This is a genomic window from Curtobacterium sp. BRD11, assembly GCF_031844345.1.
Classification (GTDB): domain Bacteria; phylum Actinomycetota; class Actinomycetes; order Actinomycetales; family Microbacteriaceae; genus Curtobacterium.
This window is the reverse complement of the sequence record NZ_JAUZUZ010000001.1, coordinates 863,303-920,973: the sequence shown is the minus strand read 5'-3', so window position 1 is coordinate 920,973 and position 57,671 is coordinate 863,303. Positions and strand designations below refer to the sequence as shown.

General features: G+C 71.9%; 50 protein-coding genes and 1 other RNA gene (1 of these 51 cut by a window edge). 33 read left to right on the top strand and 18 right to left on the bottom strand.

Features of this window, described 5'->3' with window-relative positions; genetic code table 11:
* Positions 1-31: 31 nt before the first annotated feature.
* Positions 32-1,162, bottom strand: coding sequence for a glutamate--cysteine ligase (locus Q9R28_RS04180; protein WP_311205528.1), 1,131 nt, complete (start codon positions 1,160-1,162; stop codon positions 32-34).
* 79 nt (positions 1,163-1,241) lie between these two features.
* On the opposite strand from Q9R28_RS04180, the gene Q9R28_RS04175 reads away from it, so the two are divergent.
* From Q9R28_RS04175 to trmD, 5 genes are all read left to right on the top strand, one after another.
* Entirely contained in the window at positions 1,242-3,392 is a 2,151-nt protein-coding gene (locus Q9R28_RS04175; RefSeq protein ID WP_311205527.1) for an FAD-dependent oxidoreductase, read from the top strand.
* Positions 3,393-3,575: 183 nt separating this feature from the next.
* Positions 3,576-3,992: a 30S ribosomal protein S16 gene (gene rpsP / locus Q9R28_RS04170; RefSeq protein WP_066654835.1), complete on the top strand. Its 417-nt coding sequence runs from the start codon at positions 3,576-3,578 to the stop codon at positions 3,990-3,992.
* A gap of 4 nt (positions 3,993-3,996) precedes the next feature.
* Positions 3,997-4,233, top strand: a complete 237-nt coding sequence (locus tag Q9R28_RS04165) for an RNA-binding protein (RefSeq protein ID WP_058730104.1) — start codon at positions 3,997-3,999, stop codon at positions 4,231-4,233.
* Positions 4,234-4,252: 19 nt separating this feature from the next.
* Entirely contained in the window at positions 4,253-4,813 is a 561-nt protein-coding gene (rimM, locus tag Q9R28_RS04160) for a ribosome maturation factor RimM (protein ID WP_307810335.1), read from the top strand.
* Positions 4,814-4,815: 2 nt separating this feature from the next.
* Positions 4,816-5,508 carry a tRNA (guanosine(37)-N1)-methyltransferase TrmD gene (gene trmD, locus Q9R28_RS04155; RefSeq protein ID WP_066654831.1) on the top strand — a complete coding sequence of 231 codons (693 nt, stop codon included), beginning with the start codon at positions 4,816-4,818 and terminating at the stop codon, positions 5,506-5,508.
* A 254-nt stretch (positions 5,509-5,762) separates the two neighbouring features.
* Here the strand turns inward: trmD and map are convergent, their stop codons facing one another.
* The gene (map, locus tag Q9R28_RS04150) at positions 5,763-6,554 is read right to left on the bottom strand and encodes a type I methionyl aminopeptidase (protein ID WP_311205526.1); all 792 of its coding nucleotides are present in this window, start codon (positions 6,552-6,554) and stop codon (positions 5,763-5,765) included.
* A 191-nt stretch (positions 6,555-6,745) separates the two neighbouring features.
* Here map and rplS point away from each other — a divergent pair, with 191 nt between their 5' ends.
* From rplS to Q9R28_RS04105, 9 genes are all read left to right on the top strand, one after another.
* The gene (gene rplS, locus Q9R28_RS04145) at positions 6,746-7,099 is read left to right on the top strand and encodes a 50S ribosomal protein L19 (RefSeq protein WP_058730094.1); all 354 of its coding nucleotides are present in this window, start codon (positions 6,746-6,748) and stop codon (positions 7,097-7,099) included.
* 183 nt (positions 7,100-7,282) lie between these two features.
* Positions 7,283-8,026: a signal peptidase I gene (gene lepB / locus Q9R28_RS04140; protein WP_066654826.1), complete on the top strand. Its 744-nt coding sequence runs from the start codon at positions 7,283-7,285 to the stop codon at positions 8,024-8,026.
* Complete coding sequence (locus Q9R28_RS04135; protein ID WP_066654823.1) at positions 8,023-8,727, top strand: ribonuclease HII; 705 nt, start codon at positions 8,023-8,025, stop codon at positions 8,725-8,727. Before lepB ends, Q9R28_RS04135 begins: the two co-directional genes overlap by 4 nt.
* A 49-nt stretch (positions 8,728-8,776) precedes the next feature.
* Entirely contained in the window at positions 8,777-9,100 is a 324-nt protein-coding gene (locus Q9R28_RS04130; RefSeq protein WP_058730091.1) for a DUF2469 family protein, read from the top strand.
* A 135-nt stretch (positions 9,101-9,235) separates the two neighbouring features.
* Positions 9,236-9,592 carry an Lsr2 family protein gene (locus tag Q9R28_RS04125; RefSeq protein WP_311205525.1) on the top strand — a complete coding sequence of 119 codons (357 nt, stop codon included), beginning with the start codon at positions 9,236-9,238 and terminating at the stop codon, positions 9,590-9,592.
* Positions 9,593-9,745: 153 nt separating this feature from the next.
* Positions 9,746-10,099 carry a YraN family protein gene (locus tag Q9R28_RS04120; RefSeq protein WP_311205524.1) on the top strand — a complete coding sequence of 118 codons (354 nt, stop codon included), beginning with the start codon at positions 9,746-9,748 and terminating at the stop codon, positions 10,097-10,099.
* A complete protein-coding gene (locus tag Q9R28_RS04115; protein ID WP_251159683.1) occupies positions 10,096-11,616 on the top strand; it encodes a YifB family Mg chelatase-like AAA ATPase in 1,521 nt (506 codons plus the stop codon). The genes Q9R28_RS04120 and Q9R28_RS04115 overlap by 4 nt, the downstream gene beginning before the upstream one ends.
* Positions 11,613-12,863 carry a DNA-processing protein DprA gene (gene dprA / locus Q9R28_RS04110; protein ID WP_311205523.1) on the top strand — a complete coding sequence of 417 codons (1,251 nt, stop codon included), beginning with the start codon at positions 11,613-11,615 and terminating at the stop codon, positions 12,861-12,863. The genes Q9R28_RS04115 and dprA overlap by 4 nt, the downstream gene beginning before the upstream one ends.
* A gap of 27 nt (positions 12,864-12,890) precedes the next feature.
* Entirely contained in the window at positions 12,891-13,895 is a 1,005-nt protein-coding gene (locus tag Q9R28_RS04105) for a tyrosine recombinase XerC (protein ID WP_066654816.1), read from the top strand.
* A 72-nt stretch (positions 13,896-13,967) separates the two neighbouring features.
* Here the strand turns inward: Q9R28_RS04105 and Q9R28_RS04100 are convergent, their stop codons facing one another.
* Positions 13,968-14,582, bottom strand: coding sequence for a M23 family metallopeptidase (locus Q9R28_RS04100; RefSeq protein ID WP_311205522.1), 615 nt, complete (start codon positions 14,580-14,582; stop codon positions 13,968-13,970).
* Positions 14,583-14,986: 404 nt separating this feature from the next.
* Between Q9R28_RS04100 and Q9R28_RS04095 the strand changes: the two genes are divergently transcribed.
* From Q9R28_RS04095 to Q9R28_RS04050, 10 genes are all read left to right on the top strand, one after another.
* Positions 14,987-16,426, top strand: a complete 1,440-nt coding sequence (locus Q9R28_RS04095; RefSeq protein WP_066654813.1) for a sugar porter family MFS transporter — start codon at positions 14,987-14,989, stop codon at positions 16,424-16,426.
* A 440-nt stretch (positions 16,427-16,866) separates the two neighbouring features.
* Entirely contained in the window at positions 16,867-17,775 is a 909-nt protein-coding gene (gene rpsB, locus Q9R28_RS04090) for a 30S ribosomal protein S2 (protein ID WP_066654811.1), read from the top strand.
* 80 nt (positions 17,776-17,855) lie between these two features.
* Positions 17,856-18,683, top strand: a complete 828-nt coding sequence (tsf, locus tag Q9R28_RS04085) for a translation elongation factor Ts (protein ID WP_066654809.1) — start codon at positions 17,856-17,858, stop codon at positions 18,681-18,683.
* Positions 18,684-18,838: 155 nt separating this feature from the next.
* Entirely contained in the window at positions 18,839-19,558 is a 720-nt protein-coding gene (gene pyrH / locus Q9R28_RS04080) for a UMP kinase (RefSeq protein WP_058729969.1), read from the top strand.
* Positions 19,559-19,603: 45 nt separating this feature from the next.
* A complete protein-coding gene (gene frr, locus Q9R28_RS04075; protein WP_066654807.1) occupies positions 19,604-20,158 on the top strand; it encodes a ribosome recycling factor in 555 nt (184 codons plus the stop codon).
* Entirely contained in the window at positions 20,158-21,168 is a 1,011-nt protein-coding gene (locus Q9R28_RS04070; protein ID WP_081984918.1) for a phosphatidate cytidylyltransferase, read from the top strand. The genes frr and Q9R28_RS04070 overlap by 1 nt, the downstream gene beginning before the upstream one ends.
* 72 nt (positions 21,169-21,240) lie before the next feature.
* Positions 21,241-21,789: a DivIVA domain-containing protein gene (locus Q9R28_RS04065; RefSeq protein WP_200884098.1), complete on the top strand. Its 549-nt coding sequence runs from the start codon at positions 21,241-21,243 to the stop codon at positions 21,787-21,789.
* Between the two features lie 60 nt (positions 21,790-21,849).
* Positions 21,850-22,830, top strand: a complete 981-nt coding sequence (locus Q9R28_RS04060; RefSeq protein ID WP_245171041.1) for a transglycosylase SLT domain-containing protein — start codon at positions 21,850-21,852, stop codon at positions 22,828-22,830.
* 14 nt (positions 22,831-22,844) lie between these two features.
* Positions 22,845-23,150, top strand: coding sequence for a hypothetical protein (locus Q9R28_RS04055; protein WP_374191713.1), 306 nt, complete (start codon positions 22,845-22,847; stop codon positions 23,148-23,150).
* Positions 23,147-23,875 carry an alpha/beta family hydrolase gene (locus Q9R28_RS04050; protein WP_311205521.1) on the top strand — a complete coding sequence of 243 codons (729 nt, stop codon included), beginning with the start codon at positions 23,147-23,149 and terminating at the stop codon, positions 23,873-23,875. The genes Q9R28_RS04055 and Q9R28_RS04050 overlap by 4 nt, the downstream gene beginning before the upstream one ends.
* A gap of 176 nt (positions 23,876-24,051) precedes the next feature.
* On the opposite strand, the gene Q9R28_RS04045 is transcribed toward Q9R28_RS04050, so the two are convergent.
* A complete protein-coding gene (locus Q9R28_RS04045) occupies positions 24,052-25,899 on the bottom strand; it encodes a hypothetical protein (RefSeq protein ID WP_311205520.1) in 1,848 nt (615 codons plus the stop codon).
* Positions 25,900-26,084: 185 nt separating this feature from the next.
* On the opposite strand from Q9R28_RS04045, the gene Q9R28_RS04040 reads away from it, so the two are divergent.
* Entirely contained in the window at positions 26,085-27,824 is a 1,740-nt protein-coding gene (locus Q9R28_RS04040) for a hypothetical protein (RefSeq protein ID WP_066654797.1), read from the top strand.
* On the top strand, positions 27,821-28,825 hold the full coding sequence (locus Q9R28_RS04035; RefSeq protein ID WP_311205519.1) for a tetratricopeptide repeat protein: 1,005 nt from the start codon (positions 27,821-27,823) through the stop codon (positions 28,823-28,825). The genes Q9R28_RS04040 and Q9R28_RS04035 overlap by 4 nt, the downstream gene beginning before the upstream one ends.
* A gap of 232 nt (positions 28,826-29,057) precedes the next feature.
* Here Q9R28_RS04035 and glgB read toward each other — a convergent pair whose 3' ends face one another.
* The 3 genes from glgB to glgX all read right to left on the bottom strand — a co-directional run bounded on the left by glgB (position 29,058) and on the right by glgX (position 35,950).
* Positions 29,058-31,745, bottom strand: coding sequence for a 1,4-alpha-glucan branching protein GlgB (gene glgB, locus Q9R28_RS04030; protein ID WP_311205518.1), 2,688 nt, complete (start codon positions 31,743-31,745; stop codon positions 29,058-29,060).
* Positions 31,742-33,742, bottom strand: coding sequence for an alpha-1,4-glucan--maltose-1-phosphate maltosyltransferase (locus Q9R28_RS04025; RefSeq protein WP_311205517.1), 2,001 nt, complete (start codon positions 33,740-33,742; stop codon positions 31,742-31,744). The genes glgB and Q9R28_RS04025 overlap by 4 nt, the downstream gene beginning before the upstream one ends.
* 153 nt (positions 33,743-33,895) lie before the next feature.
* Positions 33,896-35,950, bottom strand: a complete 2,055-nt coding sequence (glgX, locus tag Q9R28_RS04020) for a glycogen debranching protein GlgX (RefSeq protein WP_311205516.1) — start codon at positions 35,948-35,950, stop codon at positions 33,896-33,898.
* A gap of 60 nt (positions 35,951-36,010) precedes the next feature.
* Between glgX and Q9R28_RS04015 the strand changes: the two genes are divergently transcribed.
* Positions 36,011-37,174: a cysteine desulfurase family protein gene (locus tag Q9R28_RS04015; protein WP_311205515.1), complete on the top strand. Its 1,164-nt coding sequence runs from the start codon at positions 36,011-36,013 to the stop codon at positions 37,172-37,174.
* 161 nt (positions 37,175-37,335) lie between these two features.
* Here Q9R28_RS04015 and Q9R28_RS04010 read toward each other — a convergent pair whose 3' ends face one another.
* Positions 37,336-38,826 (bottom strand): PD-(D/E)XK nuclease family protein, encoded by a 1,491-nt coding sequence (locus Q9R28_RS04010; RefSeq protein WP_311205514.1) that lies wholly within the window; start codon positions 38,824-38,826, stop codon positions 37,336-37,338.
* A 276-nt stretch (positions 38,827-39,102) separates the two neighbouring features.
* On the opposite strand from Q9R28_RS04010, the gene prfB reads away from it, so the two are divergent.
* The 6 genes from prfB to Q9R28_RS03980 all read left to right on the top strand — a co-directional run bounded on the left by prfB (position 39,103) and on the right by Q9R28_RS03980 (position 44,114).
* Complete coding sequence (gene prfB, locus Q9R28_RS04005; RefSeq protein ID WP_066654787.1) at positions 39,103-40,212, top strand: peptide chain release factor 2; 1,110 nt, start codon at positions 39,103-39,105, stop codon at positions 40,210-40,212.
* A 72-nt stretch (positions 40,213-40,284) separates the two neighbouring features.
* Positions 40,285-41,043, top strand: a complete 759-nt coding sequence (ftsE, locus tag Q9R28_RS04000; protein ID WP_066654786.1) for a cell division ATP-binding protein FtsE — start codon at positions 40,285-40,287, stop codon at positions 41,041-41,043.
* Positions 41,040-41,954, top strand: coding sequence for a permease-like cell division protein FtsX (gene ftsX, locus Q9R28_RS03995; protein WP_209682249.1), 915 nt, complete (start codon positions 41,040-41,042; stop codon positions 41,952-41,954). Before ftsE ends, ftsX begins: the two co-directional genes overlap by 4 nt.
* Positions 41,955-42,167: 213 nt before the next feature.
* On the top strand, positions 42,168-42,644 hold the full coding sequence (gene smpB / locus Q9R28_RS03990) for an SsrA-binding protein SmpB (RefSeq protein ID WP_066654782.1): 477 nt from the start codon (positions 42,168-42,170) through the stop codon (positions 42,642-42,644).
* A 132-nt stretch (positions 42,645-42,776) separates the two neighbouring features.
* Positions 42,777-43,154, top strand: a transfer-messenger RNA (tmRNA) gene (ssrA, locus tag Q9R28_RS03985).
* Positions 43,155-43,328: 174 nt separating this feature from the next.
* Positions 43,329-44,114 (top strand): hypothetical protein, encoded by a 786-nt coding sequence (locus tag Q9R28_RS03980; protein WP_311205513.1) that lies wholly within the window; start codon positions 43,329-43,331, stop codon positions 44,112-44,114.
* 53 nt (positions 44,115-44,167) lie between these two features.
* On the opposite strand, the gene Q9R28_RS03975 is transcribed toward Q9R28_RS03980, so the two are convergent.
* The 10 genes from Q9R28_RS03975 to aroA form a co-directional block, all read right to left on the bottom strand.
* Complete coding sequence (locus Q9R28_RS03975; protein WP_311205512.1) at positions 44,168-45,472, bottom strand: LLM class flavin-dependent oxidoreductase; 1,305 nt, start codon at positions 45,470-45,472, stop codon at positions 44,168-44,170.
* A gap of 2 nt (positions 45,473-45,474) precedes the next feature.
* Positions 45,475-46,878 carry an O-acetylhomoserine aminocarboxypropyltransferase/cysteine synthase family protein gene (locus Q9R28_RS03970; RefSeq protein ID WP_209682256.1) on the bottom strand — a complete coding sequence of 468 codons (1,404 nt, stop codon included), beginning with the start codon at positions 46,876-46,878 and terminating at the stop codon, positions 45,475-45,477.
* A gap of 75 nt (positions 46,879-46,953) precedes the next feature.
* Positions 46,954-47,556, bottom strand: coding sequence for an NUDIX domain-containing protein (locus Q9R28_RS03965; protein ID WP_311205511.1), 603 nt, complete (start codon positions 47,554-47,556; stop codon positions 46,954-46,956).
* Positions 47,557-47,751: 195 nt separating this feature from the next.
* Entirely contained in the window at positions 47,752-48,465 is a 714-nt protein-coding gene (locus tag Q9R28_RS03960) for a M50 family metallopeptidase (protein ID WP_209682263.1), read from the bottom strand.
* 167 nt (positions 48,466-48,632) lie between these two features.
* Positions 48,633-50,471, bottom strand: coding sequence for a glutamine--fructose-6-phosphate transaminase (isomerizing) (glmS, locus tag Q9R28_RS03955; protein ID WP_066654776.1), 1,839 nt, complete (start codon positions 50,469-50,471; stop codon positions 48,633-48,635).
* A 418-nt stretch (positions 50,472-50,889) separates the two neighbouring features.
* Entirely contained in the window at positions 50,890-53,610 is a 2,721-nt protein-coding gene (locus tag Q9R28_RS03950) for a LuxR family transcriptional regulator (RefSeq protein WP_209682268.1), read from the bottom strand.
* 526 nt (positions 53,611-54,136) lie between these two features.
* A complete protein-coding gene (locus tag Q9R28_RS03945) occupies positions 54,137-54,922 on the bottom strand; it encodes an inositol monophosphatase family protein (RefSeq protein ID WP_209682271.1) in 786 nt (261 codons plus the stop codon).
* Between the two features lie 18 nt (positions 54,923-54,940).
* Complete coding sequence (locus tag Q9R28_RS03940; protein WP_311205510.1) at positions 54,941-56,083, bottom strand: hypothetical protein; 1,143 nt, start codon at positions 56,081-56,083, stop codon at positions 54,941-54,943.
* Between the two features lie 84 nt (positions 56,084-56,167).
* Positions 56,168-57,226, bottom strand: coding sequence for a ribosome small subunit-dependent GTPase A (rsgA, locus tag Q9R28_RS03935; protein ID WP_209682276.1), 1,059 nt, complete (start codon positions 57,224-57,226; stop codon positions 56,168-56,170).
* On the bottom strand, positions 57,223-57,671 hold the final stretch of the coding sequence (aroA, locus tag Q9R28_RS03930; protein ID WP_311205509.1) for a 3-phosphoshikimate 1-carboxyvinyltransferase. It continues 940 nt past the right edge of the window; only the last 449 of its 1,389 coding nucleotides appear in the window; its start codon lies off the right edge, out of view; the stop codon is at positions 57,223-57,225. Before aroA ends, rsgA begins: the two co-directional genes overlap by 4 nt.

Genomic DNA, 57,671 nt, shown 5'->3' with positions numbered 1-57,671 from the left:
ACCGGGCCTCCCGTCCGTTCCGTGGTGTCGTCTAGAGCGACTCCCGCAGCTCCGTCACCAGGTGGCGGACCACCGCGCGGAGGTCCCCGCCGTTCTCCTGCGCCACCCGCAGCTGCCGCTGGTACGACGCGCCGTCGGCGATCATCGTGTCCAGGTGGTGCAGCTCGTGCTGGCAGCCCAGACGGTCGGCGATCGGGTCGAGCCGCTGGACCAGGTCGTGGACCTCGTCGGTGACCAGGCGCTCGTGGCCGGCGGCGTCGGTGATGATCTCGGCCTCCATGCCGTATCGGGCCGCGCGCCACTTGTTCTCGCGGATGAACCACGGCTGCATCGACGGCAGCGTCTCGCCGCGGTCGAGGCGGTCCGAGAGTGCGGTGACGAGGCACTGGACGAACGCGGTCACGGCACCGACCTCGTGGAGGGTCGAGATGCCGTCGGACACGCGGTTCTCGAGCGTCCCCCACCCCGGCGACGGGCGGATGTCCCAGCGCAGGTCCTTGAACCCGTCGATCACACCGGTCTTCGTCAGGTCGTCGACGACGGTCTCGAAGCCGGTCCAGTCGTCGATGCCCGGCGGCAGGCCGCCGGTGGGGAGCTGCTGGAACATGAGGGCACGGTTCGAGGCGTACCCGGTGTCGGTCCCGCCCCAGAACGGGCTCGACGCGGTGAACGCCTGCAGGTGCGGGACGTACGCGAGCATCGCGTTCATGATCGGGACCGCCTTGTCGCGGTCGTCGATCCCCACGTGCACGTGCACGCCCCAGATGAGCATCTGCCGACCCCACCAGCGCGTGCGGTCGATCAGCGTGGTGTAGTGCTCGCTGTCCGCCGTGATCTCCTGCTGGTCCCACTGCGCGAACGGGTGGGTGCCGGAGCACATCACCTGCGCGTCGAGCGGTTCGGCGGCGTCGATCACCTCGCCGATGATGCCCGCGAGCTCGCTCGTCGCCCCACCGACGGTGTCGTGCACCCCCGTGACCACCTCGACGGTGTTCGTGAGGAGTTCCTCGGTCACCCGGTCGGGATCGCCGAGGCGCTCCTGCACGGCGGAGAGCACGGCGGGGGCACGGGGCGCGAGGTCGCCGGTGCCGCGGTCGACCAGCGGGAGCTCCCACTCGACGCCGAGGGTCGACGGGCGGGACTCGGTGAAGCGGATGTCCATGGGGCCATCCTGCCCGTCGGCTTGGAGGGTCGGCACAAGGAGTTCGGTCCCGGGCACGTCGTCCGGCAGAGTGGTCGCCATGAGCAGCGTTGCCGTGCCCGACCTCGCAGTCCTCTCCTCGTCCTGGGACCTCGGACCGCTCCACCTGCGGAACCGGGTGGTGATGGGGTCGATGCACACCGGGCTCGAGGTCCTCGACGACGGCGGTGCCGCGATGGCCGCGTTCTACCGCGAGCGCGCGGCGGGCGGCGTCGGCTGCATCGTCACCGGCGGGATCGCGATCAGCGACGAGGCCCGTGGTGGTCCGGACTTCGCGGTGTTCGGCACCGGGGGCGCGGACGAACGGTTCCGGGTCGCCGTCGCGGCCGTGCACGACGAGGGCGGAGCCGTGCTCGCCCAGCTCTTCCACGCCGGCCGGTACGCCCTCGCGAACGGCCTGGTCGACCGGTACGGCCGACCCCAGCGCGTGGTGGCTCCGTCGGCGCTGCCGTGGGCGGCGGCGCGCGGGGTCCAGCCGGTCGCGCTCACCGATGCCGAGGTCCGCCGGACGATCGACGACTTCGCCGCCGCCGCCCGGTCTGCCGCGGCGATCGGCTTCGACGGCGTCGAGATCATGGCGTCCGAGGGCTACCTGGTCAATCAGTTCCAGTCGCCGCTGACGAACCTCCGCGACGACGACTGGGGTGGGGACGCCGAGCGACGCCGCCGCTTCGCGATCGAGGTCGTCCGGGCCGTCCGCACCGCCGTGCCCGACCTGGCCGTCACGATCCGGCTGTCCGGTGCCGACCTCATGCCCGGGTCGACGACGGACGCCGAGGTCGACGCGCTCGTGCACGACCTGCTGCCGCTGGGCCTCGACGGGATCTCGGTCGGCATCGGTTGGCACGAGTCGCGCACGCCGACCGTGCAGGCCGCGGTGCCGCACGGCGCGTGGCTGGCGTACGCCGAGCGGGTCGCGGGCGTGGTCCGCGAGTCCGCGCACCCCGAGGTGCAGGTGATCGCGTCGAACCGGATGACCGACCTGCGCGACGGTGAGGCGGTGCTCCGCGGCGGGCAGGTCGACGCCGTCGCGCTCGCCCGTCCGTTCCTCGCGGACCCGGACATCGTCCGCCGGTCGCTCGACGGCCGCTTCGACCTGGTGAACACCTGCATCGGCTGCAACCAGGCGTGCCTCGACCACTCCATCGTCGGACGGCCCGTGTCCTGCCTCGTGAACCCCCGCGCCGGCCGCGAGCTGACCATGCCGCTCCGGCCGACCGTCGAGCCGAAGCGCGTCGACGTGGTCGGCGGTGGCCCGGCCGGGCTGGCCGCCGCGGTGGACGCCGCGCGGCGCGGGCACGCCGTGACGCTGTGGGAGGCGACCGACGCCCTCGGCGGGCAGTTCGCCCTGGCCGCGGCGATCCCCGGCAAGGAGGACTACGCCGCGACCGTCCGGGCGGCGCGCGCCGAGCTCGACGACCGCGGGGCGACCGTGCACACCGGCCGTGCCGCCACCGTCGCCGACCTGCTCGACAGCGACGCCGTGGTGCTCGCGGCAGGGGTCGTGCCCCGCGTGCTGGACGTCCCGGGCGCCGAGCTGCCCCACGTGGTGTCCTACGAGGACGCCCTGCGCGACGGGGTCCCGCCCGGCACCGTCGCGGTGGTCGGCGGCGGCGGCATCGGGGTCGACACGGCGGCCTTCCTGGTCGAGTCGCCCGACGAGGCGGTGCGCGCGGCGGAGTTCGCGGCGCGGTGGGACGTCACCGTCGCCGACGACGTGGTCGGCGACGTCCCGCAACGGCTTCCCGCGGTGGCACGGACGCTCCGCCCCGGCGCCGACGTCACGGTGCTCCGTCGGTCCGGGAAGTTCGGCCAGGGGATCGGCATCACCTCGCGCTGGGTGGCGGTCGGACGACTGCGCGACGCCGGGGTGCGGATGGTCGGCGGGGTGCAGGAGTACCTGCGCATCGAGCCCGGGACGCTGTGGATCCGGGACGAGGACGGTCGGGAGACCGCGGTACCGGCCGACCACGTCGTCGTGTGCGCCGGGCAGGAACGTGCACCCGCGGTCGAGGGCGACGAGGCCGAGGACGCGTCGGGGGTCGCCGTCGCAGGGGGAGGGCTCGCACCGGGCCTGGCTGCCGCGGGGGTGCCGTACGCCGTCGTCGGCGGTGCCCGGGACGCCAGGAGCGTCGACGCGGTCCGTGCCACGAGCGAGGCGATCGAGGCCGTGCGCGCCCTCGCACCGTGACGACACGGCGGCCACGGCGCGTCCCGGCTCGCTTCTCCGGCGGAAACCTGCAAGAATGAACGGTCGAATCGCGTCTGCTCGACCCTCTATCCAGCAGGTCGCGACTTCCTTCGAGCTTCCACCGCGCGTGCCCCCACGCCCGCGGTTCCGGTTCAACCACAACAACACGCAACAGGAGTAATTGTGGCTGTCAAGATCCGTCTCAAGCGTCTCGGCAAGATCCGTGCGCCCTACTACCGCATCGTCGTCGCCGACTCGCGCACCAAGCGCGACGGTCGTGTGATCGAGGAGATCGGTCAGTACCACCCGACCGAGGAGCCCTCGGTCATCAAGATCGAGTCCGAGCGTGCGCTCTACTGGCTCGGCGTCGGCGCGCAGCCGACCGAGCAGGTCGCGGCGCTCCTCAAGCTCACCGGCGACTGGGGCAAGTTCAAGGGCGAGGGCAACACCGAGTCCACCGTCAAGGTCGCCGAGCCGAAGCAGGCCTTCGTCGCGGACACTGCCAAGAAGGCCGTCCTGAAGCCGAAGTCGGAGAAGACGGCCCCCGCCGCCGCTCCGGCCGAGTCGGCCGACGACGCCGCAGAGACGACCGAGGCCTGATTCCTTGCTCGACTCTGCGCTGACGCACCTCGTCAAGGGGATCGTCGATCACCCGGACGACGTCCGCGTCGCCAGTTCCACCTCTGCGCGTGGCGAGGTCCTCGAGGTGCGTGTGCACCCCGAGGACCTCGGTCGCGTGATCGGTCGCGCCGGACGGACCGCAAAGGCGCTCCGCACCCTCGTCTCGGCTCTCGCCGACGGCAAGCGGGTGCGGGTCGACGTGGTCGACACCGATTCCTAGGGAGACGACCCAACTCCGGGTGGGTCGCATCACGAAGGCGCACGGGCTCAAGGGCGGCATCAAGCTCGAGCTCTACACCGACGACCCGGATCGTCGGTTCACGCCGGGGGCGGAGTTCACGCTGCAGGTCCCCTCGGACTCGCCGTGGTCGGGCAAGACCCTGACCATCGACGAGCTCCGCTGGTACAACGGCCACCCGGTCGCCTTCTTCGAGGGCGTCGCGGACCGCACCGCCGCCGAGTCCCTCGCGCGGGCGATCCTCTGGGTCGAGCAGGACGCCGACGCCGAGACCGGTGAGGACGACGCCTGGTACGACCACCAGCTGGTCGGCTTGCGCGTGCTCCGCGACGGCGTCGAGGTCGGTACGGTCGCCCGCGTCGACCACCTGCCCGCGCAGGACCTGCTCGCGATCGACACCCCGTCGCGCGGCGAGGTCCTGGTGCCGTTCGTCTCGGCGATCGTGCCGACGGTCGACATCACGGCCGGGACCGTCACGGTGACGCCCCCGACGGGACTGTTCGAGGACCCCGAGGACACCTCGCGGCCCGAGACGGTCACGCCGACCGACCGCGAGGGCTGATCGTGCGCATCGACATCGTCACGATCTTCCCGGAGTTCTTCTCCGTCCTCGACGTCTCGCTGCTCGGCAAGGCCCGCTCGGACGGGCTGCTCGACGTGCACGTGCACGACCTGCGGCACTGGACGACCGACCGGCACCGCACGGTCGACGACACCCCGTACGGCGGTGGCGCGGGCATGGTCATGAAGCCCGAGCCGTGGGCGCAGGCGCTGTCGTCGATCCTGCGCGAGGACGGTTCGTCGACGCTCGTCGTCCCCACGCCGGCCGGCACCCCCTTCCGTCAGTCGATCGCCCGGTCGCTCGCGTCCGAGCACGACCACCTCGTGTTCGCCTGCGGGCGGTACGAGGGCATCGATGCCCGCGTGTTCGCGTGGGCGGCCGAGCGGTGCTCGGTCGTCGAGCTCTCGCTCGGTGACTACGTGCTGAACGGCGGCGAGGTCGCGGCCATGGCGATGATCGAGGCGGTCGGCCGTCTCGTCCCCGGGGTCGTCGGCAACCCGGAGTCGCTCGTCGAGGAGTCCCACGAGGACGGCCTGCTCGAGTACCCGTCGTACACGAAGCCGGCCCTCTGGCGGGACCTCGAGGTGCCGGACGTCCTGCTCAGTGGGCACCACGCGCGCGTCGCCGCCTGGCGGCACGAGCAGCAGGTGGAGCGGACCCGTCGCGTCCGCCCGGACCTGCTGCCCGACGCGTAGCGCCGGCCGCATCGCCGCGCGCGCTGCGCCGGCTGGTCCGGCAGTGGTGCTCCGCGCCGTTCCGGTCGCACGACGTGCCGTTCCTGCACGTTGCGGTCGCACGACGTGCCGCCGGCGCACGTTCCGGTCGCGCGACGTGCCGCCGGGCTGGATCGTGCGCCGCAGGTCGCGCGACGAGGGCGCCCGCGTCCCGACGGATGGATGGATGGACGGACGGGAGGCGCGGGGCGGGGTCGCGCCGCGCCTCCCGGCCGTCAGGCGGTCGCCTCGATGCGCTGGGCGCGTCGCAGGGTGAGCACCTCGGGACCGTCGTCGGTGACCGCCACGGTGTGCTCGACGTGCGCGGCACGGGATCCGTCGACGCTCTTCAGCGTCCAGCCGTCCTCGTCCTGCACGAGTTCGTCGGTGCCCTGCATGAGCCACGGTTCGATCGCGACCACGAGGCCCGTGCGGAGCTTCAGGCCGCGGCCGGGGCGGCCGTCGTTCGGCACGTGCGGGTCACCGTGCATCGTGCGGCCGACGCCGTGCCCACCGAACTGCGTGTTGACGCTGTAGCCGGCGTCCTTCGCCACCCTGCCGATGGCGTAGGAGACGTCGCCGAGCTTGTTGCCCGGTCGGAACTGCTCGATGCCGGCCAGCAGCGCGCGCTCGACCGTCCCGACGAGTCGCTGGTCCTCGTCGCGGGCCGTGCCCACCTGCACCGTGACGGCGGAGTCCGCCACCCAGCCGTCGACGCTCGCGGCGAAGTCCAGGCTGACGAGGTCGCCGTCGACGAGCACGCGGTCGTACGGCAGGCCGTGCAGGGCCGCGTCGTTCACCGACGTGCACAGGTTCCGGCCGAAGGGGGAGTTGCCGAACGAGGGGTGGTAGTCGACGTAGCAGCTCACGGCGCCACGGTCGGCGATCATCCGAGCGGCCACGCGATCGAGGTCGAGCAGGTTCACGCCCACGTCGACGGTCTCGAGCAGCTCGTCGAGGACGTCGGCGACGAACCGTCCGGCGGCGCGCAGGCCCTCCAGCTCGGCGGGGGTGCGGAGTTCGATCATGCGTCCATCCTGGTCGTTTTGCGAGCGGGCTTCCCTGTGGCATGATGGACCGCTGTGCCCTCTGTGGCATGATGGACCGCTGTGCCCTGGCTGGACTCTGCCACGGGGGAGTCGCCGATTCCGGGCACGCACACTTCTTTCCACACACCGATCCGCGGCGACCCGTGCGCGTCCGCAGAGAGTGAACGAACATGCAGCTCCTCGACCACGTCGACGCAGCGTCCCTGCGCACCGACGTCCCGGACTTCCGCCCCGGCGACACCATCAAGGTGCACGTCAACATCATCGAAGGCACGCGCTCGCGTGTCCAGGTGTTCCAGGGTGTCGTCATCGCCCGCCAGGGCCACGGCCTCGGCGAGACCTTCAAGGTCCGCAAGGTGAGCTTCCAGGTCGGCGTCGAGCGCTGGTTCCCGGTGCACTCGCCGATCATCGACCACATCGAGGTCGTCACCCGCGGTGACGTCCGTCGCGCGAAGCTCTACTACCTGCGCGAGCTCCGCGGCAAGGCGGCCCGCCGCAAGATCAAGGAGAAGCGCGACGCCTGATCGCCTTCACAGTGAGGGCCCGCGAGCCGGGTTCCACTGGACGCCCCCCGCCGATGTACGGTTGTGCATCGACGGGGGGCTTTCCCGTTGTGCGCGCTCCACGGAGCGCAGGGTCTTCCACGTCCGACGAGTGCGGGTGTGGGTCGGCACGCTGGTCGAGCGTGCATGTGAACGAGAGCGGACATGACGGACACCACCGAAGGATCGGGACGCCGCCCACGGGCTGAGCACAAGGGCAACGGCGTCCTGACGTTCCTGCGGGACCTCGTCATCATCTTCCTCGCGGCACTGCTCGTCTCGTTCCTCGTCAAGACGTTCCTGATCCGGTCGTTCTACATCCCGTCGGAGTCGATGGAGAACACCCTGCAGGTGAACGACCGGGTGATCGTCAACGAGCTCGTGCCGGACGTGGTGTCGCTCAAGCGCGGTGACGTCGTGGTCTTCAAGGACCCGGGCGGCTGGTTGACCGGCACGAACGTGCCGGGCGTCGCGCCGACCACGCAGCCGGCGAAGGCGATCGACTGGCTCCTCACCCAGGTCGGTCTCGGGACCGGCGACAGCGACGACCACCTCATCAAGCGGGTCATCGGCCTGCCGGGGGACAAGGTCACGTGCTGCAACGACCTCGGGCAGATGTCCGTGAACGGCGTGCCCATCAAGGAGCCGTACACGCTGCTGCCGAGCGGCGCCCCGGCGTCGGCCGACCCGTTCTCGGTGACCGTCCCCGAGGGCACGATCTGGGTGATGGGCGACAACCGCAACGACTCGAAGGACTCGCGCTACAACCGCGACACCCCGTCGAAGGGCTTCGTGCCGCTGTCGGACGTCACCGGCAGGGCGTTCGTCATCTCGTGGCCCACGAGCCGCTGGACGTGGCTCGACGACTACCCCGACGTGTTCGCGGGTGTGGAGGAGAAGGACCGGTGACCCCGGTCCGGCCATCGCTCCGGGTCGAGAAGAAGCTGCTCGGCTCCGGTCGCGTGACCGTGATCGGCATGGACGAGGTCGGCCGTGGGGCGATCGCCGGTCCGGTGGCCGTCGGGGTCGCGGCGGTGACGATCGACATCGGACGCGTGCCCCAGGGGCTCGCCGACTCGAAACTGCTGTCAGCCGCTCGGCGCACCGAGCTCGAGCCCGTCGTCCGACGGTGGGCACGGACCGCCGTGGGCATGGCGACGGCGGACGTGGTCGACCAGCAGGGGATCGTCCCCGCGCTCGGCCAGGCCGGTGCGGCGGCGCTCGGCGCGCTCGTCGACGACGGGCTGTGCCTCGACGACGCCGTCGTGGTGCTGGACGGCTCGTTCGACTGGTTGTCCCGTGCCGTCCCCACAGCACTGGTCCCGTCCGCCCGTCCGCTCGACGTCGTGGTGCGCGTGAAGGCGGACCGCGACTGCGCCTCCGTCGCCGCAGCGTCCGTGGTGGCGAAGGTCGAGCGCGACGCCCTGATGGTCGCTGCGCACGAGGGGGCTCCGCACTACGGGTGGGCGTCGAACAAGGGGTACGGGTCCACGGCGCACTACGACGGGATCCGGTCCGTCGGGGCGCACGCGCTGCACCGGAAGAGCTGGCTGCACCAGGCGTCGAGCGTCGCCCTGGACGGGTTCGACGAGCTGGCCGTCACCGGCTGACCCACCTCGTCGTCCATCGTCGGTCGGCTCGCCGTAGACTGTGCGGGCGATGGATGACGACGAATTCGACGACTACGACCGCGAGGTCGAACTTGCCCTGTACCGCGAGTACCGCGACGTCGTGTCGCAGTTCCGGTACGTGGTCGAGACCGAGCGGCGGTTCTACCTGGCGAACGAGGTCGACCTCGTCCGCCGTGACACCGAGCACGACTTCTACTTCGAGCTCACGATGAACGACGTGTGGGTGTGGGACGTCTACCGTTCCGACCGGTTCGTGAAGTCCGTGCGTGTCCTCACGTTCAAGGACGTGAACGTCGAGGAACTCACGTCGCGGGAACTCGAACTGCCCAAGGAACTCGCACTCGACGAGTGATCCACAGCTTTACTGGAATTGCGACTCGGGCTTCTTCCGACGACATTTCCGCAATTGTCGCGCTACGGTGGTGGTGAAGCTTTTCCCGTGACCCACCGTCACGGGGATCACCACCCCTCGACCCAGGAGCACGACATGGCACAGAAGGTCACCGTCCAGCTCGTCGACGACCTCGACGATTCGCCCATCGCCGCCGGCGAAGGCCGCACCGTGGAATTCGCGTTCGACGGTGCGAACTACGAGATCGACCTGTCCGACGACAACGTGGACAAGTTCCGCGAAGCGATCTCGGACTACGTCGCAGCGGCACGGAAGGTCTCCGGTCGTCGTTCCGGTGGCAGCAGCGGTTCCGCGCCGAAGTCCGCGCCCAAGCGCGGGAACTCCGAGGAACTCGCGAAGATCCGCGACTGGGCGAAGGAGAACGGGTACGAGGTCTCGAGCCGCGGCCGTATCTCGACCCAGGTGCAGGAAGCGTACGCAGCCGCGCACTGACGCACGACCTCACGAGACCCCGGATGTCCTGACGACATCCGGGGTCTCGTCATTCCTGCACAACATTTCCATCAAGAGTGCTCATCCACAGTTCCGCCATCCGACCGACGGCGCCGGTTGCATTGCCGCATCGTCGTCGGTGGAGGCGACGACATGGAACGACGAACACTCGGGCAGTACGGCGAGGACCGCGCGGTGGAATGGCTCACGGCGCGCGGGTACCGATTGGTGGAACGGAACTGGCGGTGCGCACGCGGCGAGGTCGACGTGGTCGCCTGGCACGGGCGGACACTCGTGTTCATCGAGGTCAAGACGCGAGCGGGCACGTCGACCGGGCACCCGTTCGAGGCGATCACCACGGCGAAGACCGCGCGCCTCCGACGGCTGGTGCCGATGTGGTTCGCGGCGCATCCCGACACGCACGCCCCGGCGGTCCGTCTCGATGCGCTGGCGGTGCACGTGGCCGGTGACCGGCACGGCATCGAGCACCTGACGGGGATCCTGTGACCGGCATCGGTCGGTCCGCCGCGGTCGCCCTGCTCGGCGTGACCGGACGGCGGATCGAGGTCGAGGCGCACCTGACGAGCCAGCTGCCCGCCTTCAGCATCATCGGGCTGCCGGACACCTCGTTGGGCGAGGCCCGAGAGCGGGTCCGGGCCGCAGCGGCGAACGCGGGGGCGCCCCTGCCGGCCCGGCGGATCACGGTCAACCTGACGCCGGCGGCGATCCCGAAGCGCGGATCGGGCTTCGACCTGGCGATCGCCATGGCGGTGCTCGCCGGTGCGGACGTCGCGCCCTGCGTGAGCGAACGGGTCGTGTACATCGGGGAGCTCGGGCTCGACGGGCGACTCCGGCCCGTACCCGGGGTCGTGCCGATGCTGCTCGCGGCACGGGACGCCGGAGCCGAGCGGGTGGTGCTCCCCACGGGGAACGCCGAGGAGGCCCGTTTCGTGCGCGGCGTGGACGTCCGCGCCGTGGATTCGCTCCGTGCCGCCGCGATCGACGCCGGGGCGCTCCTCCCGCCGGTCGAGGTCGACCCGGTCGCCGCACCGCCGGTGCTCCCCGAGCGTTCACCCGTCGCCGAGCTGGCCGAGGTCGTGGGCAACCCCACCGGCGTCCGTGCCCTCGTCGCGGCGGCCGCCGGCGGACACCACGCCCTGCTCGTGGGACCGCCCGGTGCCGGCAAGACGATGCTCGCGGAACGGCTGCCGGGCCTGCTGCCGGACCTCGACGACGACGCGGCGCTCGAGGTCGCGGCGGTCCGGTCGGTCGCCGGGCACGGGGTCGCATCGTGGACCACGAGACCTCCGTGGGAGGCCCCGCACCACTCGGCGTCCGCGGTGTCCCTCATCGGTGGCGGCTCCGGCACGGTCCGACCGGGCGCCGTCTCGCGCGCGACTCAGGGCGTGCTGTTCCTCGACGAGGCCCCGGAGTTCCCGCGCGCGGTGCTCGACGCGCTGCGACAGCCCCTGGAGTCCGGACGGATCACGGTGCACCGGGCCGCCGGGGCCGCCGAGTTCCCCGCACGCTGTCAGGTCGTGCTCGCGGCGAACCCGTGTCCGTGCGGCAACGCCGGCTCGATGCGGCAACCGTGCGAGTGCGCGCCGGCCACCGTCCGCCGGTACCTCGGCCGCATGTCCGGGCCGTTGCTCGACCGCATCGACATCCGGGTGCGCGTGCCGCGGGTGACCACCGGCCTGATCCGCGGTGAGGACGGCACGACGCCCAGCACGGCGCAGGCTCGAGCGACCGTCGAGGCGGCACGCCACTCGATGCGCACCAGGCTCGTCGGTACGGGGTGGACCCGGAACGCCGAGGTGTCGGGGGCGTGGCTCCGCGGCCCCGGGCGGGTGGACCGGCGGGCGACGACGGCGCTCGACCAGGCGCTCGACCTCGGCACGCTGACGATGCGCGGCTGGGACCGGACGATGCGCCTCGCCTGGACGCTCGCGGACCTGCAGGGGGACGACCGGCCGGGCGAACGGCACGTGCGCGAGGCCCTCGCCCTCCGGAGTGCGCTGTGACCGGGGCGCCCGACCTGCTCGAGACGGTCGCGGTGCTCCTCGGTCGGGCTGGGGCCGACGCGGTGGACCCGGTGGAGGCAGCGGCGCGCGTGGCGTGGTCGGCCGTCGTGGAGCCGGGGGACGCGGTGGCGGGGATGCTCGTCCAGGGACTCGGGGCCGAGCGCTCGTTCGCGCTCGTCCGGTCGGCGTGCGACGACGGACCCGTTGGCCTGCTCGACTCCTGCATCGACCGGGGTGTCCCGGGGGCTGAGTCCCCGGCACCCTTCGCCCGCACGCTGCGGGTCGCCCTCGAGCGTTGGCGCCCACGGCTCGCCCGGGTCGACGTGCTGACGACGCTCGAGGCCGCGCGCGCGGTCGGTGCGCGGCTCGTCGTGCCGGGCACGGCCGGGTGGCCCACCGGCGTCGACGACCTCGGGCCGCACGCGCCCGTCGTGCTCTGGACGCGGTCGGGGCGTCGGGCCTCCGGTCCTGCCCTGGCCGTCGTCGGTTCGCGGGCGAACACCGTCGCAGGGGCCGAGGCGACCGCGGAGATCGCCTCGGCGGCCGCCGACGCCGGGTGCACGGTGGTGAGCGGTGGGGCCTACGGCATCGACGCGACCGCGCACCGGGTCGCGGTCGCGGCGGGCACGCCGACGGTGGCGGTCCTGGCCGGCGGGATCGACCAGCTCTACCCGACGGGCAACGTCGAACTGCTGCGGAACGTCGCACGGCAGGGCAGCCTGCTGGCCGAGTCCCCGCCGGGTACCCGGCCGACACGGTGGCGGTTCCTCGCACGGAACCGACTGATCGCGGCGCTGGGTGCGGCGACCGTCGTGGTCGAGGCCGGGGCCCGCTCGGGCGCGTTGAACACGGCGCACCACGCTGCGCAGCTCGGCCGACCCTTGTTCGCCGTCCCGGGGGCGTTCTCGTCGTCGGCGTCGGTCGGGTGCCACCGTCTCGTGGCGCAGGGGCGTGCTCAGATCGTCGTGGGTCCGGGCGACCCCGTCGAGGCCGTCGTCGGACGACGCGGATCCGGTCGAGGACACCCGTCGAGGGACGGTGGGCCGACGTGCGCCGACGAGCCGATCGGTGGTCGGCAGGACCCCGAGGTGGTCCGGGTCCTGGACGCATTGGGACGGCGGGCGCTCGGCGAGCAGGAGATCGCCGTGCGCTCGGGCATGTCGGCGGGTGCGGTGGCGGACGCGCTCGCGCTGGCCGAACTGCAGGGGCTCGTCACGCACACCGTCGGCGGGTGGACCAGGTCGTGACGGCGCCGGACGCTTACCCTGGGGCCCGTGGCGGAGCAGACGGACGGGCGACTCGTGGCGGCGGTGGAGTCGTTCCTCGACCACGTCCGTGGCGCCCGGGGTCTGAGCGACCAGACCGTCCGTGCCTACGCGAACGACCTCGACCAGCTGGTGCAGTTCGCCGACGAGCGGCGGATCGCCGCCACCGCGGACCTCGGTCTCGAGGTGCTCCGCGACTGGCTGTGGGAAGCGGACCGACGCGGGCTCGCCCGGTCCACGATCGCGCGCCGGTCGTCGTCGGTGCGGGCGTTCACCCGCTGGGCCAGCGAGACCGGTCTGCTCGACACCGACCCCGGCGCCCGGCTGCGCGCGCCGAAGGGGGCGGGGCACCTGCCGCGCGTCGTGTCGACCGACCAGGTCCGGACGGTGCTCGACGGACTCGAGGCTCGGGCGGACACGGACGACCCTGCTGCGCTCCGCGACCTGGCGGTCGTCGAACTGCTCTACGCCGCGGCGATCCGGGTGAGCGAGCTCGTCGGCATCGGCGTCGAGGACGTTGACCGAGACCGCCTGACCGTGCGAGTGCTCGGCAAGGGCGGCAAGGAACGGGTGGTGCCGTTCGGCGTGCCCGCAAGGGACGCGCTCGAGGCCTGGCTCGAACGGGGGCGCCCGGTCCTCGCTGCGCGCGCTGCCGAGCGGTCACCGGCCCCCGCCCGGCAGTCGGACACCTCCCCGCAGCCGGACCCCTCCGAGCAGCAGGTGCAGCGCTCCGGCGGGCCCGCGCTCTTCCTCGGCGACCGGGGTGGCCGACTCGGGGTCCGCAGCGTGTACCGGGTGGTCGCTCGAGCGCTCGGAGACCTGCCGGGCGCGGGTCCGAGCGGGCCGCACACCTTCCGGCACACCGCGGCGACGCACCTGCTCGACGGGGGAGCGGACCTCCGGGCCGTGCAGGAGCTCCTCGGGCACGCGAGCCTCGGGACGACGCAGATCTACACGCACGTCTCGTCCGCCCGGCTCCGGGAGGTCTACCGAACGGCGCACCCCCGCGCTTGACGGCGAACGGCCGGGCGGGAGGCCCGACGCCGTTCCGCCGCACGGCCTCGCGGCCTCGCGGCCTCCGGCACGTCACCCCGGCCACGCCGACTCCGGGAGCAGGACCGGCCAGGCAGCCGGCGACAGGAACCGCAGCGGATCGACGTAGCGACCCTCGACCCGTGCGCCGAGGTGCAGGCACGGATCGGCGGCGGGACAGTGTCCGACCGTGACGACACCGACCACCATCCCCTGCTGGACGGCGTCGCCCGTCGCCACCGAGGGTTCGACGGAGTCCAGCGTGCTCACGAGGCCCTCACCGTGGTCGATGGTCACGACGCCCCTGCCGGCGACCTGCCCGGCGAACGACACCGTGCCGTCCGCCACCGCGACCGCAGGGGTACCGTCGGACGTAGCCAGGTCGATGCCGCGGTGACCGGGCGCGTAGTCGTCCGCGGGTGCCTCGAACGGTCGGACCACCTCGCGCGTGCCCGTCGGCCAGACCCACGGCGCCGGAGCGACGTCCTCGCTCGCCACGATCGTTCCGGCCGAGCGGCCAGCCTCGTCGGACGTCGCCGGGTGCCCCGACAGGAGCGCACTCGCGAGCGCGACCACGAGCGGACCCGCGAGTGCGACCAGGAGTGCGACCGCGAGGACGAGGAGCCCACCCGGCCGCCCGGGCCGAGGGAGGAGCGGTGACCGTCTCATGTGACGAGGGTCGTCGAGACGCACCCGGGCACGGGCGGCGGCAGGCCGATCTGGGGACGGTGCCCGCTGCCTCCAGGGCTGTGCAGGGACGGCTGTCGGACGGCGCCGCGCCGCACCACGTCCCCTCGCGGTGCCGGCTGCGACACGACACGCGTCGATCGACGCGTGCAACGTCGGCGAACCCGTGCGATCCACGGCGACCCCAGAACGCGTCCAACCCCGCATGCCCCGCCGCGTCGCCGCGTCGCCGCGCCGCCGCGCCGCCGCGCCCCGATGTGCCCCGCGAGCCGCCAGCGAGTACAGTCGGGGCCGCTCCGGAACACGCAACGCCGCTCGGACGGCGAACCAGCCGACCGCCGGGGCACCGTGCGCCACCCAGCACGGCGGCAAGAACCTGGAGCACCGTGTCGAACACGTCCACCCAGCACGGCGAGGACCGTGCGTTCAAGGGGAAGGTCACCCTGTTCGCCATCGCGGCGGCAGTCGGCGGCTTCCTCTTCGGATTCGACTCCTCCGTCATCAACGGAGCCGTCGACGCGATCAAGGGCGAGTTCGGCCTGTCCGAGGCCGCCAGCGGCTTCGCGGTCGCCTCCGCGCTCATCGGTTGTGCCTTCGGTGCCTACTTCGCCGGTCGCCTGGCCGACCGCTGGGGCCGGACGCGCGTCATGTTCTGGGCAGCGGTGCTGTTCTTCGTCAGCTCGATCGGCTCCGCCTTCGCGTTCGCGACCTGGGACCTCGTCATCTGGCGTCTCGTCGGTGGCCTCGGCATCGGTACCGCGTCGGTGATCGCCCCCGCGTACATCTCCGAGGTCTCCCCGAAGGCGATCCGCGGCCGACTGGCGTCCTTCCAGCAGCTCGCCATCACGCTCGGCATCTTCGCCGCCCTGCTCTCCGACCAGCTCTTCGCGGTGACCGCCGGTGGCGCCTCGGAGCAGGTCCTCGGCCTCGCCGCCTGGCGATGGATGTTCCTCGTCGGTGTCGTGCCGTCCGTCGTCTACGGCGTGCTCGCGATCACCCTGCCGGAGTCCCCGCGCTTCCTGCTCTCGAAGGGCCGTGCCGACGACGCCCGTGAGGTCATGGGCAAGATCGTCCCGCGTGACACCGTGAACACGAGCCTGGAGGAGATCCAGGACGGCATCAAGAAGGAGGCCAACGAGAAGAAGGGCTCCATCCGGGGCAACCGCTTCGGCCTGCAGCCCATCGTCTGGGTCGGCATCATCCTCGCCGTGCTGCAGCAGTTCGTCGGCATCAACGTGATCTTCTACTACTCGACGACCCTCTGGCAGGCGGTCGGGTTCAAGGAGAGCGACTCGTTCCTCATCTCGACGATCACGTCGATCGTCAACGTCGCCGTCACGTTCATCGCGATCTTCACCGTGGACAAGCTCGGCCGGAAGCCGCTGCTCGTGGCGGGCTCGTCGGGCATGTTCGTCTCGCTCACGATGGTCGCGATCGCGTTCTCGCAGGCCACGATCGTGGACGGCGCGCCGAGCCTGCCCGGCTCCTGGGGCATCATCGCGCTGATCTTCGCCAACCTGTTCGTGGTCTCCTTCGGCGCCACCTGGGGTCCGCTCATGTGGGTCCTGCTCGGCGAGATGTTCCCGAACCGCATCCGCGCGACCGCGCTCGGCGTCGGCTCGGCCGCCAACTGGATCGCGAACTTCGTGGTCACGATCTCGTTCCCGGTGCTCTCCGGCTTCAACCTGACGGTGACCTACGGCATCTACGCCCTGTTCGCCCTGCTCTCGCTGTTCTTCGTCATCGCGAAGATCCCGGAGACGAAGGGCCGCTCCCTCGAGGAGATGGGCATCACGGCAGAGGGCGACACGGTGTCGGCGAAGTAGCGTCCACCGGCGTCACCACCTGACGGGAGGCGCGGTGCGGGTCGGACCCGCACCGCGCCTCCCGTGCGTCCCGGCTCCGTCGTGTCCCGGGCACGGTCGTGTCCCGGGCACGGTCGTGTCCGGGCGCCGTCGTACCGGGCGCGGTCGTGTCCGGGCTCCGTCGTGTCCGGCGACGGCCTGGGCGTCCGGACCTGCTAGCATTGCGACCGCAGCGCGCTCCGGCGCGCTGACTTCGCGCGTCCACAGTGCTCGTGCAACAGCAGTGCTCGTCCAACAGCAGTGCTCTCGCCACGACACGTTCCGCGGCCACCGGTCCTGCTCTCACGAGCGGGCGGCCGCGCGGACAGGGCGCCAGGGGTCACGGCCACCGGTCGCGACCGACACAACCGCAACCGTGCGCACGGCCGAACAGTCGTGTGCCGAGAACAAGGAGGGACGGCATGGCCGTCGTCACCATCCGCCAGCTGCTCGACAGCGGCGTCCACTTCGGACACCAGACCCGTCGGTGGAACCCGAAGGTGAAGCGCTTCATCCTCGCCGAGCGCTCGGGCATCCACATCATCGACCTGCAGCAGTCGCTGGCCTACATCGACCGCGCGTACGACTTCGTCAAGGAGACGGTCGCGCACGGTGGCACGATCCTCTTCGTGGGCACCAAGAAGCAGGCGCAGGGCTCCATCGCCGAGCAGGCGACCCGCGTCGGCCAGCCGTACGTCAACCAGCGTTGGCTCGGCGGTCTGCTCACGAACTTCCAGACGGTCTCCAAGCGCCTCGCGCGCATGAAGGAGCTCGAGGAGATCGACTTCGACGACACGACGAAGGGCTTCACCAAGAAGGAGCTCCTCATCAAGAAGCGCGAGCTGGACAAGCTCCACAAGACCCTCGGTGGTATCCGCAACCTCACGCGGACCCCGAGCGCGCTCTGGGTCGTCGACACCAAGAAGGAGCACCTCGCGATCGACGAGGCGCAGAAGCTCGGGATCCCGGTCATCGGCATCCTCGACACCAACTGCGACCCCGACGAGATCACCTACCCGATCCCGGGCAACGACGACGCGATCCGCTCCGTCGGTCTCCTCACCCGCATCGTCGCCGACGCCGCGGCCGAGGGCCTGAAGACCCGCCACAACGGCGGCGACGAGGAGACGGCCGAGCCGCTGGCCGAGTGGGAGCAGGAGCTCCTCTCCGGTGAGCAGGGTGGTGCGCAGGCCGCTCCGGCAGCCGAGGCCGCCCCCGCAGCCGAGGCTCCCGTCGAGGAGAACGACGCCGACGCGCAGGTCGCCGCGAAGGAGATCGGCGAGCCGATCGCCGACGAGGCCAAGAACGCCGAAGCCACCTCGGCCGAGTAGTCACCGGGGGCGTCGGGCCGGTCGGCTCGGCGCCCCTTCCCTCTCTCTCCACAACACCAGTCCAGAAAGGACTCCAGTCAATGGCCAACTACAGCCTTGCTGACGTGAAGAAGCTCCGTGAGGACCTCGGGGCCGGCATGATGGACGCGAAGAACGCGCTCGTCGAGGCCGACGGCGACTACGACAAGGCCGTCGAGCTGCTCCGCATCAAGGGCGCGAAGGCCGTCGCCAAGCGCGACGACCGTGCGACCTCCGAGGGTGTCGTCGTCGCGACGACCGAGGGTGGCGCCGCCACCGTCGTCGAGCTCGCGAGCGAGACCGACTTCGTCGCGAAGAACGAGAAGTTCACCACCCTCGCCGACAAGGTCGTGGCCGCGGTCGCCGCCGCCGGTGCGTCCGACGTCGAGGCCGGCAACGCCGCGCCGCTCGACGGCAAGACCGTCGCCGAGACGATCGACGAGGCCGCCGCCGCGCTGGGTGAGAAGCTCGCGCTGCGCACCGTCGTCCGTGTCGAGGGCGACGCCTTCGAGGTCTACCTGCACAAGACCAGCCAGGACCTGCCGCCCCAGATCGCCGTCGTCATCGCCTACGCGGGCTCCGACGCCGCCGAGGCGCGGTCGATCGCCCAGCACGTCGCGTTCGCGAACCCGACGTACCTGACCCGCGACGAGATCCCGGCCGAGGCCATCGAGAAGGAGCGCGCGACCGTCGAGGCGATCACGCGCGAGGAGGGCAAGCCGGAGGCCGCCCTGCCGAAGATCGTCGAGGGTCGCCTCAACGCGTACCGCAAGCAGGTCGCGCTCCTCGAGCAGGACTACGCGAAGGACAACAAGCTGTCCGTCGCGAAGGCCGCCGAGAACGCCGGTCTGACGATCCAGGGCTTCGCCCGCGTCAAGGTCGGCGCGTAACGAACCCGTGACGGGGCTCGGAACCACATCGGTTCCGGGCCCCGTTTTCTGCGCGCTGCGACACGCGCGGAGCCGGCCGGGAGGCACGACCTCCTCCGCCGGACCGGCTGCGGCCGGGTAGATTCCCACGAGACATTCGACGAAGGGTGCGCCACATGACGAACGAGAAGACCGGACGCCGCCGGGTCCTGCTGAAGCTGTCGGGGGAGGCGTTCGGGGCGGGGTCCCTCGGGGTGAACCCGGACGTCATCAGCACCATCGCCAAGGAGATCGCGCAGGCCGCGCAGGACGTCGAGGTGGCCATCGTGGTCGGCGGCGGCAACTTCTTCCGCGGTGCCGAGCTCTCGCAGCGCGGCATGGACCGCGGTCGTGCCGACTACATGGGCATGCTCGGCACCGTGATGAACGCGCTCGCGCTCCAGGACTTCCTGGAGCAGGCCGGAGCGGCGACCCGGGTGCAGTCCGCGATCAGCATGACCCAGGTCGCCGAGCCGTACATCCCGCGGCGCGCCGAGCGGCACCTCGAGAAGGGGCGCATCGTGATCTTCGGCGCCGGTGCGGGCCTGCCGTACTTCTCGACCGACACGGTCGCCGCCCAGCGTGCGCTCGAGATCGACGCGCACGAGGTCCTCGTGGCCAAGAACGGCGTGGACGGTGTGTACACCGCCGACCCGAAGAAGGACGCCACCGCCGAGAAGCTGCACCACGTCACGTACCAGGACGCCCTGCTGCAGGGCCTGAAGGTCGTCGACGCGACGGCGTTCTCGCTCTGCATGGACAACGGCATGCCGATGCACGTCTTCGGCATGGAGGGCGAGGGCAACGTCGCGGCCGCCATCCGCGGGGAGCGCATCGGTACGGTCGTCAGCAACTGACCCGCACGCTGACTAGACTCGACGCAGTACCGAAGGAGAACCACCGTGATCAGTGATGTCCTGACCGAAGCCACCGAGAAGATGGCGAAGGCCGTCGACGTCGCCAAGGACGACTTCGCGACCGTCCGTACCGGACGCATCAACGCCGCCCTCTTCCAGAAGATCCCGGTCGACTACTACGGCACCCCGACGCCGCTCGCGCAGCTCGCGTCGCTCCAGACGCCCGAGGCACGCACGCTCATCGTCACGCCGTACGACAAGTCGGCCCTCAAGGAGATCGAACGCGCGATCGCGACGTTCCCGAACCTCGGCGCCAGCCCGTCGAACGACGGCGAGATCGTCCGCGTGACGATCCCGGAGCTCACGCAGGACCGCCGCAAGGAGTTCGTGAAGCTCGTGCGTGGCAAGGGTGAGGACCACAAGGTCGTCATCCGGAACATCCGTCGCCGCGCGAAGGACGACCTCGACGCGCTGAAGGGTGAGATCTCCGACGACGAGATCGCCCGGGGCGACAAGGACCTCGAGGCCCTGACGAAGAAGCACGTCGACCAGATCGACGACGCGCTGAAGAAGAAGGAAGCCGAACTCCTCGAGGTCTGATGCGTCTCCCCGAGCCGGGCGGCGACCGCCCCACAGAACCGCGCCCGACCGGAGCAGCCCCGACCACGAAGAAGGGGCTGCGACAGGACTTCGATGCCCGTGCCCGTGCGGCGCGCGCCGACTTCGAGGCGCAGCTCAAGCAGCGCAAGGCGGACTTCGGCGCGCGCAACGAGGCACTGACCGCCCGCACCGGCCGCAACCTGCCGGCCGCGATCGCCATCGCCCTGGCGTTCGCGGTCGTCATGCTGGGGTCGCTCCTCATCTGGAAGCCGGCGTTCATGGTCGTCGCGGCCTTCCTGCTCGGGGTGGCCGTCTACGAGCTCGCGAGTGCGATGCGGTTCGCCGGGCGCGACGTGCCGCGCATCCCGAGCGTGGCCGCGGCCGTCGTCATGGTCCCGGCAGCGTTCCTCGGAGGGCAGGTCGCGGCGCTGTTCGCGATCCTCGGCGGCATCGTCCTCATCGCGGTCTGGCGGCTCGTCGAGGTCGCGATCGCGCGGGAGAAGCCGCCGGCCGGTCACGTCGCCCGCGACCTGACGAACGGTCTGTTCGTGCAGGCCTACATCACCCTGCTCGGTGCGTGCATCGTGCTGCTCTCGGCCCAGCCCCGCGGTGAGCTGTGGGTGATCGCCTTCATCCTGGTGGTCGTCGCCGTCGACACGGGTGCGTACGCCACCGGGCTCAACCTCGGCAAGCACCCGATGGCGCCGCGGATCAGCCCGAAGAAGACCTGGGAGGGCTTCGCGGGATCGGTCGCCGCGAGCATCCTGGTCGGCATCGTGGTGACCTGGCTCATGCTCGGTCTGCCCTGGTGGACCGGCATCGTCCTCGGTGTCCTCATCTCGGGCTCCGCCACGCTCGGCGACCTGACCGAGTCGATGATCAAGCGCGACCTCGGCATCAAGGACATCTCGTCGTTCCTGCCCGGGCACGGTGGGCTGCTCGACCGCATCGACAGCATCCTGCCGTCGTCGGCCGTGGCCTACGTGTTGTTCCTGGTGGTCGTCCACTGACCTGAGCGCCCGACGCCCTGTCGGACCGCGCGTCCAGGTGGCGCCATGGTCCGGTGCTGGCAGAATGTCGCCGTGGCCACGACCTTCCCCTCCGCAGACCGCAAGTCCCTCGGGTACGACGTCGACGAGGTCGAGCGGTTCCTCGAGGACGCCCGTCGTGCGTACACCGCCGGCGACACCGCTCCCGGCATCGAGGCGGCGAAGATCCGCAGGACCGCCTTCTCCATGCGCAAGGGCGGCTACTCCACGGCACACGTCGACGCCGCGCTCGAGCGCCTCGAGGACGCCTTCGCCGCTCGCGAGCGGGAGCGCGAGATCGCCGAGACGGGTCAGAAGGCCTGGTACGCCGAGGCCCGCGCCAAGGCGTCGGACGTCGTCGCGCGACTCGAGCGTCCCACCGGGCAGCGGTTCGCACGCACCAGCCCGCTCGGCACCGGCTACCACCCGAAGGACGTCGACGTCTTCGCGGAGCGGCTGGCGGGCTACTTCCGCGACGGCAAGCCGCTCAGCCTGACCGAGGTCCGGTCGGTGGTGTTCCGCCCGAAGCACGGCGGCTACCGCGAGGCGCAGGTGGACGCGCTGCTCGACGCGGTCGTCGAGGTCATGCTCGCCGTCCGCTGACGACGCGCGGGACACCGGTGCTTCTCTTCCCGTGACCGTTCCGTTATCCTGGACCCACTCATGGGCAGGCACACGGCAGACCTCAGCTCCGACCGCGGTACCCGCGAGCACCTCGACCGTCCGGTCGTCGGTGAGCGCCGCGCGGCACGCGACCGACTCCGCACGACGGGGCACTCGGTCCTCCACGAGACCCCGCGGGTCGAGACGGCAGCGCTGCCGTCGACACCGCTGGGCGCACCCGTGACGGCGCCGACCCCGGTCGCGACGTCCGCCGCACCGGCGACCGCTCCGGTCCTCGTCCGCGGACCGATCGCACCGACCGGTGCTGCCGACCCGCGCATCGTCCAGCAGCGACGCGCGGTCGCCGCACCGGCGAAGCCGAAGGCCGCCCGGACCCTCAACTCGTTCATGCGCGGACGCGCGACCATCCCGACGCTGTCGTTCTTCGCCGTCTTCGGCTTCGTCGGCGGCTCGCTGTTCAACCCGATGCAGCCCGACGTCGCCCAGGCCGCCGTCGTCGCTCCGGTGCTCGTCAAGGCGCCCGTGGAGCCGCAGCAGTTCACGGCACACGGCACGTACGCCGCGTTCGACGTGACGCGCGACGGCTACGGCGTCACGCTGCCGAAGCCCAAGGTCGAGGAGAAGCCGGCCGAAGCCACCAACGACCAGGCCGACCCGGCAGCGAAGAGCACGGCCGTCACGCCGTCGAACACGCTCGCGGCGACGGCCGCGACGCCGAACCCGGGCAGCGCGCAGGAGATCGCCCAGCAGATGGTCGCCGCACGCGGCTGGGGGAGCGAGCAGTTCAACTGCCTCGTGTCGCTGTGGAACAAGGAGTCGGGTTGGCGCGTCAACGCGTACAACCCGAGCGGTGCCTACGGCATCCCGCAGGCGCTGCCCGGCAGCAAGATGGCCACGGCCGGTGCGGACTGGCAGACGAACCCCGCGACGCAGATCACCTGGGGTCTCAACTACATCTCCGGCGTCTACGGCACCCCCTGCGGCGCGTGGGGCCACAGCCAGTCCTACAACTGGTACTGATCGGCAGTTCCGGGGTGCCGCGCAGCAACCGACCGCGGCGACCCCGTGGTCGTGGTCCCGAGCCGACCGAGGACGAGACCGGTCTCGACCGCCTCATGAGTTCGTGGAGGCGGACCGAGGTCCGTCGCGGTCGTACCTTCACCGTGCAACCGGTGTCCGCGGCGTCCGCACAGAAGGAGTACGTCTGTCCGGGCTGCGGCATGGCCGTGCTGCCGGGTGTCGCGCACGTGGTGGTCTGGCGCGCGGACGGTGTGCTCGGGGACGACGCCGACCTGGCGTCCCGCCGACACTGGCACAACCACTGCTGGAGCATCGCATGAGCACCGAGATCCGCTCGAACACCGAGCTCCCCGCCCGACGTACCGACATCGAACTGGTGACGGACGACCACCTCACCCTCGTCGGCGAGCTCGCCGAGCCGCTCGACCGGCCTGCGCGGGGCACGCTCGTGACGCTCCACCCGCTGCCGACCGCGCACGGGTTCATGGACAGCCACGTGCTGAAGAAGGCTGCCTCGCGCCTGCCCGCGCTGGCCGACATCGCGGTGCTGCGGTTCAACTTCCGATCGGTGACCTCGCCACGGGGCACGTCCGAGGGCGTCTTCGGTGACGGTGAGTCCGAGGGCTTCGACCTCCGCGCCGCCGTGCAGGAGACCGTCGCACGCGGACTGCCGACCCCGTGGCTCCTCGGCTGGTCGTTCGGCACCGAGGTCGTCCTCAAGCACGGCCTCGAACACGTCGCCGCGGGGAACGTCGCCGGCCTGGTGCTGCTGTCGCCCCCGCTGCACCGGACCTCGGACGACGAGCTCCGACGCTGGGCGGACGTGGACGTCCCGGTCGTCGCGCTGGTCCCGGAGCACGACGACTTCCTGCAGCCGGAGGACGCGGTCCGCCGCTTCGCCGTCGCGCCGAACGTGCGGGTCGTCCCCGTCGCGGGCGCGAAGCACCTGTGGGTCGGGGAACGGTACGTCCGCACGGTCCTCGACGCCGTCGCGGACCTCGTGGTCCCGGGCAGCGCGCCGCTGCCGACGCACCTCGACGACTGACCACACGGTCGGCGTCGCGACCGGGCTGACGCCACCGACCGGTCAGGGCCGGACGGCGACCGTGCCCCGCGAGCCGACCGTCCCGGGTGAGCGGCGAGCGCCACGGCTGCCGCGGGGGACGCGACCCGGCCCGGAGGCGCGCGGTGCGCCTCCGGGCCGGGTCGCGGATGCCGTCCTCAGCGGGCGGTGGCGTCCTCGTCGAGGGCCTCGTCGTCCGCCGGCCGGCCGGCCGCCACGGGGGACTCGTCGAGGAGCCCGGTGGCGTGCGTGAGCACGCCGCGCAGGTTCTCCAGGTACCCGGCGACCGCGTCGCGCTCGGTGCGGATGGCGGCAAGCCGGTCCTCGGACTCGGCGATCGCCGCGGCCGACCGTTCCTCGGCCTCCGCGATCATCCGGTGGACTCGCTCCTGGGCGTCGCTGACGATGGTGCGTGCACGTTCCTGTGCCTGCGCGGTGCTCGTGCGCTCGAGGTCGTCGGCCTCCTGCTGCAGCCGCTCGGCGCGCTCCCGCGCCTCGGACGCGCGGCGGGTCGCCTCGGCGAGCTGCAGGTTGGCCTCGTCGAGGTACTTCTGCGTCTCGGCCACCGTCTCCTGGTGCTTCTGCAGGTAGTCCTGCTCGGCGTCGTCACGGCGGGCGGCGAGCTCGGACTCGAGCGCCGCGCGGGCCTCGTCGCGTTCTCGGGCGATCGCCGTGCGGACCTCGTCGCGTTCCTGCTGCAGGTCGGCGCGCACCGTGTCGACCTCCTGCTGCAGCGCCGTGCGCTCGGCCTCGAGGTCGGAGAGCTCGGCCGTGCGGCGGTCGGCGATCTCGGTGTCGACCTCGGCGTGCTCCCGCTCGCGGCGCGCAGCGAGCTCGTCGGCGTGCTCGCGAGCGGCGCGCTCGGCGGCGGCGTCGGCCTCGGCGCGCTCGCGTTCGAGGCGGGCGCGGTGCTCCTCGAGTTCCGCGGCGATGCGGGCAGCGGTCTCCTCCACCAGGCGTGCGTTCTCGGCCCGGGTCTGCTCCTCGTCGACACGGAGCTGCGCACGGGCGGCCTCGAGCTCCTGGTCGAGGGCGGTGCGGGTCTCGGCTGCCTCGCGCTCCCAGCGTGCGCGGGCGGCACGGAGTTCGGCGTCGAGCTCACGACGACGGTCGCTGGTCTCCGCCTCGAGTGCGGCCCGGCCGCGCTCGACCTCGGACTCGAGCTCGGCCCGGCCGGTCTCGAGCGCGAGCTCGTGCGCTCGGCGCTGCTCGTCGCGCTCGCGCTGCCAGGCAGCGCGGCCCTCGGCGACCTCGCGCTCGAGGGCGGCGCGCCGCGTGGTCTCCTCGCGGTCGAGGTCCGCGGTGCGCCGGGCGTGGTCGGCCTCGAACACACTGCGTCGGTGCTCGGTCTCACGGTCGAGGTCGGCAGCGGCGCGACGGGCGTCCTCGGCCGCGCGCTGCGCGTCCTCGCGCAGCTCGGCGACCTCGCGCTCGACACGGGCACGCAGGGCATCGGTCTCGCGGATGGCGACCGAGCGGACCTCGGCGGCCTCGGTGACGGCTGCACCCAGGACGGCGGCGGCCTCGTTGCGGGCGTCCTGGGTCAGCAGGCCGGCCTCGGCACGGGCACGCTCGATCGTGTCGGACGACTCGGCCCGGGCGCGGGTGAGCTCGTCGGTCGCACGGGAGCGGGCGTCCTCGAGGGTCTCCGACGCCTCCTGCCGGGCTTCGCGGAGCAGACGCTCGGCCTCGTGCCGACTCGATGCGCGGAGCCGCTGGGCGTCGATGTCCGCCTGGCTGATGAGCCGTGTCGACTGCTCCTCGGCCACGCGCAGGGTGGACTCGAGGCGGGTGCCGAGCCCGCTGTAGGTCGGGGTGCCGGCCTCGTCGAGCTCGCCCTGCAGGTCCGCGACACGCGCCTGCAGGAGACGGATCTCCTTGGCGGCCTCGGCGCGGTCGGTGTTCGACTTGATGAGTTCGCGGCGGAGCTCGTTCACCGAGCGGTCCACCTCGTCGCGGCGGTACCCGCGCAGCTCGGTCCCGAACTCGGCCTCGTCGTTCGCCACGTGTTGCTCCTGGGGGTCGGCGGAGGGCCAGCCCTTGGCCCGCGGACGAGTCTAGTGGCGGCCCACCGGCGCCGACTGAGCCCGTGGACAGCGGTGGGGGATGCGATGTCCAGGGTGCCTCGCTATCCTGGAGCGCTGATTCGCGCGCCGATCCCCCCACCCCCGGCGCGGTAGGGAGAAGATCCGTGCGATTCGTCCTGGCGATCGTCAGTTTCGTCATCGGTCTGCTGCTCGTCGGTCTCGCGGTCGGGCAGCGAACCGTGTTCGCGCCACCCTCGTCGCTCGTCGCAGAGTCCTCGAGCACGGCCTCGGCCCCGGTGACCGTGATCCCGGGGTCGACGCTCAACGCGAACCCCGGGTACCAGCGCATCGACGTCTCGGGTTCCGGGACGGTGTTCGCGGCCTACGGCAGGACCGCCGACGTCGACGCGTGGATCGGTGACGCGAAGCACACCACCCTGCGCTTCGACGCCGAGCAGGACCGCCTGGTCGGCCGCACGACGGGATCGGCCGACTCCGTGCCGGACCCGAAGGGCAGCGACCTCTGGTACCAGGAGTGGGACGGTGCGGGGCGGTTCACCGTCCGGTTGCCCGCCGACGTCTCGGTCGTGGTGCTCGCCGACGGGTCCGACGCCGCGCCGACCGACGTGTCGGTGACCTGGCCGCGGGACACCGCGACGCCCTCCGTCGGTCCGCTCCTCGTCGCGGGCGGACTCTTCCTGGTCGGTGGCGTCGCGCTGCTGGTCTGGGCGTTCCTGCACCAGCGTCGTGGTCGTGGTCCGCGTCGCCGCAGCGGCGGGTCTCGTCCGCCGCGCGTGCGGGCGTCGCGTCGCGCAGCCGCCGCGGGGGCACAGGTGCCGGTCCGCGGTCGCCGTGGCCGTCGTTCCCTGGTGGCCGTGCCGATCGTGCTCGTGGGGGCGCTCGGTCTCGCGGGCTGCTCGTCGGACTACTGGCCGCAGGGCGGTGGCTCCGGGGCCACCCCGACGCCGACCGCCTCGGCCACCGGCGCCGCGGACTCGACCGAACCGACCGCTGCGACCGAGCAGCAGATCCGCCGGATCGTCGAGCGGGTCGCCGAGGTCGCGTCGAAGGCCGATGCCGACCGTGACGCGACGCTGCTCGAGACCCGCTTCACCGGGGCCGCCCTCGACTTCCGCAAGGCGAACTACGCGATCCGCGAGAAGGACACCGACGTCGAGACGCCGCCCGCGATCTCGGCCGGTCAGGTCTGCGTGGCGCTCCCGCAGCAGACCGACAGCTGGCCGCGCACGATCTTCACGGTCGTCGCCGAGGACTGCTCCGCGAAGACCGCTCCGCAGGCCCTCACCCTGGTGCAGGACAGCGCGCGCGACGACTACAAGGTCGCCTACGACGTGTCGCTCGAGGCCGCTGCGGAGATCCCGAGCCTGGCGCCGACGTCGATCGGTGCGGCACGGCTCGCCGGGGACACGAAGCTCCTGCGCATCGCGCCCGACGACATCGCAGCCGCGTACGGCGACGTGCTGGCGAAGGACTCGGACAGCGACTCCGCCTCGCTCTTCGCCTCCGACGGCGACGGTCTGCGCTCGACGATCGGCAAGGCGTACAAGGACAAGAAGGCCGAGTCGCTGCCGGACACCGCGAAGATCGAGTACTCGTCCGAGGTGCCCGACGACGGCGCCGTGGCGATCGCCACGGACGGCGCGGGTGCGCTCGTGTCGGCCTCGCTCGACGAGGTCGAGAAGGTGACCCCGACCGCGGCCGGCGCCGAGGTCAACACCGAGGGGGCGGTCAAGGCCCTCTCCGGCGTCGACTCGAGCACGAAGGGGATCAGCGCGACGTACAGCGTCCAGCTGCTGTTCTCCGTGCCGCCGGTCGGCAGTGATGAGAAGGTGGTCCTGCTCGGGTTCACGCAGGGCCTGACCGCAGCGAGTGAGGTGCAATGACCAACGTCCCCCCGACCCCGTCCGGTCTCCGCGGAGCCGTCGACCTGTCGTCCCTCGTCGACCGCGCTCAGCGGCCGACGCAGCAAGCGGGTGCTCCCACCGGAGGCCCGGGCGCAGCCGCGGGCACCGGCGGCGCCGGCGCCGCTGCCGGTCCCGATGCCGACCTGACCGTCCCGTCGCTCGTCATCGACGTCACCGACCAGAGCTTCCAGGACGTCCTGCAGCTCTCGTCCGTCGTCCCGGTGATCGTCGACATCTGGGCGGAGTGGTGCGGGCCGTGCAAGCAGCTCTCGCCGATCCTCGAGCAGCTGACCGCGGAGTACGACGGTCGCGTGGTGCTCGCCAAGGTCGACGCGGACACCAACCCGCAGCTCGTGCAGGCGTTCCAGGCGCAGTCGATCCCGACCGTCGCCGCCGTGATCGGTGGCCGGCCGCTCGGACTCTTCGTCGGTGCGCTGCCCGAGGCGCAGGTGCGCGACGTCTTCGAGCAGGTCGTCGCCGCTGCCGAGCAGAACGGCGTGACCGGTCGGGTCACCGTCGACGGCGCTGCCGAGACGGAGCCCCAGGGCGAGCCCGCTCCCGAGCCGCTGCCGCCGCACCACCAGGCAGCGTACGACGCCATCGAGCGGGGCGACTACGCCGCCGCCGTGCAGGAGTACAAGACCGCGATCGCGCAGGACCCGAACGACCAGATGGCCGTCGCCGGGCTCGCGCAGGTCTCGTTGCTCGACCGATTGAACGGTCGCACGGCCGACGAGCTCCGCAGCGCCGCGGCCGCGGCGCCGCAGGACGTCGAGGCGCAGATGGCCGTCGCCGACCTGGACGTCAGCGGAGGGCACGTCGAGGACGCCTTCGGGCGGCTGCTCGACCTGGTCCCGACGGTGTTCGGTGCGGACCGTGAGACGCTGCGCGTCCGGCTCGTCGAGTACTTCGAGCTGATCGGGGTGGACGACCCGCGTGTGGCCGCGGCACGGCGCCGTCTGGCGAGCGCACTGTACTGACCAACGCGCCACCGTCGGCCGGTACGAGACGCCGGCGTCAGTGCGAGACGCCGCAGGAACCACGAGACGCCCCCGGGAACGGGGGCGTCTCCTGTGTTCGGGGGCGTCTCGCTCGGCGTGCACCGCGGACGACACGGGCGGACGACACGGGCGGACGACGGACGGGAGGCCCGGTGCCAGCTGGCACCGGGCCTCCCGTCCGTCCCGTGGTCGCGTCCGCGCGGCGGCGGGGTCAGTCGGCCAGTCGCAGCCAGACCGCTCCCAGCGGCGGGACCACCAGGTGGGCCGAGGCCGGGCGGCCGGCCCACGGCGTCTCGTCGGCCGTGACCGAACCCATGTTGCCGACACCGGACCCGCCGTACTCCGTGGCGTCGGTGTTGAGCACCTCGTGCCAGGTGCCCGCAGCGGGCAGCCCGAACCGGCGCTCGACGGGTACCCCGGAGAAGTTCACGAAGACCGCGAGGCGGTCGTCGCCGTCCTTGCGGAGGAACCCGAGCGTCGAGTGCGGCGCGTCGCCGCCCTCGATCCACTCGAAGCCCTCGGGCGAGGAGTCGTGCGTCCACAGCGCCGGGGTCTCCTTGTAGACGCGGTTCAGCGACGCCACGAGGTCCTGCACGCCGAGGTGTCCCGGATCGTCGAGGAGCCACCAGTCCAGCCCCCGGGCCTCGGACCACTCCGACGGCTGGGCGAACTCCTGGCCCATGAAGAGCAGTTGCTTGCCGGGGTGCGCCCACATGAACGCGAGGTACGCCCGGACGTTCGCGAGCTTCTGCCACTCGTCGCCGGGCATCTTCCCGTAGAGCGAGCCCTTCCCGTGCACGACCTCGTCGTGGCTGATCGGCAGGGTGAACTGCTCACTGAAGGCGTAGACCAGCGAGAACGTGATCTCGTCGTGGTGGTACGCGCGGTACGCCGGGTCACGCTCGATGTACTGCAGCGAGTCGTGCATCCAGCCCATGTTCCACTTCTGGCCGAAGCCGAGCCCGCCGGCGCTCGTCGGCTGGGTGACACCGGGCCACGAGGTGCTCTCCTCGGCGATCATCACGATGCCGGGGTAGCGCTTGTAGGCCGTGGCGTTCGTCTCCTGCAGGAACGAGATCGCCTCGAGGTTCTCGCGACCGCCGTGGATGTTCGGCAGCCACTCGGTGCGGGAGTAGTCGAGGTACAGCATCGAGGCCACGGCGTCGACCCGCAGGCCGTCGATGTGGAACTCCTCGAACCAGTAGAGCGCGTTCGCCACCAGGAAGTTGCGGACCTGCGGGTGCCCGAAGTCGAACACGAAGGTGCCCCAGTCGAGCTGCTCACCGCGACGCGGATCCGGGTGCTCGAACAGCGCGTAGCCGTCGAACTTCGCGAGTGCCCACTCGTCCTTCGGGAAGTGTCCCGGTACCCAGTCCATGATCACGCCGATGCCGGCGCTGTGCAGGCGGTCGATCAGGTAGCGCAGGTCGTCCGGCGTGCCGAAGCGCGCGGTCGGAGCGTAGTACCCGGTGACCTGGTAGCCCCACGAGCCACCGAACGGGTGCTCGGCGAGCGGCAGGAACTCGACGTGGGTGAACCCGAGGTGCTGCACGTGGCCGATGAGCGCATCGGCGGCCTCGCGGTAGGAGAGCCCGGGGCGCCACGATCCGAGGTGCACCTCGTAGACGCTCATCGGCGCATCGTGGGTCGTCGTCTGCGCTCGACGCTCCATCCAGGCGGTGTCGCCGTCGGACCACGTGTGGTCGGAGGCGGTGACGACCGAGGCGGTCAGCGGCGGGACCTCGGTGCGTCGGGCGAACGGGTCCGCTCGCTCGACCCAGCCGGAGTCGGTGAGGATCTGGAACTTGTACCGCTGCCCGACGAGGGCGCCGGGCCAGAAGAGCTCCCACACGCCGAGGTCGTTCAGGCGACGCATCGCGGTGGTGCGGCCCTCCCACCCCTCGAAGTCCCCGATCACGCGGACGGCGGTGGCGCGGGGTGCCCACACGGTGAACGCGACGCCGTCGACGCCGTCGACGGTGCGGACGTGCGCGCCGAGGTGCTGCCAGAGCTGCTCGTCACGGCCCTCGCCGAACAGGTGGAGGTCGAGCTCGCCGATGGTCGGCGCGAAGCGGTAGGCGTCGTCGGTGGTCCACGTCGCGTCGTCGGCGTCGGTGGACTCGTCGAGGTCGTAGTCGGCCTCGACGCGGTACCGACCGAGCGTGCCGGTCGTGGCGCCCGCCCAAAGACCGTCGCCCTCGTGGGTCAGTTCGACGTCGTCGCCGTCGGGGCGCACGATGCGGACGGCCGTCGCGAGGTGCCGGACGACGCGCACGCTCGTGCCCCCGTCCACCGGGTGCGGACCGAGCACGTCGTGCGGCTGGGACCAACGGCCCTCGGCCACCTGCTGGCGGAGCCAGTCCTCGACCGGCGCCGGCCGGGGAGCCGCTCCCGAGGTCGGGGCAACGTCGGAGCCGCCGGCGGGCGCTGCGTGCTGCGGTGCCGCGGGCTGTGGTGCTGCGGACTCGGGTGCTGGGACGAGGTCCGCCGCGGTCGCCGTCGCTCCCGGTGCCGCCGAGCGTCCACCCTCGGAGAGCGGTGCGTCCGCGCCGTCCGCCGACAGACCGGTCGGATCCGTGGGCTCCGGGCCGGTCGGTGCCGGGGAGCCGTCACGAGCTGCGCCGGCGAGGGTCGCCGACTCCGGGACCCCGCGGTCCGGCGTCTCCTTCGCCACGGGCGCGGCGCCGGGGAGGTCCTCGTGCGGTGCCGAGACCCGTGGCTCGTACCGGGGGGCCGGTTGGTCGGCCGGCGGGACCACGCCCGGGGCACGGGAGCGGGTCACGGGCGGCGGCGGGGGCGGCACCGGCGGGACGCTCGGCCCCTGGCCTCGGTCCGGGGTGGCGGGGGTGGGACGGTCGGAGCCCATCGGCGGGGTCCCCTTCGGGTCGCTGTCGGTCATCGGACGGGTCCCTCCACGACGAGCAGGTGCACGGGCTCCTGGAAGGCGTCGAGGCGGACGTAGTTGGACGAACCCCACTCCCAGCGCTGCCCGGTGACGACGTCGCGGACGACGAACGGCTGCTCGTTCGGCAGCCCGAGCGCGGCGAGGTCGAGGTGCACGGTGGTCTCGCGCGCCGAGTGCGGGTCGACGTTCGCGACGACGATGACCGTGTCCGCGCGGCCCGACCGGATGAACTCGGCGGGCAGGTGCTTCGAGTAGACGACGATCGCCGGGTCCTCGGCGTCGTGGACGTGCAGGTTCCGGAGCTGACGCAGCGCGGGGTGGGCCTGACGGAAGCGGTTGAGCATCGTGACGTACGGCGCGAGGCTCGCGCCCTCGGCCTCGGCCAGGGCGAAGTCGCGCGGCTTGTACTCGTACTTCTCGTTGTCGATGTTCTCCTCGGACCCCGGGCGTGCGACGTCCTCGAAGAGCTCGTACCCGGCGTACATGCCCCAGGTCGGCGCCCCGGTCGCGGCGAGCGCGGCGCGCACCTTGTAACCGGCGCGACCGCCGAACTGCAGGTACTCGGTGAGGATGTCGGGGGTGTTCACGAAGAGGTTCGGGCGCAGGTAGGCGCTCGTCTCGTGGCTGAGCTCGGCGAAGTAGTCCTCGATCTCCTCCTTCGTGTTCCGCCACGTGAAGTACGTGTACGACTGCTGGAACCCGGCCTCGGCCAGGGCGCGCATCATCGCCGGGCGGGTGAAGGCCTCGGCGAGGAACACCGTGTCCGGGTGCTGGTCGCGGACCTCGCGGATGACGCGTTCCCAGAACCAGAGCGGCTTGGTGTGCGGGTTGTCGACGCGGAAGATGCGGATCCCGAACGCGATCCAGTGCTCGAGGACCCGCAGGACCTCGGTGACGATGCCCTCGGGGTCGCTGTCGAACTGGATCGGGTAGATGTCCTGGTACCGCTTCGGCGGGTTCTCGGCCGTGGCGATCGACCCGTCCGCCCGGACCGTGAACCACTCGGGGTGCTGGTCCACCCACGGGTGGTCGGGGGAGCACTGGAGTGCGAAGTCGAGCGCGACCTCCATCCCGCTGTTCTTCGCCGTCTCGACGAAGACGCGGAAGTCGTCCTCGGTGCCGAGGTCGGGGTGGATCGCGTCGTGCCCGCCCTCGGGACCACCGATCGCCCACGGGCTGCCCGGGTCGTGCGGTCCCGGGGTGAGCGTGTTGTTCGGGCCCTTGCGCGCCGTGGTGCCGATCGGGTGGATCGGCGGGAGGTAGACCACGTCGAAGCCCATGCGCGCGACGGCCGGGAGCCGGCGGGCCGCGGTGCGGAAGTCGCCGCTCCTCCACGAGCCGTCGGCGTTCTTCTTCGCCCCTTCGCTGCGGGGGAAGAACTCGTACCAGGCGCCGACGCCCGCGCGCTGCCGCTCGACGTCGAGGAGCTGCGTGGGGGAGTGCGTCCGGAGCGAGGTCAGCGGGGAGTCCTCGACCTCACCCGTGATGCGCGGGTCGTCGACGGCCGCGAGGCGCTCGGTCGGCTCGAGGTCGGTGTCCCGCAGCTGCTCGGCCGCGCGGACGGCGGCGCTGGAGTCGGTCTCGGCGGCGAGTCGGTCGAGCAGGACGGCGCCGTCGAGGAGCGTCGCCTCGGTGTCGACACCGGCGGCGATCTTGAGCCGGGCGGCGTGCAGCCACGTCGCCCAGTCGTCGGAGAACGACTCGACGTGCCACGTCCAGACGCCGACGTGGTCGACCTGCACGGTGGCCTCGTAGCGGTCCGTGCCGGGGGCGCCGAGCAGCATCGGCACGGTGCGTGTGCCGCCGTCCGGGCGTTCGAGCACGAGGTCGGCACCGATGACCCCGTGGCCCTCGCGGAAGACGGTCGCGCCGAACGTGATCACCTCGCCGTCGAACGCCTTGCCCGGGAACCCGTTCGGGGTCGTCGGCGCGAGCTGGGTGATCGGGATGCGTCCGATCTTCGGTCGGCGGGGTCGATCTGCGGTGGCCACGGAGGCGACGCTACCCGGCCGGAGCGCTCGCGTTCCCCGGAACGCGTTCCCTGTGCAGTGTCGGGCGCGTCACACGGCCTGTGCAGGACGCGCACGTGCGGGCTCCGTCGCCCGTTCCTTCCCCGGACGGTCGCGCGGAGGGCCACGACCGCCCTACGCCACCTCGAAGACGTGGATGCCGGGGCCGTACGCGGTGAAGACCTGCCCGCCCGGCCGGAGCCGCTCGTGGTCGCGGTGCTTCTCGCTCGACCAGGCCAACCGGTACCCGAGCACGTCCTGGCGCGCCGGCAGCGTCAGGTCCCGCGTCCGCCCGCTGCCGTGCACGACCACGAGCACCCGGTCGAACGGCTCGTGCTCCGGGGTCGACTCGGCGAAGTACTGCACGACCCGGTGGATGGGTTGGTCCCACCCCTCGGGGGTCATCGGCTGCCCGTCCGGTCCGTACCACGCCATGCGCGACGCTCCGGGCGTCTCCCGCCCCTCGACCCCGAAGCGCGTCGGCCGGAGCGCCGGGTGCGCTGCGCGCAGCCGCGTGAGCGCCGCGACCGCCTCGGTCATCGCCTCGGCGTCCTCGTCGTCCGACCAGTCGACGGCGGTCAGGTCGTCGGACACGACGTAGGCGTTGTTGTTGCCGTGCTGCGTCCTGCTGCGCTCGTCGCCGGCGGTCAGCATCGGGATGCCCGCCGAGAGCATCAGGGTGCCGACGAGGTTCCGCATCGACCGGCCCCGGGCGGCACGCACCCCGCGGTCGGCCGTGTCGCCCTCGATCCCGTGGTTGAACGAGCGGTTGTCGTCGGACCCGTCCCGCCCGTCCTCGCCGTTCGCCTCGTTGTGCTTGCGGTCGTGCGAGACGAGGTCGAGCAGCGTGAAGCCGTCGTGGGCCGTGACGAAGTTGACGCTCGCGAGGGGGCCGCGCTCCTGGCCGAAGGTGCCGCGGGACCCGGTGAGCGCCTCGGCGAGCCGACCGATGCCCGCCTGCGGGGTGCCGTTCCGGCGTTCCTCGGCGACGTCGGTCAGCCAGAACTGGCGGACGGTGTTCCGGAACCCGTCGTTCCACTCGCTCGTGCCGGGGCCGAACGCCCCCGTGCGCCACCCGTCGGGACCGACGTCCCACGGCTCGGCGACGACGAGCACGTCCTGCAGGTCCGGGTGCTGCCGGATGCGCTCGAGCAACGGGTGCGCCGGGTCGAACACGTGGTGCTCGTCGCGGGCGAGCGCCGCCATCAGGTCGAACCGGAACCCGTCGACCTGCACCTCGCGCGCCCAGTAGCGCAGGCTGTCGACGACCATGTCCGCGGTGGCCTCGACCGAGGTGTCGAGCGTGTTCCCGCAGCCGGTGGTGTCGTAGTACGACGCACCGTCCTCGGTCCAGCGGTACCGCCCCGCCCCGTCGATGCCGCGCAGCGAGGTGGTGGGTCCGCCGGTGCCCTCCTCGGCGGTGTGGTTGTAGACGACGTCGAGCAGCACCTGGATGCCCGCCTCGTGCAGGAGTCTCACCATGCCCTTGAACTCGCGGAGCACCGCGGAGGCACCCGCGGCACGGGCGTCCGACGAGGCGTGGGCCGCGTGCGGTGCGAAGAACCCGAGGGTGTTGTAGCCCCACGCGTTCTCGCGACCGGCGTCCCGGAGCCACGCCTCGGTGTCGAACGCGTGCACGGGCAGCAGCTCGAGGGTCGTCACGCCGATGCGGCGCAGGTGGGCGATGGTGCTCGGGTGCGCGACGCCGGCGTACGTCCCGCGCAGGTGCTCGGGGACGTCGGGGTTCGCAGCGGTGAGCGTGCGGACGTTCGCCTCGTACACGACGGTCCGGTCCAGGGGGACGTCGGGCTTCGGCACACCGCCCCAGTCGAAGGCATCGTCGACCACGACGCTCGTCCACCGTGGGCCGCCGCTCCCAGCGGCCGTCGCCGCGGGGACGATGCCACGCGCGTACGGGTCGAGCAGCGGTCGCGCGGGGTCGAACGCGTGGCGGGGTCCGTCCGGACCGTCGACGAGCAGGTGGTACCGATCGCCCGGCCGCACGTCCGGCGTCTCCGCCGCCCACCGGTCGGTGCCGTCGGTCCGCGACAGGACGTGGCGGGTCTCGACACCGTCGGCGTCGACGACCACGAGGGTCACCGCGGTCGCGGAGGCGGAACGCACCGAGAAGCGGGGCACGCCGTCACCGAGGCGGAAGCCGGGGGTCTCGTCGATCGCGGTGCGGTGCATGACGACCAGGGTACGAGGGGCCGGAGGTATCCTGTGAACGCACACGGAAGGGGCGCAGTCATGCCGGTCTACCTCGACCACGCGGCGACGACGCCCATCCTGCCCGCGGCGCTCGCCGCGTTCACCCGGGCCCTGGCCACGGTGGGCAACCCGTCGTCGATCCACAGCGCCGGCCAGCGCGCGAAGATGCTGCTCGAGGACGGTCGCGCCGCGGTCGCCCGGTCGCTCGACGCGGAGCCGGTCGAGGTCGTCTTCACCTCCGGCGGCACCGAGAGCATCAACCTCGCGGTCAAGGGGCTGTACTGGGCGCGGCAGCAGGACCGTCCGCGGCCGCGCATCGTCGTGCCGGCGGGCGAGCACCACGCCACCGTCGACACGGTCGAGTGGCTCGAGCGCCACGAGGGCGCCGTCGTCGACGTGGTCCCGCTGGACTCGCAGGGTCGCGTCGACCTCGTCGGCCTGGAGGCACGGCTCGCCGACGCCTCGGACGTCGCCCTGGTCACGTTCCTGTGGGCGAACAACGAGGTCGGGACCCTGCAGCCGGTCGACCGCATCGTCGAGCTGGCGCACGCCGCCGGTGTGCCGGTGCACAGCGACGCCGTCGCGGCGTACGGGCAGGTCCCGGTGTCGTTCGCGGCCTCCGGCCTCGACGCGCTCAGCGTGTCGGCGCACAAGATCGGTGGGCCGGTCGGGATCGGCGCGCTGGTCCTCGGGCGCCGTGCGACGGTCGAGCCGCTCATCCACGGCGGTGGCCAGCAGCGACAGGTCCGCAGCGGGACGCAGGACGCCCCGGCGGCGGCGGCCTTCGGTGTCGCCGCGGAGGCCGGGCTGCACGACGCGTCGGCCCTGCGCGACCGGCTCGTCGCGGGGGTCCTGGAACGCGTTCCGAGCGCCGTGCTCATGGGCGACCCGGTCGACCGGCTCCCCGGCAACGCCCACTTCACCTTCCCCGGGTGCGAGGGCGACTCGCTGCTGTTCCTGCTCGACGCGGCCGGGGTCGCCGTGTCGACCGGGTCCGCCTGCCAGGCCGGCATTCCCGAGGCGTCGCACGTGCTGCTCGGCATGGGCCTGTCCGAGGACGAGGCCCGCGGCGCCCTGCGCATCACGCTCGGGCACACCTCGACCGAGGCCGACGTCGACGCCTTCCTCGCCGCACTGCCCGACGCGGTCGCCCGGGCCGGCGCAGCCGGCCTGGCGTCCCGGACGCCTCTGCTCGGACGCTGAGCCGGTCGCCTGGCAGCCAGCAGCTCAGCATTGCGCAGCCGGCCGGCCGCGGGCAATCGATCGACGTGCTGTCCGGTCGGTCGGCGGATGTCGCTCTGAAGGGCTCGGTGCTCGTGCTCGGCGAACGCCCGGCGCCGCCGGCGTCAGTCAGGTCCTCCTCGCTACGACGCTTCAGAGATCGGGTAGCCGAGCGCCACGAAGTGTCGGATCAGCGGCAGATGGATGTTGCGCCCCGCTTGCGCTGCGCTCCTGTACCCGAGCTGCCAGGAGACTCGGTAATGTCCGTCGTCGAGCAGCAGAGGCCCCATCTCGTCGCGGAGAGCCACCTCGCGCGCCCGGTACCGCGCTGCAGCGGCAGGCGAGTACGCGTGGACGTCCGGATCGATGATGATGTCCGCCCCGGTGAAGCTGTTCCCACGCGGAGTGCCGACGACGCGCGCGATGACCGCTCCGAACTCCCTCGAGAAGTCCGACACGGTCGTGGCTTCGTGCTCCTGCGCGAAAGCGAGCGCGATCTTCTGCAGCAACTCGATCTTCGTCAACTTGCGAGCACGATCGTCACCCCAGAAGAATCGTGATGTGTCGTTCGAGACCCGCTGCGGACGGTGATCCCAGATGTACTCGATGAGGCGACTGAACTCAGCCTCCGACAGCGCGTGACCAGTCAGGAGGTCGTTCAACGCGTCAAGGGTTGCGATGACATTGACCGGATCAGTGCGAGAAGTCTCGAGGTACTGGTCGTCTCCCAGGCGTCGGTGTTCCTCGTCGACGTAGCCCAGTGCGTTCGCAAGTCCCGCGAGCTCTGGTGCGAGCGACGACGCACCGATCGTGGGGGAGTCTGCAGGATCTTCGCCCTCGAACAGGCCGTGGATGTCTTGGTCGAGCTTCACGTGGTAGCGGCGGTGGATCGCACGTCGGAAGTCTCGGACAATCTTCTCTGCATCACTGCTACCGCTTGCCGACAGTGCGCTTTCTGCGTCCGCCAGAAGTTCTTCGAGCTGCTCGTACGACAGCGTCTGGAAGTCGGGATCCTCGGCGGTGTCGCCGGTGCGGGGGGTCAGGTAGACGAAGTACCTACCGGACTCCGGGACGTTCCGGTAGTGGCCGGCTTCAGCTTCCCAACCGTCAGCCCGCTTGTGGAGACGGCCCTTCTCCTCGGAGTCGAGCGAGGAAACGTCGATGGCCGTGTGGATCGATCCGAAGTCCCCACGGATAACCCAGTTGTACCAACGGGTCTGTCCGACATTGAGCCCGCTCCTGGCGTGTTCGATGGTGTCGGTCTTGTTCTCGATCACCAGCGTCGTCAACGGTCGGCCCTGTTCGTCGTGATCGACCAACAGGATGTCTATGTTGCGCCATTCGCGAGGGTGCACCCGCGCGCGCGGCGAGATCACGGGTACGACCTCGGGACCGAAAGCGGCGTTGACGAAACTCTGAGCAAAGGAAGGTCCGAGTCCGTGACTCCCTTGCGGATCGAGGAGCCAACCGATCATCTTGCTGTACCGGATCTCGCCTGCAGCGTCGCCGTAGTCGACCACGTCCCAGAAATTGGCGATGGGGTTCAGTACGTCCCTCACGACCGCGGAGCTGTCGCCCTCGATGAGTCTTGCAAGAGCGTCAGCAACTTCATCGATCCGGTGTTCATTGTCCACGGATGTCTCCCCTCGATCCGACCGCTTCGGCACTGTTGGGACTATCTCACGTTTGGTCGGCGCCTCGGTGCTCCCACACGGCGTCCCGGGAACAGGCATAGGAACGTCAGCCGATGGTGTCGACATGGCCGTCCTGGGCAAGCGGTGGGGCGACGACTCCCGGCGAGATGCGCTCCGGTCGACCGCGATCCGGTTCGCCAGCCCCCGACTCGTGCCCGGGCTCGCGCTGAATGGTCGGTCGGCTGCGCGCCACGTGCGCCGGTAGGATCGGTGACCATGGTCGAACTTGACTTCACCGAGCAGCTGTCCGCCCTCCGCGAGACCTTCGGCAACATCCGCTCGGTCGTCGACGTCGACCGCCTCCAGCGCGAGATCGCCGAACTGAGCGAGCAGGCGGGTGCCCAGGACCTGTGGGACGACGTCGAGCACGCGCAGCAGGTGACGAGCGCGCTCTCGCACAAGCAGGCCGAGCTCCGGAAGATGACCGACACCGAGCAGCGCATCGACGACCTCGAGGTCCTCGTCGAGATGGCGAACGAGGCCGACGACGCCGACTCCGCGGCCGAGGCGCAGGACGAGCTCAAGGCCATCCAGAAGACCATGGGCGACCTCGAGGTGCAGACCCTCCTCGACGGCGAGTACGACGAGCGCCCCGCGGTGATCACGATCCGCGCCGGTGCCGGCGGTGTCGATGCGGCGGACTTCGCCGAGATGCTCCTCCGCATGTACCTGCGCTACGCCGAGCAGCACGGCTTCAAGACCACCGTCATGGACACCTCCTACGCGGAGGAAGCGGGCATCAAGTCCGCGACGTTCGAGGTCGACGCGCCGTACGCCTTCGGCACGCTCTCGGTCGAGGCCGGCACGCACCGCCTCGTCCGCATGTCGCCGTTCGGTGCCGCGGGCAAGCGCCAGACCTCGTTCGCCGCGGTCGAGGTCATCCCGCTCATGCCGGAGACCGCGGTCATCGACATCCCGGAGAACGACATCCGGGTCGACGTGTTCCGGTCCTCCGGCCCCGGTGGCCAGTCGGTCAACACCACGGACTCCGCCGTCCGCCTGACCCACCTGCCGACCGGCACCGTCGTGTCCATGCAGAACGAGAAGTCGCAGATCCAGAACCGCGCAGCCGCCATGCGCGTGCTGCAGTCGCGCCTGCTGCTCCTGAAGAAGGAGGAGGAGAACGCGAAGAAGAAGGAGCTCGCCGGCAACATCACGGCGAGCTGGGGTGACCAGATCCGCTCGTACGTCCTCGCGCCGTACCAGATGGTCAAGGACCTCCGGAGCGAGCACGAGGTCAACAACCCGTCGTCGGTGTTCGACGGGGACCTGGACGGCTTCATCAACGCGGGCATCCGCTGGCGCAAGCAGGGCGACGATTCCTGAGCGAGCTCGCGGGGGAGTCGAGCCGCGCGCCTCGGTTGACTTCCGGCCCACCCGACCTAGCCTGATCCGGTCATGATCAAATTCGACCAGGTCACCAAGGTCTACTCGGGCAACCCGAGTCCCGCGCTCGACGACCTCTCCCTCGAGATCCTCAAGGGTGAGTTCGTCTTCCTCGTCGGCGCGTCCGGCTCCGGCAAGTCGAGCTTCCTCCGCCTCGTGCTCAAGGAGGAGAAGCCGACCCGCGGGCAGATCCACGTGCTCGGCCAGCGCCTCGGCGCGCTGTCGTCGCGCAAGGTCCCGTACTTCCGCCGCAACCTCGGTGTGGTCTTCCAGGACTTCCGGCTCCTGCCGAACAAGAACGTCTTCGACAACGTCGCGTTCTCGCTCCAGGTGATCGGCAAGAGCAAGGGCTTCATCAGCGAGGCCGTCACCGACGTGCTCAAGCTCGTCGGCCTGGCCGGCAAGGCCACCCGGATGCCGCACGAGCTCTCCGGCGGTGAGCAGCAGCGCGTCGCGATCGCCCGTGCGGTCGTCAACAAGCCGGCGATCCTGCTGGCCGACGAGCCGACCGGCAACCTCGACCCGACCACCTCGGCGGGCATCATGGCGCTCCTCGAACGCATCAACCAGGGAGGCACCACCGTGCTCATGGCGACGCACGACGCCAGCATCGTGAACCAGATGCAGCGCCGGGTCATCGAGCTCTCGAACGGCACCGTCCTGCGCGACGAGCAGTCCGGCGGGTACCAGACGCAGGCGCTGCCGATCCAGCGAGGCTCCGGCGTCTCGAACACGACCGGCATCCAGACGATCCCGGGGCTCATCCGATGAGGCTCGGGCTCGTCATGTCCGAGGTCGGCTCGGGCCTGCGGCGCAACGCGTCGATGGTGGTCTCGGTCGTCCTGGTGACCTTCATCTCGCTCACCTTCGTGGGCACGGCGATCCTGCTGCAGATGCAGATCAACCAGATGAAGGGGTACTGGTACGACCGGGCGCAGGTCGCGGTGTACCTGTGCACCGACACCGACACCACCGGCAACTGCACCGGCGCCAAGGCGACCGAGGACCAGCGCGAGCAGGTCCAGGCGCAGCTCGACTCGTCCACCCTGAAGCCGTACATCGAGAAGACGTACTACGAGGACCAGGACCAGGCGTTCACGCGGTTCAAGGAGCAGTTCAAGGACTCGCCCGCGACCGAGTTCGTGAAGCCGGAGTACCTCAACGAGACCTTCTGGGTGAACCTGAAGAACCCGTCGCAGGCGGACGTGCTCGTCGAGAGCCTGTCGAAGGTCGCCGGCGTGCAGAGTGTCGTCGACCAGCGCGGGTACCTGCAGCCGATCTTCAACCTGCTCAACGCATCGTCGTACACGGCGATCGGCATCGCGTCGCTGATGCTCGTTGCGGCCGTGCTGCTCATCGCGACCACCATCCGACTCTCGGCGTTCAGCAGGCGACGTGAGCTCGGCATCATGCGCCTGGTCGGGGCGTCGAACCGGTTCATCCAGACACCCTTCGTGCTCGAGGGGGTGATCGCCGCCGCGATCGGAGCGGTGCTCGCCGGTGGCGCGATCACCGCAGTGGTCTGGTTCTTCGTCCGGAACTACCTGGCGCAGCGGTTCTCCGGCACCGCCTTCATCGGCATGAGCGACGCGGCCGTGGTCGTGCCCGCGGTGATCGTGATCGGCGTGCTCCTGGCCGGGGTCTCGGCGCTCATCGCGATCCGCCGGTACCTGCGCGTCTGACCCGGCCCGAGCGGCGGTCGATCGTCCGGCGCGAGGCTCGCCGTGGCGGACATCTTCGCGGTGGTCCTGCCAAGAACGTGTCCGCATGCGCGAGCCTCGGGTCGCCGACGCACCGCGGCGCGCCGGGAAGGTGCGCCGCGGTCGTCGTGTTCACTAGGCTGTAGGGCTGCGCAGCAGCACCGGGGCCCGTGCCCGGTCACGAAGGGAGTCACCATGGCGAAGGAACGCGGCGAGAAGATCGTGGCGACCAACCGTCGCGCGCGCCACGACTACCTGATCGAGGACACGTACGAGGCGGGCATGGTGCTCTCGGGTACCGAGGTGAAGTCCCTCCGCGAGGGGCGGGCCTCACTCGTCGACGGCTACGCGTTCATCGACGGTGGCGAGGCCTGGCTCGACTCCGTGCACATCCCCGAGTACACCGAGGGGACGTGGAACAACCACGCGCCGCGGCGGAAGCGCAAGCTCCTCCTGCACAAGCAGCAGATCGTGAAGATCTCGCACAAGACCGCGCAGGGCGGGTACACGCTCGTGCCGATGAAGATCTACTTCCACGACGGCCGGGCGAAGGTCGAGATCGCGGTCGCCAAGGGCAAGCGCGAGTTCGACAAGCGTCAGGCCCTGCGCGAGAAGACCGACAAGCGCGAGGCCGAGCGCGCCATGCGCTCGCGCAACCGCCTCGGCGAGTGAGCGCGGCGGGGTGAGCCCTCGGCGAACGTCGGTGGCGTCGTCCAGCACACCCCGCTAGGCTGGGGTCCGCTCCTCACGGGGAGCATTGGCAACTCAACAGCGTGACAGCGGCTCGCACGTCACGGCCCGTACGGGGATGATCGGTTTCGACATTGCCTGTGTGCCGACGGGAAGCGGGCCGAGGACCCACGGTCATCTCGTGAACGATCCGTGGAAAACAACAAGTGCCAATTCCAAGCGCACTGACTTCGCTCTCGCTGCGTAAGCAGCCCAGCACATGAAGTCCGTCGGCCAGGTGATCGTCTTCTAACCTGAGTTCCGGCGTCATCCAGAGGACTTGCTGCACGGTTGCGCCTCAGGGCCGTGCGGGACTTGCACTGAGACTGGGCCCGTCGTCCTAGAAGCCGGTAGCAAAGGACGGGGCCGAGCAGAACGACTCATCCGGATACGCCCGTAGAAGACGTCGAACCGCAGCGATGGACGGGGGTTCGATTCCCCCCATCTCCACCAACGCCGTGCCGTCGAGCCGCTGTCGCGCTGATCGAACCGAGATCGCCACCCGAACGCCCCGTCGTCGTCCCCCAGGACGGCGCCGGGGCGTTCGTCGTTCCCCCGGGGTCCCGGACTACTGTCCGGAGCGAGCGCGGGGCTGGTCCTGCGTCGAGCCGACCGGGAGGGCAGCACGTGGTGCAGGAGATCGCGATCCGAGTCCGTCTGCGCGAGCAGGACCGTCTGGGACTGGCGGAGTACGAGCGGATCGTGGGGTCCGTCGCGACCGTCGCCGCCGTCGTCGCCTGGCTGCCGACGCCCGGGTCACGGCTCGTCGTCCGCGGTCGTGGTGCCGAGCCGGTGCGCCTCGAGACGGTGTCGTACGGCACCGTGTTCGAGATGCTCGTCGTGCTCGACCAGCGCTCGGCCGCGGTGGAACGGGCAGCGTCGGCGGTGGCCGCGCTGGTGACGTCGGTGCGCGACGAGCACGTCGAGGACGACGTCGCGGGCATCGCCGGCGAGTTCGACCGCCTCGATCGGTCGGCGCCGCGTGGTCGCTCGGCGGTGGAGCTGGCGCTGCGTGGGTTCCTCGAGGGAGCCCGGGCCGACGTGCTCGCACGGAGGACCACCACGCGGGTCCGTGCTGCCCAGGCGCTCCTGCGGCTCGCCGAGGACGGGGCGGAGCTCGTGGTGGAGCGGGTCGAGGACGCCCTGGCACCCGTGGTCGAGGAGCAGCAGGTCGACGTGCTCTCGGACACCGGCACGTCCGTCGTGGTCGAGCCGGTCGACGGGATCGCGCCCTCCGGTGTCCGCGCCTCGCGCCCGGTGGTCGACGACGACTTCCCGGCGGAACAGCCCGGCGAGCAGGACGAGGGCAAGAAGACCAAGGACAAGGACGAGAAGCAGTCCGACAAGAAGAAGAAGGACAAGAAGAAGAAGGACAAGAAGAAGAAGTCCGGCAAGAAGAAGGACAAGAAGTAGTCCGACAAGAAGAAGTCCGACAAGAAGCAGTAGGACCACGCGGTAGGGCCGGGTCAGAAGTCGAACAGGTTCGCCCGCAGGCCGCCGTCGCCGTACTCCCGGCGCAGCAGCCCCCGGCGGCGCAGTGCGGGCACGAGGTCGCCCGTCAGCCGGTACACCTGCGCCGGGTGCAGGTCGCCGGACAGGATGAACCCGTCGTTGTCCGCGTCCGCCCCGAGCTCCTCCACGAAGTCCGCGAACTCCTCGGCCGTCCCGACGAACCCCTCGCGCGCGCTGATCCGCCCGAGCCGGGCCTTCCGGGTCAGGAGTTCCCGGAGGGGCGCGTCCGGCGTGTCCCCGACCAGACCACGGACCGTGCCCGCGGACACGTGGTCGCCGAAGGTCCCGTCCGGGATCGGTGCGTCCAGGTCGAGGGCGAGCAGATCCGTCTCGGAGTCGCTCGACCACGCGACGGCGGCGGCCCGGAGATCGGCATCCGACGGGTGTCGTGACGCGGCGACGACCCGCTCGGCGTCCTCGACCGAGGGCACCAGGACCGGCTTGAGCACGAACAGCACCCGCAGGTCGTCCGCGCTGCGCCCGGCGTCGGCCGCGGCGGTCAGCACCCGGGACCGGTACGCACGGACCGCCTTGGCCGTCAACGGTGCGAGTGCGAGCTGCACGTCCGAGTGCGTCCCGGCGAACCCGAGCCCGCGTCCGGATCCGCCGGGGGAGACCACGACCGGGTCAGCGTCGAGCGGGAGCGCGTTGAGCGGGCCGTCGGCGGTGAAGTACGCGCCCTCGTGGTGGAACGCGTCGAGTGCGTCGCCGTCGGCGAAGTGCCAGTCCGTCGGGTCCCCGACGTAGCCGTCGCTCCACGAGTGCCAGAGCCGTCGGAGCAGCGTGATCCACTCCTCGGCGCGGTCGTACGCGGCGTCGTGCGGGAGCGGTGCCGCACCGACGTGCCGGGCGCTGCCGGTGTCGGTCACGACGTTCAGCCCGAAGCGGTCCGAGGACAGGTGCGCGAGTGTCGCGGCCTGCCGCGCGGCGAGGTACGGCGGTGTGATGCCGGCGTTCACCGTCGGTGCGATGCCGATGTGCTGCGTCACCGCGAACAGGTACGGCGCGAGCAGCAGCGGGTCGTGCTTCGGACCGCCGTACGCCTGCCGGATCCGCAGATCGAGGGTCGCCGGACTGCCGAGGGAGATCGCGTCCTCGGCGATCACGAGGTCCATCCCCGCCTGCTCGAGCGCCCGGACGGACTGCTGGTACAGGTCGGGCTTCGTCCAGTCGTGGCCCCAGTCCCAGTCGGACCGTCCCCAGGCCTGCGGGCCGAACCCCCGCGAGAAGAAGTACCCGAAGTGCTGCAGATCGCCCACCGTCAGACCTCCTGCCCGACGAGGTGGGCCTGCGGGACGGCGCGTGCGAGGGCCGCGACCTCCGTGGCGGGGGCGGGGCGGGCCTCCCGGCCGTCGCCGTCCCGTCCGGTGGCCGCACGGACCGCCGCCAGGCCGCGCTCCACGTCGGCGAGCAGGTCGGTGACGTCCTCGATGCCGACGGACAGCCGGACCAGGCCGTCGCCGATGCCGAGCTCGGCCCGCTCGGCCGCGGTGCGGCCGGCGTGCGTGGTGGTCGCGGGGTGCAGCACGAGCGAGCGCACGTCACCCAGGTGGGTCATCCGACTGATGAGCTGCACCGCGTCGATGAAGGCGCGGGCGGCCGGCTCGCCACCGGCGAGCGTGAAGGCGAAGACCGAGCCGGCCCCACGGGGCAGGTAGCGCTGGGCGAGGTCGTGGTACGGACTGGAGGCGAGCCCCGCGTGGTCGACGCTCGTCACCTCCGGCTGGCGCTCCAGGAAGGACGCGACGGCCAGCGCGTTCGCGACGTGGCGCTCGACGCGGAGCGACAGCGTCTCGATGCCCTGACGCAGCAGGAAGGCGTTGAAGGGCGACGGCGTCGGACCGATCCGTGACGCGACGACGTCACGCGCGTACACCGCGAAGGCCCGGCTGCCGTGGCGCTCGACGTAGCTCTGCCCGCCGAGGGCGCGGTCCGGCGTCGTGAGGTGGGAGAAGCGTTCCGGCGTGCGGCCCCAGTCGAAGGTCCCGCCGTCGACGACGAGCCCGCCGAGGCCGGCACCGTGCCCGGAGAGGAACTTCGACGCGGAGTGCACCACGACGTCGGCGCCGTGCTCGACCGGGCGCACCAGGTACGGCGTCGCCAGGGTGTTGTCCACGACGAGCGGTACACCCGCCCGGTGTGCGGTGTCGGCGACCCCGGCGATGTCGAGGACGTCGTTCTTCGGGTTGGGGATCGTCTCGGCGAAGAAGAGCTTCGTGTTCGGTCGGACCGCGCGGGCCCACGCGTCGAGGTCGCGCTGGTCCGCGACGAAGTCGACCTCGATGCCGAGGCGCGCCAGGTTCTGCAGGAGCAGGCCCTTCGTGCCCTCGTAGATGCTCCGGGCGCTCACGACGTGGTCGCCCGCCTGCAGGAGCCCGAGGAGCGCCACCGTCACCGCCGCCTGGCCGCTGCCGACGAGGATCGCCTCGGCGCTCCGTTCGAGCAGTGCGACGCGGCGCTCGACGTCGGCGTTCGTCGGGTTGCCCAGCCGTGTGTAGGTGTACCCGTCGTCGGCACCGGCGAAGCGCTCGCGGGCCTGCTCGAAGTCGTCGAAGAGGAAGCCCGAGGTCATGTGGATCGCGGGGACCCGCGCTCCGTGTGCGGTGTCGGGCAGGAACCCGCCGTGCACCTGCTCGGTGGCGAAGCCGTGGCCGTCGTTCGACATGGGGTCCTCCTGGCGTGTCCGTCGTGCGGGTACTCTCGCAGGCCGGACGGGCCGGTGGGGCATTGCGGCGTCGGGTTACGGGCCGGCGGTGCCACCCCGAGCGGGAGCGGCCGTGCTCACGTCTGCGTCTGTGTCTGTGTCTGTGTCTGTGTCTGTGTCTGCTCCGGCGAGCAGTGCGGCGAGGCGTCGGGGGAGTCCCGGGGCGGTCGGATCCGGGAGCCTGTCGACCGGGAACCACCGGACGTCCTCGCTCTCGTGGCTCACCGTCGTCCGGGTGGATGGGTCCGCCGTGGCGACGAAGCCGACGTCCCAGTGCGCCGCGCAGGAGAAGCCGCCGTGCAGGTCGTGGCGGTCCAGGTCGGCCACGACGCCGTCGTCGAGCTCGAGACCGACGATGCCGGACTCCTCGCGGGCCTCGCGCCGAGCCGCCCCGGCCAGGTCGGCGTCCTGCGGCTCGAGGTGTCCGCCGAACTGCACCCAGAACCGGCCCTTGCGGTGCAGGCAGAGCAGGACGCGGGACCGGTCGGGCGAGAACACGAAGCACGACGCCGTCAGGTGCTCCGTGCCGAGGGAACGGTCGAGTGCAGCGTCCCCGGTGCTGCGGACGAACCCGACGAACCGCTCGCGGTCGGGCGACGGCGCGTCGGTGAGCGCGGCGAGGGCATCGGCGGGGCGCATCCGACGATCGTGGCACGGCGGACGGGTACGTGTACGCGACGAGACGCGTGTCGATCGACGCGTGGGACGTCGGTTCGTGCGCCGGCATCGTGTGCGTGTGCATCGTTCGACATCGCACCGGTCGATCGACGCGTGCGATGTCGCAGGAGCGCGGCCGGGCTGCCGACGCCGGCCCGCCGACACCTCGGGCCCGGGTCAGAACAGTGCGCGCACCCCGGCGGCGACGGTGTCCCACGTGGCGAGGAGCGGCTCCCGGGCGAGCCACACCGCCACACCGTTCACCGCCACGAAGAACACGAACCACAGCACGGCCGGCACCCGCATCTCGGCGGCGGCGATGTGGAAGTCCGTCTGCACCCGGGCGCCGGTCAGCAGCCAGCGGGCGACGTGCACGAGGGACCGCAGACCGTCCACCACGAACGCGGTGCCGACCGCGGCGACGACGAGCACGGTGGCCTCCGACGGCCGGACCGCCACCCACAGCGCGAGCGCGTCGAAGCCGAGCACGACGAGCAGGCCGAACCAGTTCCGCACGAACGCCAGGGCCACCAGGCCGACGACGGCGAGCACCACCACGGGGAGCCACCGCGACCCCTGGAGCACCCCGGAGACGAGCAGCACCCCGGCCCAGAGCGGCGCGCTGTACCCGGCGAAGAGGTTGAGGACCCGGACCAGCCAGCGGATCGCCGCCGGCACGCGCCCGAGTCGGACCCAGGCCTCGCCGGAGCCGTCGGCGTGCAGGTCGATCCGGTCGATGCGTCCGCCGAACGGCACCACGACGACGCAGTGGCCGACCTCGTGCACGATGGTGGCCGCGATCCGGGCGACCCGGCCGACCAGGGGCACGACGGGCAGGACGGCGCCGACCAGGACGGCGACGAACACGAGGGGCGGGGCTGCTGCGGTCAAGACGCCAGGATGGCAGCACCCACCCAGAGGACGCTGACCGCGCGGGCCGTCGGGTCAGTGGACGGCGTCCACGACGACGAGCACCACCACGACGACCGTCGCGACGACCGCGAGGCCGGTCAGGACGACGAGGAACACCGTCACCCGGTTGCGCTGCACGTGCCTGGCTACTCGACCGTCACCGACCTCGCGGCGGCGCGGGGCTTGTCCACCGCGCAACCGAGCTGCAGCGCGAGTTCACGCGCCAGCATCTGCAGGGGCACGACCGCCTCGACCGGACCCCAGGGTGCGAGCGACCGTCCCCAGGCCAGGTCGGTGGCCTCCGCGCGGTCGGCGATCGCCGGTACGTCGGAGCCCGCACCGCCGATCGTGACGACGAGGCCGCCGCGGGCCCGGACCTCGGCGACGGCGGAGGCGATGCGCGGGTCCCCGTGGTCGACCACCACGACCGGGGTGCCGTCGTCGACGAGCGCGAGCGGACCGTGCTTGAGCTCACCGACGGGGCAGGACCGTGCCCACCGGTAGGCGAGCTCCTCCACCTTCAGCGCACCCTCGGCTGCGTAGGGCAGCCCGGGCCCGCGGCCGACGAACAGGAACCCGGGCGCGTCCCGGACCGTCGCGGCCAGGAGCGGGATGCGCTCGGCTGCGACCGCGGCGGCGGCCGCCATCCGCTCGGGCAGTCCGGAGAGCTCGTCGACCAGGGCTGCGGCGCGGGTCGGCTCGAGCCGGCCCGAGGCGACCAGTGCCGACAGGACCGCGGTCACGCCGACGACCACCTGCGCCGTGAAGGTCTTCGTCGCGGCGAGCCCGACCTCGGGGCCGGTGTGGCAGGCGAGCACCGCGTCGGCTCGGCGGGCGAGGGACGAGTGCACGTCGTCCGTCAGCGCCAGGACCGGGTACCGGTCGTCGAGCCGGTCGAGCGCCCGGAGGACGTCCGCGGTCTCCCCGGACTGGCTGATGGCGACGACGAGGGTGCCGCGACCGAGGACGGCGTGGTCCACCTCGCTCGCGACGACGATGTCGGTGGGCACGCCGCCGAGGGTGCGCGCGGTGCCGGCGACGACCTGGCCGGCGTGCAGCGACGTCCCGCAGGCCACCACGGCGAGCCGATCGAACGCCGGCAGCCCGAGCCCCGTCCAGGTGCTGCCGTCCGCCGTGCGCTGCCGGACGCGCTCGAGCAGGTCGGCGACGACCCGGGGCTGTTCGGCGATCTCCTTGGCCGTGTGGTCCGGGTGGTCGCCGAGGTCGACGTCGAGCGCGGTCGTGGCGAACGGGGACGGGGTGGGGAAGGGCACGGGCACGGCGATGCCCTCCGACGACCAGCTCCACGCCTCGCCGAGCTCGACGACGTCGCCGTCCCGGAGCGGCACGAAGGTCTCGCACCACCGGGCGATGGTGCCGACGTCGCTCGCGACGAAGTCACCCCGTGCCGAGCGTGCGACGACGAGGGGCGACCGGTTCGCGGCGGCGACCATGCGGCCGTCCCGGGCGTCGAGCACGACGATCGCCCAGGAGCCCCGCAGTTGCGCGGTCGCGATCTGCACCGCGAGCACGAGGTCGGGATCGACGCGGAGTGCACGCTCGACCAGGTGCCCGATGACCTCGGAGTCGACCTCGGACCGGAACACGTGCCCCTGCTGCTCGAGCGTCGCCCGCAACCGTCCCGCGTTCTCGACGGTCCCGTTGTGCACGACGCTGATCCGGCCGGAGCAGTCGGCGTGCGGGTGCGCGTTCTCCTCGCGCACCGTCCCGCAGGTCGCCCAGCGGGTGTGCCCGATGCCGAGCCCGGTCGAGGCGTCCTCTGCCGGTACTGCGGCCGCCCGTGCAGCGAGGTCCGCCCGCAGGTCCGCGACGCGGGACACCGACCGGACCGTGGCGATCCGACCGGCGGCGGTCCGCACCGCGACGCCGACGGAGTCGTACCCCCGGTACTCCAGCCGTTCGAGACCGTCGAGCAGGAAGGGGGTCACGTCGTCGCTGACGCGCGCCGCGATGATGCCGCACATACGGTGTCCGTTCGGGTGGTGGACCGGCCCGGTGCCGGGGAGCGGCACCGACCGCCGCCGGGTCTGCCGCGGGTCCGGGTCCGTCGCCCGGCCGATCCACCCGCGGATCAGGCGGGGGCGGACCGGGAGGGTCGGCGGTTCGGGTACCGGACGGTCGTGATCCGCGGACGGGCCCTTCCGGGAAGGGCACGACGGTCGGTGCACCACGAGCCTCGCCCGGCGGGTCCGCCGGGACAACACCGCGCAGCGGCTCTTGCGGTTCACCGCGCGAGCGGTGCGACCCGACGTGTCGTCGGTGCGGACTCCCGCAAGCCGGCTCGCGGTCCGACGTCGGGCGTGACGGACGGGAGGCCCGGTACCAGCTGGTACCGGGCCTCCCGTCCGTCGAGCGGTCGCCCTGCGTCCGCGGGTCGCGCGATCAGGTGAGCAGCGCGACGAGGTGCGAGCGCGAGCGCGCACCGACCTTCCGGTAGATCTGCGTCAGGCGCAGCTCCACGGTGCGCTGGGACATGAACAGCGACGAGGCGATCTCGCGGTTGCGGTAGCCCTCGGTCACCTTCTGCACCACGGCGCGCTCCTCCGCGGTCAGCTGGGTGAGCACCACCGACGCGTCCGGGGCGCTCCGCGGTGACCCGGGGACCGGGGCGGACAGCACCGGTCCGGACCGCAGCGACGTCGGCACGCCGAAGGCCGGCATGACCGCCGTCGGCGCGGGCGTCGCCAGCGGTCGTCGCAGACCGGCCGCCTCGTACGCGGCCGCGGCGGCGGCGCCGAGGCGGGGCCGCTCGGCGTCCGTGCCCACCGCCGTCAGGGCGGCGAAGGTGCGAGCGCGCTCGTACTGCGAGTCGTGCGGCTGGAACAGCTCGAGGGCTCGTCGACGCGCCGACTCACGGGTGGCGTCGTCGGCGACGAGCGCCAGGCTGCGGGCCAGCACGAGCGCGCCCCAGCGGGACGGCCGGGCGTGGTGGTCGGCCGCGAGCCGGGCCGTCGCGTTCCGGGCGTCGTCGATCCGGCCGAGGCGCACGTAGCCCTCGACCAGGTCGCCGAGGTGCCGCAGCACGGTCGGGTTGCGCAGCGACCGGCCGACGGCGTCCGCCGCCTCGAGGGCGGTCACCGCCTCGTCGACACGACCGTCGAGCAGCAGCACACGCCCGCGGAGTGCGTGCAGCCGGGCCGTGGTGCCCCAGAGCAGCACCGTGGAGCGGAGCGCCAGGCACCGGTCCACCACCTCGAGCGCCTCGAGCGAACGACCCTCGGCGAAGTGGCGCCACGCGACCGCGACCGCCCGCGACGGCTCGCGGAGCCGTTGCGCGGACAGGGCGCTCCCGGCCTCCCAGGCGTCGATCGCGCGGAGGGCCTGCCGGAAGTTGCCGGAGCGCAGCTCGTTCTCGGCGGACAGGTAGCGGGCTCCCTCGACCCACACGGCCTCGGTGTCCTGCCCGCGGGCGACGACGAGCGCGAAGACGCGACGTGCGCTCCGGTACCGCTCGGCGAGGCTCAGCGCGTGTGCCACGAGCAGGAGTGCCGGTTCGGACATCGCCATCAGCCGCGCCGTCGAGAGTCCGTCGTAGAGCTCCGTGTCGGCGGGCAGCGAACCGTCGAGCGCAGCGACGAGGCACTGCACGGCGCCGGCGATCTCCGCGGTGTGCGGGGTGATCACCGGACCGAGCTGCTCGACCCGGGCGAGCAGGTCGCGGGCCTGCTCGAGGTCCCACGTCTCCGCCCGGAAGCTCGCGACCATCGCCAGGAGCCCGGCGGTCGCGGGGGCTTCGGGTGCCTCCGCGTCCACGGGCACGAGGAGCTCGTCCGCGTGCACGGTCTCGCCGCGCAGGTACTGCACGGAGTACAGGACCCGCAGGCGCCGGACCTCGTCCGACCCGCGCCGGAACGGGCGCATCGCGGTGAGGTAGCGCGCGGCGAGCCCGAGCTGACGCTGTGCGAACAGCGCCTCGGTGACGGCGAGCAGTGCCGTCCGCTCGTCCTCACCGCCCGAGCCGACGTGCAGGGCACGCTCGGCCAGGGCGACCGCGGCGTGCGGTGCCCCGTCGGCGACGTAGCCCGCGGCGGCGTCGAGCAGCGCGACCACGTCGGGGACGTCGTCGACGAAGCTCCGGTGCCACGCGGCGGCGCGCTCGTCCGCCTCGGCGCTCGCCACGGCGAGCTCACGGTGCAGCGTGCGCCGGGTGCGTGCGGACATCCGCCAGTACAGCGCCGACCGCAGCAGCGGGTCGCGGACCGTGACGGTCTGGCCGCGCACGACGACGAGCCCGGCGTCGGCGAGGTCGTCGACGGCGTCGCGGTCCCATCCGGTCGTCCTGGCGACCGGCACGAGGGACAGCCGGGCGAGGACGTCCAGACCACGTCCCGCGTCGTCGGTGTCGGTGTCGGTGTCGGCGGCACCCTCGACCACGTCGAGGGTCAGCGCCGCGATGGCCTCGGTCGTGGCGGTCGGGCGCAACGGCAGCACGAGCGGCTCGGTGCCGGTCAGCTGGGCGGTCGAGAGCATGTCGAACTGCTCGCGGAGCGCACCGGGGTTGCCGCCCGTCGCATCGGCGAGGATCGCGAGGACGCCGTCGTTCGCGCCCTCCGGTGCCATCGACCGGGCCAGCGCGAGGGACACGTCGGCGGCCAGCGGCTCGAGCCGCAGCACGGGGAGGGCCGTGAGCGGCCCGTCCGACGGCACGGTCCGGACCGTTGCGACCAGGCGCAGTGCCGTGCCGGCGAGCCGACCCGCCAGGAACGCGATGAGCTCCTGGCTCTCGCGGTCCATCCGGTCGAGGTCGTCGATCAGGACGACCGTCGGCGGCAGGGTCAGGGTCTGCACGGCCTCGAGGAAGTCGTGCGCGGCGGCGAGCCCGCTCGTCGCGCCACCGGCCTGCAGCAGGTGCGCGATGTGGGCGGTCGCCCGCGGATCGTCGAGTGCGGTGAACAGGGAGGTCACGCCGGCCAGGGGCCAGCGGGACTCGCTCCCGTTGACACCGACCCGCACGACGGGGAGGGAGACGCGGTCAGCGACCGCGTCGAGGACGCTGCTGCGCCCGGAACCAGGGTCGCCGACGACGACCATCGCGGACTCACGAGGGAGTACAGCGAGGGTCGCGATCCGGTCGACCTCGAGACGGCGACCGGTGAGTGCCATGACTCACCGGCCTCCGGGTCCGGGGACGGAGACTGCGGTGGGCGTCCGGTCGGCAGCGCGGCGGGAGACCACGGCGACGGACGGGATCCGGTCGGCGTCACGGGCAGGGACCGTGGCGACGGACGGACGCGAGGCGGCGACGGAGCGCACACCAGGGCTGTCGGTGAGATGACGCGGACGACGAGTGAGGGTGCACTCGGTTCCGCCTGGGAACGATGAAGTCATCGTCTGGACCACCCCTCGGGTCAGGGTTTTCGGACGAGTAATGGACGACGGACCCGACACGGTCCGGGTCTAGGGAACCCGGTGCGTCCGATCAGTCGTGAGCACGATAACCCGCCCATCGGACGCCACCGAAGTGCTCGTCAGCAGAGTGTCCGACTCGCCTGGCCCCAGTCCGGGGGGTCCCTGCCCCCGTCCGGGGGTCCGGCACCGTCGGCGGGGCCGCGCGCAGGGGACAAGCGGGGTACACCGCGGCGCAGCGCCCGCCCTGCCCCGGTGCCGCCCCTGTCGGGACGACCAGGGGCTACGGACGCCGGATGACGTCCACGACGGCGTCGTGCACGTGCCCGTTCGTGGCGAGGGCGCTGCCGTGCCACGGGCCCGGGTCGCCGTCGAGAGAGGTGAAGCGGCCGCCCGCCTCCTCGACGATCGGCACGAGGGCCGCGATGTCCCACGGCTTGAGGTCGGGTTCGCCCGCGACGTCGAGGACCCCCTCGGCGACGAGCATGTACGACCACATGTCGCCGTACGCCCGGGTGCGCCAGACCTTGCGGGACAGGGTGACGAGGGCGTCGAGCCGGTCGTCCTCGTCCCACTGCTGGATGCTGTTGTAGCTGAGGCTCGCCTCGGACAGCGCCGTGACGCCGGAGACCCGCAGGGGTCCGTCGGTCGAGTGCGCGCCGAGCCCCTCCGCGGCCCACCAGCGCTTGCCGAGCGCCGGGGCGCTGACGACGCCGAGCACCGGGCGGCCGTCGACGGCGAGGGCGATGAGGGTCGCCCAGACCGGCACGCCCCGCAGGTAGTTCGCGGTGCCGTCGATCGGGTCGACCACCCACTGCCGGTGCCCCTCGCTCAGGGCATCGGCGCCGGTGTCCGCCGTCGTCTCCTCGCCCAGGAACGCGTCGTCCGGGCGCTCGGCCGCCAGGCGCTCGCGCAGGGCACGCTCGACCGCCTGGTCGGCGTCGGTGACGTGCGTGCTGTCGGCCTTCGTCGTGACGTGCAGGTCGGCGGCGCGGAACCGCTCGAGGCTGATCGCGTCGGCGGTGTCGGCGAGGGAGCGGGCGAAGTCCAGGTCGGCGCTGAGGTCCACGGAGGTCAGGCTAGCGCCCTAGGCCGCGACGACCTGCTCCTCCTCGTAGCGCGACACCGCGCGCTCGCGGGCGATGCGGGTCCGGCGTGCGGCGAGCCCGTGCACGAGGACACCGAGCAGCACCGCGACGACCAGCCACAGCACGAGCACGACCACCGACCGGGTCAGCGACGCTCCGGGGAAGTACACGAGGTCCTGCGCGGCGCCGAGCCAGGCCGCGCCGCTCCAGAACGTGTTGAGCGCCGCGAAGAAGCCGGGCTGGAACGACGGCTGGAAGATCCCGCCGGAGCTCGTGAAGTTGAGCATCACGAAGAGCATCGTCAGGATCGGGGTGGTCCACCGCCCGAGCAGCGGGTGCAGCCCGACGCCGAGGGCGACGATGACGGCGTCGTAGAGCCACGCGAACAGGAAGACCTGCCAGCGGTGGTCCGGGATGACGCCGTACAGCGGTCCGGCGACCAGGACACCGATGCCGGCGACGACCCCGGCGGTGACGGCGCCGACGGCGACCGTCCAGAGCGCGCGGAGCTTCGCGGCCGCCGCGGCGACGGCGATCGCCGAGGCGTACCCGCCGACGCTCAGGCCGACGAGCAGGAAGAAGAGTCCCTGGCCGGTCGGGTCCTCGTCACCGGTGGGCACGACGTCGTGCACGGTGAACGGCAGGTGCTGCTCGTACGCGATCGGCAGGAAGACCTTCTGTGCTGCGGTCGCGGTGGTCTCGCTCGCGGCCGTGGAGACGTAGAGCACGGCGCCGTCCGTCCCCGGGGCGTACACGGCGGCGAGGTCGCGGTCCCGGACCTGCTGTTCGGCCTCGGCCGTCGAGTCGACGACGTGCGCGACCAGCCGGCCGTCGGAGCCGTCGGTGACGGTCTGGGCGAACACCTGGGCCTCCGGGCCCTGGCCGACGATCCCGACCGGGAGCTCGTGCGGGGTCGGAGCGTGGAACGCGCCGAGGTAGGCGAGGCTCATCCCGACCGCCAGGAACAGCGGCACGAGGATGTGCGACCCGAAGGACCGCAGCGACCGTCCGAGGTGTTCGGGGTGCAGGACCGCCGCCATCGCCGCCGTGGGGCGGTCGGCTCGCGACGGGTGCTCCGCCGCGTGGTCACCGTGGTGGACCGGTTCGGGTCTGGCTGTGTTGTGTTCTGCAACTTCGGGCACGAGGGGCAACGGTACACCCGCGCCGCACGCGACGGTCACCACGCACGCGACGGTCCCCACGCGCGGGACGACCCCCGCCTCGGGTCAGTCCGCGCCGGGGTCGTCCGCACCCATGCCGGTGAGCAGGGCGCGGAAGGAGTCGAGCCGCTCGACGCCGGTCGCCCCGAGCTCCCCGTCGTGCACGCGGTCGACGATCTCCCAGTCGTGCGCCTGCGCGAGCGGGATGCCGTCGGCGGGCTCGCGCACCGGGACGGCGTGCGCCGCGAAGGCCCGGAAGACGTTCTCCGGCTGCACGTGCCCGAGCCCGAACGACCGGACGCCGGGGGTGTCGATGATCCACCCACCGTCACGGACGCGCAGCGCGATCGAGGACGACGAGGTGTGCCGCCCGCGACCGGTGACCGCGTTGACCACGCCGGTCGCGCGGGTCGAGCCGGTGATGGCGTTCACGAGCGTCGACTTGCCGACGCCGGAGTGCCCGACCGTGACGGTCACCGTGTCGTCGAGCACCTCGTGCAGGGCGTCGAACGGCACGTCGTCCGACCGGCTCGTGACGATCCGGAGGTCCAGGCAGGCGAAGTGCGCCAGGAACGGTGCCGGGTCGGCCAGGTCGGTCTTCGTGATGCAGAGCACCGGGTCCAGGCCGGCGTCGAACGCCGCGACGAGGTACCGGTCGATGAGTCGCGGCCGCGGCTCGGGGTCTGCCGCCGCGACGACGATCAGCATCTGGTCGGCGTTCGCGACGATCACGCGCTCGACCTCGTCGCTGTCGTCCGCGCTCCGTCGGAGCAGGGTCGACCGCTCGGCGACCTTGACGATCCGCGCGAGCGAACCGGCGTCGCCCGAGACGTCCCCGGCGAGCGACACGCGGTCGCCGGTCACGACCGACTTCTTGCCGAGCTCCCGGGCCTTCGTCGCCGTGATCACCCGCTCGTCGTCCTGGCCGGCCGACACCAGCACGCCGAAGCGCCCGCGGTCGACGTTCGTCACCCAGCCGGTCGGGGCGTCGTCGTAGTTCGGACGGGTCTTCGTGCGGGGCCGGTTGCCCTTCGGGTTCGGCCGGATCCGCACCTTCGACTCGTACTGTCCGTACGGCTCGTCCTCGTCGGTGTCGTCCCCGTCGACGTCGTCCCACCAGCTCACGGCGTCACGCTCCCGTCCCGGTGGCCCGCAGCCTGGTCCGCACCGGTCGCCACCAGGTCCGCCCAGAGCTCGGGGAACTGCGGCAGCGTCTTCGCCGTGCAGCCGACGTCGTCGACGGCGACGCCGTCGACGACGAGACCGACGAGGGCGCCCGCGGTCGCCATCCGGTGGTCGTCGTACGCGGCCCAGCCACCGCCGTGGAGGCGGGCGGGCGTGATCCGCAGGCCGTCGTCGAGTTCCTGCACCGAGCCTCCCGACCGGTTCACGTCCGCCGCGAGCGCGGCGAGGCGGTCCGTCTCGTGGCCACGCAGGTGGCCGATCCCGGTGATCTCGCTCGGCCCGTCGGCCAGGGCCGACAGCGCGACGAGCGCCGGTGCGAGTTCGCCGCCGCGGGACAGGTCGAGCGTCACACCCGGCAGGGAGGCTCCACTGGCCACCCCGACGC

Bases quoted from the DNA above. Each gene is read 5' to 3' on its own strand.
- Q9R28_RS04180 (WP_311205528.1), bottom strand. From the start codon at position 1,162: ATGGACATCCGCTTCACCGAGTCCCGCCCGTCGACCCTCGGCGTCGAG.
- Q9R28_RS04175 (WP_311205527.1), top strand. From the start codon at position 1,242: ATGAGCAGCGTTGCCGTGCCCGACCTCGCAGTCCTCTCCTCGTCCTGG.
- map (WP_311205526.1), bottom strand. From the start codon at position 6,554: ATGATCGAACTCCGCACCCCCGCCGAGCTGGAGGGCCTGCGCGCCGCC.
- rplS (WP_058730094.1), top strand. From the start codon at position 6,746: ATGCAGCTCCTCGACCACGTCGACGCAGCGTCCCTGCGCACCGACGTC.
- lepB (WP_066654826.1), top strand. From the start codon at position 7,283: ATGACGGACACCACCGAAGGATCGGGACGCCGCCCACGGGCTGAGCAC.
- Q9R28_RS04130 (WP_058730091.1), top strand. From the start codon at position 8,777: ATGGATGACGACGAATTCGACGACTACGACCGCGAGGTCGAACTTGCC.
- Q9R28_RS04125 (WP_311205525.1), top strand. From the start codon at position 9,236: ATGGCACAGAAGGTCACCGTCCAGCTCGTCGACGACCTCGACGATTCG.
- Q9R28_RS04120 (WP_311205524.1), top strand. From the start codon at position 9,746: ATGGAACGACGAACACTCGGGCAGTACGGCGAGGACCGCGCGGTGGAA.
- Q9R28_RS04100 (WP_311205522.1), bottom strand. From the start codon at position 14,582: ATGAGACGGTCACCGCTCCTCCCTCGGCCCGGGCGGCCGGGTGGGCTC.
- rpsB (WP_066654811.1), top strand. From the start codon at position 16,867: ATGGCCGTCGTCACCATCCGCCAGCTGCTCGACAGCGGCGTCCACTTC.
- tsf (WP_066654809.1), top strand. From the start codon at position 17,856: ATGGCCAACTACAGCCTTGCTGACGTGAAGAAGCTCCGTGAGGACCTC.
- pyrH (WP_058729969.1), top strand. From the start codon at position 18,839: ATGACGAACGAGAAGACCGGACGCCGCCGGGTCCTGCTGAAGCTGTCG.
- Q9R28_RS04070 (WP_081984918.1), top strand. From the start codon at position 20,158: ATGCGTCTCCCCGAGCCGGGCGGCGACCGCCCCACAGAACCGCGCCCG.
- Q9R28_RS04060 (WP_245171041.1), top strand. From the start codon at position 21,850: ATGGGCAGGCACACGGCAGACCTCAGCTCCGACCGCGGTACCCGCGAG.
- Q9R28_RS04050 (WP_311205521.1), top strand. From the start codon at position 23,147: ATGAGCACCGAGATCCGCTCGAACACCGAGCTCCCCGCCCGACGTACC.
- Q9R28_RS04035 (WP_311205519.1), top strand. From the start codon at position 27,821: ATGACCAACGTCCCCCCGACCCCGTCCGGTCTCCGCGGAGCCGTCGAC.
- glgB (WP_311205518.1), bottom strand. From the start codon at position 31,745: ATGACCGACAGCGACCCGAAGGGGACCCCGCCGATGGGCTCCGACCGT.
- glgX (WP_311205516.1), bottom strand. From the start codon at position 35,950: ATGCACCGCACCGCGATCGACGAGACCCCCGGCTTCCGCCTCGGTGAC.
- Q9R28_RS04015 (WP_311205515.1), top strand. From the start codon at position 36,011: ATGCCGGTCTACCTCGACCACGCGGCGACGACGCCCATCCTGCCCGCG.
- prfB (WP_066654787.1), top strand. From the start codon at position 39,103: ATGGTCGAACTTGACTTCACCGAGCAGCTGTCCGCCCTCCGCGAGACC.
- ftsE (WP_066654786.1), top strand. From the start codon at position 40,285: ATGATCAAATTCGACCAGGTCACCAAGGTCTACTCGGGCAACCCGAGT.
- ftsX (WP_209682249.1), top strand. From the start codon at position 41,040: ATGAGGCTCGGGCTCGTCATGTCCGAGGTCGGCTCGGGCCTGCGGCGC.
- smpB (WP_066654782.1), top strand. From the start codon at position 42,168: ATGGCGAAGGAACGCGGCGAGAAGATCGTGGCGACCAACCGTCGCGCG.
- Q9R28_RS03970 (WP_209682256.1), bottom strand. From the start codon at position 46,878: ATGTCGAACGACGGCCACGGCTTCGCCACCGAGCAGGTGCACGGCGGG.
- Q9R28_RS03965 (WP_311205511.1), bottom strand. From the start codon at position 47,556: ATGCGCCCCGCCGATGCCCTCGCCGCGCTCACCGACGCGCCGTCGCCC.
- glmS (WP_066654776.1), bottom strand. From the start codon at position 50,471: ATGTGCGGCATCATCGCGGCGCGCGTCAGCGACGACGTGACCCCCTTC.
- Q9R28_RS03950 (WP_209682268.1), bottom strand. From the start codon at position 53,610: ATGGCACTCACCGGTCGCCGTCTCGAGGTCGACCGGATCGCGACCCTC.